This is a genomic window from Streptomyces sp. NPDC054883, from assembly GCF_053610645.1.
This window is the reverse complement of record NZ_JBSGYT010000001.1, coordinates 1-54516: the sequence shown is the minus strand read 5'-3', so window position 1 is coordinate 54516 and position 54516 is coordinate 1. Positions and strand designations below refer to the sequence as shown.

Below are 54516 nucleotides of genomic sequence, written 5' to 3'. Positions count from 1 at the left end.
GGCGACGCGAGCCTCGGACCGCAGTGGCGAAGACCTGATCGGTACCCGTCGGCGCGCCGACATCGAACGGGAGTGCGGAAGGCTCCGGCGGACGACCGCCCTCTCGCGCGGCGCGGCGAGCGGATACCGGTGGGCCCTCGGCCGGGACCGGGAAGGCCCCGTCACCGGGGTCCACGCGGAAGGGCCGCCCGGGATCGACCTGCTGATCGCGGAGGTGGACGCGGCCGTCGTACGGCTGGAGGAGCAGCCCGGCAGCTCGGTGCCGCACGACCACATCCAGGGCGTGCACGACGCCCTCGCCTGGGTGTGCGGACAATCCGAGGACCGCCCGTCCTGAAACGGCCCCGGGCCGTCAACACCACGTCGCGCCAAGTGCGTTGGAGGCCGACGCCGGGGTACAAGGGCCCGCATGACATCGAGGCGCATGTGGTGGCGTACACGTACCAGGGAACCCGACGAGCCGACCGCCGCCGACCCGCCGCGGGCCCGTGCCGGGACCGTGCCGGCCGGGCGGCCACCCGCGTCACCGGTGGTCCGGGCGGTGGCCATGGTGGCCGCGTTCGCGGCGACCGTGCTGTTCAGCGTGGTGCTGGCCCGCCTCACCCTGGAACCCTCCGCCGCCTCGGTGGACCTCGTACACAGCAACGTGCACCCCGGGCGCTCCATCAGCGCGTACCTGAACGGGGCGTCCGTCCGCGAGGCCGCACGCCAGCTCGGCGGCAACGTCCTGCTCGGCGTGCCGCTCGGGGTGCTGCTCCCCGTGCTCGTACCGCCGGCCCGCGGCCTGCTGCGGGTCGCCGTCGTGACGGCGGTCCTGATGACGCTGGTGGAGCTGATCCAGGGCGCCTTGGTGAGCGGACGCGCCTTCGACGTGGACGACGTCATCCTGAACACCTCGGGCGCGCTGCTCGGGTACTTGCTGATCGGACGCCGCCTCGGGCGCGCCGTCCACCCGCGGCGCAGGCACTGGTGGCACCGCCGCCCGCACGCGGCCCGGCCGGGCACGGCTGAGTGACGGGCCGGCCGGTGCACCCGGCTCACTGCAGCGGGCGGGCCTCCAGGGCCGGGACCGGGTCCTGGTGGCCGCCCGACGGCAGCATCCGTACCTCGCCGCGGTCGCTGATCTCCGCCCGTACGATGCCGGTCGGGTCCTCGTACACGGGGTGGCCGCCCGGTCCCGCCTGCTGGGTCCGGGACACCACCACGGTGTCGGGGCCCGCCCCCGGCTCGCCGGGAAGCACCAGTTCGTAGCGCTCGGCGCTCACCTGGAGCCTCCTTCCGTCCGGCCCGTGCGGGCCGTCCTCCTCCCATCATGGTCGAAGGGGCCGGGCGACGCGCGAGGGCGGCGCCGCCCGGCGCGTGGCGGCGCCGTCAGCCCGCCCGCCCGTACCGTACGTCGGAGGTCCAGATCCGTTCGAGGCGGACCCGGCCGCCCGGGCGCGGGGCGTGCCAGATCTTGCCGCCCCCGGCGTAGATGCCGACGTGCTCCATGGTGGCGCCGCGGGGGAAGAAGACGAGGTCGCCGGGCGCGCGCTGGACGGACGGGATGTGCCGGGTGTGTTCGTACTGCTGTTCCGCGGTGCGCGGCAGTCTGCTCCCGGCCTTGCGGAACGCGTAGAAGGTCAGTCCCGAGCAGTCGAAGCGTTTGGGCCCCGCGGCGCCGTAGGCGTACGGGGCCCCCCGTTTGGAGGCGGCCACGGCGACGGCTTTCACGCCGTGCGATACGGCCGCGCGGGCCGGTGCGGCGCCGCCGGTCACCGTCGAGGCGGCGAGGAAGAGGCCGAGGAAGGACAGGGCGAGGACGCGGGGCGAGGGGGCCGGGGGCCGGTGTTCTCCGGGGGAATGGGCGTGTTCCGTTCCGTAGGGGGCCATCGTGATACCTCCGCATTGGGTTGCAGGAACAGCCCCGGTTCCGGGGCTGGTCTTGGTTGACATGCGCTGGGCTCTCGACGGCCGACCAGTCTTCCTGCCGGTCGGGAGGTTTCTGGTGATTTGCAGGTTCATGCGGTGTATCGGTTACGTAAAGAGACCCGCCCCGGTGCCTCGGCTACGGGCGGAGGTCCGCAGGGCCGGAGGCGGGCGCGGGGTGGTCGGCGGTGATCGTGCTGGTGCCCGTCATCTCGAACAGGCGTCGCACCTGGGGCGACCGGACCCCCGCCACCCGCAGGGTCCGGCCGTGCGCGCGGGCCCGCCGCTCCGCGCGCAGCAGGACGTCCAGCCCCGAGCAGTCGCAGAAGGTGACCCCGCTGAAGTCGGCGTCGATCCGCGTCACCCCGTCGCGGAGCGCCTCGTGGAGTGCCTCGGCCAGCAGCGGGGCGGTCGCGATGTCGATCTCCCCCGTCACCGCCACGGTGATCCGGCCGTCGCGGCGGCTCGTCGTGACGGCGGCCGCGGCCTCCTCGGGCATCGGGCCGGACTCGTATCGACGTGTGGTCATCGCCGGCTCCTTCCTCTCGGACGGGGCCGCCGTGCGGCGGTCCCGGGCCGCGCGCCTCAGGTCTCGCGGCGCTGGGTGTCGCTGTCCCGGCGGAGCCGGTGCGTGTGCCGGGTCATCTCGTCGATGCGGTCGGCGAGTTCGGCGTGTTCGGGGCGCAGGTGGCGCCGGGTGTCGGTGAGGGGGCGGACCAGGTGGGCCGCGTCGGCGTGGGCGAGCGCCTGATTGAGCTCCCCGAGCTGCCGGTCGGCGCCGGCGGGCAGGTCGGTCAGGGCGGTCACCTGACCGGCCAGCCGCCGCAGGCCCGCGGCGTTGTCCCGGGCCCACGCGGTGACGGTGCGGTCGGCCGCACGCCGGTCGCGCACGGCCTGCACCCGCTGCTCGCCGGTGATGCCCGCCTCGCCGGGGTGCTGGCGCAGGTAGCGCCGCTCCGCGGCCTGACGGCTGGCCACGCCCAGGGGCCCGGCCAGGTCGGCCCAGCTGGCGCCGGCTTCCCGGGCGGTCTCGATCAGGCCGGTCTCCCAGCCGGCGAGCTGCTCGCGCACCTGGCGCAGCAGCGTCAGGCTGGCCAGCGCAGGGTGCGGTCCGTCCGGGGCGGGGGCCGCCCCGGACTCCGTGGCGTCGGCGGCCTGGGCCTCTCTGACGGCCCGGTCGATGGCTTCGAGGGCGGCCGCCGCGGCGAAGAACGAGGCCGGACCGGTGCCCGCTCGCGGGGTGGGCTGCGCGGATGCGGTCATGGGGCAATCTCCGTTGCTCTTGTCATCCTCCAGATGACGTCCTACTTGTCATCGTCTGGATGACATGTTACAACGGAAGCACGTTGAAGCGCATTGGCAGTTCCTGCCTGAACCGACTGGAGGTGTTTCGCGATGTTGATGCGCACCGACCCCTTCCGCGAGCTCGACCGGCTCACCCAGCAGCTGATGGGGACCACCGGCACCTGGTCGAAGCCGTCCGTGATGCCGATGGACGCCTACCGCGAGGGCGACGACTACGTGATCGCCTTCGACCTCCCGGGTGTCTCCGCGGACGCGATCGACATCGACGTCGAGCGGAACATGCTGACCGTCAGGGCCGAGCGCCGGCCGACGGCCAAGGGCGACGAGGTGCAGATGGAACTCTCCGAGCGTCCCCTCGGCGTGTTCTCCCGGCAGGTCATGCTCGCCGACACCCTGGACACCGAGAACATCAACGCCGACTACGACGCGGGTGTGCTGACCCTGCGCATTCCGATCGCCGAGCGCGCGAAGCCGCGCAAGATCACCATCAGCGCCACCGGCGGCGGGCCCAAGCAGATCTCCGGCTGACCCGCTCCCGGCCGCCCAGACGGCGGAGGACGGGCCGATCCCCTCCCCCCGGCAGTTCCGTCCTCCGCCCGCGTGCCCGGCCCGCGGGCCTCGTCCCGCGGGCCCGCGCGAGCACCGTCCCCGTGAGCACCGAGGAGGACAGGCCCCATGGCATTGCGTTGGGAGGCGTTCCTCGACCAGGTTCAGGAACGCGGTGAGTACAACACCCCGGAGGAAGCCGATCGCGCCGCCCGGGTCGTCCTGGCCCTGCTCGGCGCCCACGTCGTCGGCACCGAACGCGCCGAACTGGCGGCCCGCCTGCCCGAGACGTACGCGCTGATCCTGCTCAACCCGCTCCAGGCGGTGGAGCCGCTCTCGCCGGAGCGGTTCGTACGCGCCACGGCGGCATGGATCGAGGGCGCCTCACAGGCGACGGCGGCCTGGGACGTCGGTGCCGTGCTCAGCGTCGTCGCCGACGCCGCCGGGCAGGACCTGGTCCGACGGCTGCTGCTCCAGCTGCCACCCGGCTACGACCTCCTCTTCGGGCTCCCGCAGGCCACCTGAACCCCGCCTGCGCCCCCGCCCCCGACCCTCGACGAGAAAGGCGTACAGCACCCATGTTCCACCGGCCCGAACAGCTCCAGCAGGCGCCGGAGATGAGCTACGACCAGATGGTGGAGAAGGTGCGCTACGAAGGCGCGTACCCCACCCGGGAGCGAGCCGAGGACGCCGTCCGCAACGTCCTGTCCGCGCTCGGCCGCCAGCTCACGGGCGACGAACGCGTGGGCCTGGCCGCCCGCCTGCCCGTGGAAGCCGCCCTCACCTTCACCGCCCGGATCCCGGATCCGCAGCCGCTCACCGGCTGGGCCTTCGTCAAGGACCTCGCGACCCGGACCGGCGGCACGCCCGCCACCGCCCGCTGGGAAGCCGGCGCGGTCCTCACCGTCGTCGCCGCCCTGGCCGGACCCGACCTCCTCGCCCGCATCCTCTCGGGACTGCCCGACGGCTGGGCCCTCCTCTTCGGCCGCGCCCAGCTGCTCACCCCGCAGCCGGCCCGCCGCGCCGCCTGACCCCGGCGGCCGCACGCCGGGGCGGGCGTGGAGGCCGTTCCCGCCGGGCACTCCGGGATCATCGTTCACCTGCCTGATCGCCCTGGCCTCGTCCTGGTGTGTGCCGTCATCCGTCCCTTCGCCCGCTCGGAGACGGTCTTCGCCGTACCGGCCGTATGCCTGGTCGTCGCGGTCGGCGGGATCACGCCGAGCCACCTGCGCGAGGAGGCGGAGCGGCTCGGGCCGGTGATCGGCTTCCTGGCGGCGGTCCTCGTCCTCGCCGAACTCTGCGATGACGACGGACTCTTCCACGCCTGCGGCACCTGGATGGGCCGCTGGGCGGCGGCCCGCGCCGACTGCTCGGCGCGGTCTTCGTCCTCGCCTCGCTGATCACCGCGGCGCTGAGCCTGGACGCCACCGTGGTCCTGCTGACCCCGGTGGTGTTCGCGACGGCCGCCCGGACGGGCGCACGGCCCGCACCCCCCCCCGTGTACGCCGCCGCCCACCCGTCCAATTCGGCTTCGCTGCTCCTGCCGGTGTCGAACCTGACGAACCTGCTCGCGTACACCGCCGGCGGACTCGCCTTCACGCGCTTCGCGCTGATGATGACGCTGCCGTGGCCGGCTGCGATCGCCGTCGAGCACCTGGTCTTCCGCCGCTTCTTCGCCGCGGACCTGAACGCGCCCGCGGAGCGGCCGGAGGCGGCGGAGCAGCCCGAGCTGCCGCCGTTCGCGCTGGTGACCGTCGCCGCGACGCTCGCCGGGTTCGCCGTGGCGTCCGCCGTCGGGATCGACCCGGCGTGGGCCGCCGCGGCGGGCGCGCTGGTGATGACCGTACGGGAGCTCGCGCGCCGCCGCACCACGCCGGGCGCCGTCCTGCGCTTCGCCGCCCCGTCCTTCCTGGCGTTCGTGCTCGCGCCCGGCATCGTGGTCCGGGCGGTCGTCGACCACGGGCTCGGCGCCGCTCTGGGGCACGTCCTGCCCGGCGGCACGGGCCTGCCCGCGCTGCTCGGCACCGCCGCGCCCGCCGCGCTGCCGGCCAACCTGATCAACAACCTGCCGGCCGTCCTGGCCCTGCTCCCGCCGGCCGCACCCGTCGGCCCCGGCGCGGTGCCGGCCGTACTCCTCGGGGTGAACATCGGCCCCAACCTCACCTACGCCGGGTCGCTGGCCACCCTGCTGTGGCGGCGCATCGCCCACGGGCACGACCACCGGGTCAGCCTCGGGCAGTTCACCCGCCTCGTCCTCCTCACCGTCCCCGCCGCGCTGACCGCGGCCACCCTCGCGCTGTGGGCGTCCCTGCGGCTCTTGGGGACCTGACGGGGCGAGCGCGTCCAGCCGCAGGCGTGCCAACTGCCCCGTCGGCAGCCGGTGTTGCGGGGTGCACTCACCCGTTGTGTTTACCACCGTGATTTTCGGTTACAGGAAGTAGTGAAAGACAGTCAGTACCCGACGGAAGGCAGGAACATGAACCTCGTTGCCGGGCTCATCCTCGTCGCGGTCCTCGTCCTCATCGCCCTCTTGGTCGTGGCCCCTTCCGCCCCCTCGCGGCGCAATCCCTCTCCCGGCCGCCGACGTTCCGGCGCGCACCGGCTGAAGACCGTTCCCAGGCAGCGCGGCGCGGGCCGCTTCCACACCCCGCAGTGATGCGCACCGGGGCACCCTACTCCCCCAACCCCCTCGTGGGGGAGGGGGAGTTTTCATAACCGGACGGCGTCGGCAGCGTCTCGTCCAGACCCTTGACGCGGTCGAAGGGCCCTCACATACTGGCGGCCAAATCGATTTGGCTCTGTCATCGCGACCCCCGTCCCGGGTCGTGGGACAGCCATATCCGGAACGAGCCGAACGGAGCTCGAACGTGCCCAGTTTCCGCACCGCGAACCGCCGCCCCGCACCGCCGAAGTCCCCGCAGGAAGCCCAGCCGCAGCCGACGGACGAGCCCGGCCCCGGAGAACCGCCGCAGCAACAGCCCCACCCGGTGGACGAGTCCCGCCCGCTGGGCCGGATCCTGCTGTTCGGCATCCAGCACGTCCTGGTGATGGCCGCGACCCCCATCTCGGCGATCTTCCTGATGAGCGCGACCCTGGGGCTCGACTCCCGGCTGACGGTCAAACTGCTGTCCGCCGCCTTCGTCCTGTCCGGCATCGGTTCGCTGATCCAGTCCCTCGGACCCTGGAAGATCGGGCCCCGGCTGCCGTTCGTCATGCTTCCCGGGGGCGCTCCGCTCATCCTCTTCCTCGCCATCGCCCAACAGCACGGCCTGCGCACCGCCACCGGCGCCGTGATCCTCACGGCGGCCTTCTACTTCGTGGTGCTGCCGGTCTTCTCCCGGCTCCTGGCCTTCTTCCCCGCCCTCGTCATCGGCACGATGATCGTCATCGTCGGAGTGAACCTGGTCAAAGTGGGCGCGGTCCTGGTCACCGGCCGGCCCGGGGAGCCGGGCTTCGCCGACCCCGCCCGCCTCGTACTGGGCCTGGCCACCATCGGGTTCACCGTCGCCTTCTACCGGCTGTGCACCGGCGTCCTGCGCCAGCTCGCGGTGATGCTCGGCCTGATCGCCGGTACCGTCCTCGCCGTCGCCCTCGGGGACGTCGACTTCGGCCGGGCCGTCCACGGCCCGCTGCTCGGCGCTCCCGAGCTGCTGCCGTTCGGCTCCCCGCAGTTCAACCTGGTCGCCGCGCTCCCGCTGATGCTCTACAGCCTCGCCTCGATGGCGGAGGCGACCGGCCAGACCGTCATCAACGCGGAGGCGGTCGGCAAGCCCGTCGACCGGCGCACCGACGTGCCCAAGACCATCCGGGGCGATGCGGTCGTCTCCTTCCTCGGCGGGTTCTTCGGACTGCCGCTGATGGTGACGAGCGGCGAGAACATCGGCATCGTCCGCGTCACCGGAGTCCGGAGCCGCTTCGTCACCGCCGCGGCCGGAGTGGTCTTGATCTGCATCGGGTTCCTCGCTCCCGTGACCCGCGCCATCAGCGTCGTGCCCGCGGCCGTGGTCGGCGGCACCGCCATGGTCGTCTTCGCCGTGATCACGGTGCTCGGCATCCAGATGCTGGGCCGGGCCGGACTCGACCGGCACACCAACACCTTCATCTGCGCCGTCTCCCTCGCCCTCGGACTGCTGCCCATCCTGATCCCGGGCGTCTACGGGGGACTGCCGTCGGGCCCCCGGATCCTCCTCGAAAGCGGCGTCGCGGTAGGGGCGTTCACCGCCGCCCTCCTCAACGTCCTCTTCCACCACCCGCGGCCCGGCCGCGCCCGCCCGGCCGGAGCGCCCGAGGCCGCCGCGCACCCCGAGCCGGAGGCGGCACCCCACAACGAGCCCGCACCGCGCGGCTGAACCCCCTTCACCGGAAAGAGAACCATGACCGACTCGTCCCCCGACCGCCTCGCCGGCACCGGCCCCCGGCTGCTCGTGCCCGACGTGGTGATCACCCCCGCCGGCCCGCTCGACGGCCACGCCGTCGTCGTGGCCGACGGATCCTTCGGCGCCATCGGCCCCGCCGCGGAACTGGAACGCCTGCACCCCCGGCTGACACCCGTACGCCTGCCCGGGCACGCGCTGATCCCCGGCTTCGTGGACACCCACCACCACCTCACGCAGAGTTTCGGCGCGGCCCTCGCGTTCGGCGAACCCTCGGAGATCTTCCGCCGGGTATGGGCGCCCCTGGAGGGCGCGCTGGACGAGGAGTCGGCGTACGTGGCGGCGAAACTGGCCGCGCTGGAGTCGCTGCGCGGCGGGTTCACCACCGTCGCGGACGCGGGGACCCGGGCCGATGTCGAGGCCGACGTCGTCGCCGCCGCCGCGCGGGACGCCGGGATCCGCTGCGTACTGGCGCTGCTGTGCAACGACGCGCCGGGTGCGGAGTCCTCGGACGTCATGGCCCGGGCGCACAAGCACCTGGCCCGCTACGACACCGACGACCTGATCCACCCGTCCCTGGGCGTCTCCATCCCCGAGGCCGCGACCGCCGGCACCCTGCGCGCGACCGCCCGCCTGGCAGCCGAAGCGGGAGCCGTCGTACAGATCCACGTCAACGAGCACCTCGTCGCCGTGGAACGCTCCCTCGTCCGGCACGGCCTGCGCCCGCTGGAACACCTGCACCAGGTGGGCGCCCTGGGGCCGCAGTTGGTGGCCGCCCACGCCACGCTCCTCACCCCGGCGGAACTCACCCTGCTCGCCGACAGCGGCGCCGCCGTCAGCTACAACCCGGTGGCCAGCGCCTGGAAGGGGAACGCCGTCGCCCCCGCGGCCCTGATGGCGGAGCGCGGCATCCGCTTCGGGATCGGCACCGACGGCACCCGCGGCGACGCCTTCCGGCTCGCCGACGCCGCGGAGACCGCCCAGCGCCTCGCCTACGGACTCGCCTCGGGCGACTCCTCCTGCGGAGCGGGCTGGACCTGGCTGGAGCACGGCTCCCGCGGCGGCGCCGACGCGCTCGGCCTAAGCTCCCGCACCGGAGCCGTCACCGAAGGGGCCGCCGCCGACTTCCTGCTCATCGACATATCGACCCCCGAACTGCGGCTGTCCTGGGACCTGCCGTGGGAACTGGTACGGCGCGGCAACCGCGACCAGATCAGTGCCGTGTTCGTCGGCGGCCGGCTGCGGCTCTGGCACGGCTGGCCCACCGACTGGGACGGCCCTGCGCTGGTGCGGCAGGCGGCCGAACTCTCCCGCTCCGTGCTGGGGCGGGCCGCCGTCACCCGGGCCCACCCCACCTCCATGGCCGCGCGCGCCGGCCGTGACCGCGACCGCGGGCGGAGCGTGGCCCGGTGAGCACGCAGACCCTCGCCCTGCTGGCGGTGACGGTGGGGCTCGCCGCCTTCGTACAGGGGACCAGCGGGCTGGGGTTCGCCCTGATCGTCGCCCCGGTGGCGGGCCTGCTCGATCCGGCGCTGCTGCCCGTGTTCGTCCTGGCGTCGATGATCCCGCTCAACGCTTACGTGGCCTGGCGCGAGCGGGACTGCCTGGACCTGCGCGGCGCCGGCTGGATCACCGGGGCGCGGCTGGCCGCCACCCCCCTCGGCCTGGTCCTGCTGCGGGCCATCCCCGACGGCCGGCTCGGGCTGTTCGTCGGGGCGGCCACGGTCCTGGCGGCGCTGGTCAGCCTGGCCGCGCCCGCCTTCACCCCCGGCCGGGGGGCCTACCTGGGCGCGGGCCTGGTCACCGGGCTCACGGAAACCGCCACGGGGGTGGGCGGGCCGCCGCTCGCGCTGGTCTACCAGCACCGCCCGCCGGCGGAGCTGCGGGCCACGATCGCCGTGTGCTTCCTCGTGGGCGAAGTGGCCTCCCTCGCCCTGCTGTTCGCGACCGGCGACGGCCACCCGGGCCAGTTGGGCCAGGCGCTGTTGCTGCTGCCCGCCCTGGCGGCGGGAGCCTGGCTGAGCCGCCTGGTCCACCACCGCCTGGACGCGCGCCGGATGCGGCTGTTCGTCCTCGGCTTCGCCCTGGTCTCCGGGGTGGTGCTCATGCTCGGCTGAGCGCCGTCCCGTCGGTTGCCGGCGGGCCGGAGCGCAAGGACGACGCGCGGGCGATCAGGCGGGGTCCGGGCGCCGTGGCGACGGCCGGGGCGTCCTCCCCGCGCAGCCGGCCGAGCAGCAGTTCCACCGCTTCGGAGGCGGCGTGGTCCAGGTGCAGGTCGACCGCCGTCAGCGGGGGCTCGCAGGTCCGGGCCCGCAGCCCGTCGTAGCGGGTGACGACCATGACGTCGTGCGGGATCCGCCGGCCGCTGTCCCGGATCGCCCGGACCGCGCCGACGGCGAAGGTGTCCACCAGGGCACAGACGGCGTCGGTACCGGGGTGGGCGGCGAGCAGCGCCGCGCAGGCGTCGTACCCCGCTTGTTCCCCGCCCTCCTCGGGAGCGGCCGCCACCAGCGGGTCCCAGCCGTGCCGCGCCGCGGCCCGCTCGAACACGGCCCGGGCGTCGACGCCGGAGTGGCGCGCGCCGTCCCCGACGATCAGCGCGGGCCGCCGCGCGCCCTGCTCCCGCAGGTGTCCGAGCAGCAGTTCCGCGACCGCGGTGCCGCGCAGGTCGACGTAGGGGGCGGCGTCGGCGGGGGAGACCGGTCGGCCCAGAGCCACGTACGGCAGCCCGCGCTCGCGCAACTGCGCCACCGCGACGTCGTCCGTGTCGGGCTCCACGACGATGGCCCCGTCGATGTCGACCGAGTACAGCGGGGAGCCGCTGCGGACCGGCGGGACGAGGACGAGCGCGTAACCGTGCACCAGCGCGCGCTCCGCGGCCGCGGCGGCGACCTCCATGTAGAAGCCCAGGCGTGACGGCCCGCCGGCCACGGCGAACGGCATCGACGACGCCAGCGCGATGGCCTTCGCCTCGCCCCGGCGCAGCCGCTGCGCGCGCAGGTTCGGCCGGTACCCGAGCTCGGCGGCGATCGCCTTGATGCGCTCCCGGGTCCGCGGGTCGACCTTCCCGATCCCGTTCAGGGCATGCGAGACGGTCGTCCGTGACACCGAGGCGGCCCGGGCCACGTCGGCGATCGTAGGCGGCCGGGCACCGGTACCGGAAGGGGACATCTGGGTAACGCTCCTCGCGCCGAGCAGGGGTGACCTCCGCATCTTCGCCGACCGGCGGCCCGGCCGGAAGACGCGCCCCGGCGTGGTTCAGGCGCGCGCGAGGACCGCGACGGCGTTGTGGCCGCCGAATCCGAAGGAGTTGCTCACCGCGATCTCGCCGGCGTGCTCGCGGGCCGGGCCCGTGACGACGTCGATCTCCATCCCGGCGCCGGGCTCGGTCAGCCCGGCCGTGGGCGGGACGGTGCCCGCGGCCAGGGCCAGGACGGTCAGCGCCGCCTCGATCGCCCCCGAGGCGCCCAGGGTGTGTCCCAGCGCCCCCTTGGCCGAGGTGACGGGCGGCCGGTGCGGGAACACGCGCCGCAGGACACCCGCTTCGATGTCGTCGTTCTGCCGTGTCGAGGTGCCGTGGGCGTTGACGTGACCGACGTCCCCGGCCGCCACGCCGGCGTCCGCGAGAGCGGCGCGGACCGCCTGCTCGGCCCCCCGCCCCTGCGGGTGCGGGGCCACCAGGTGGTGCGCGTCGGTGGAGGCGGCGTACCCGATCAGGCGGGCCAGTGGCCGGGCCGATCGCGCCGCCGCGTCCGCGGGCCGTTCCAGCACCAGGGCGCCGGCGCCCTCCGCGATGACGAAGCCGTCCCGGGTGGCGTCGAACGGCCGTGAGCCGGTGCCCGACAGGGCGCCGATCTGGGCGAAGCCGGTCACCATCAGCCGGGTGATGGCCGCCTCCGCGCCGCACACCAGGGCGATGTCGCACTGCCCCGTCGCCAGCAGGTCACGGGCGAGGCCGAGCGCGGTGGTGCCCGAGGCGCAGGCGGTGGAGGTGGAGAGGGTGGGACCGGTCGCCCCGAACCGCAGCGCGAGGTTGGCGCAGGCCATGTTGATCAGATAGCCGGTGAGGAAGTAGGGCGAGACGAACTCCGGCCCCCGCTCGGCAAGCCGGGCGAGCGCCTCGTCCTGTGTCCGCAGGCCCCCCAAGCCGCCGCCCGTGACGACGGCGACCCGGCTGCCGTCCCACCGCGCCGGGTCGAGTCCGGCCTGGTCGAGCGCCTGGGCGGCCGCCGCCAGGGCGAACCGGTCGACCAGGTCGAGCCGGCCGGAGCCGCGCAGGCGCAGAACGGGGTGGTCCAGGTCCGGTACGCGGCAGCTGAGGGAGACCGGCAGGCCGTCCAGCGCCGGGTCGGGGGCGGCGGTGGAGCGGCCGCCGAGGACCGCCGACCAGGTACTGTCCCGGTCGCAGCCGGCCGGGGTGACCAGACCGATCCCGGTGACGACGGCCGGGGAGCGCGGGCTCAACGGTCGGTGCGTCGCGCGCCGACGGCTTCGGCGAACTCCCCGAGGGTGCTGGCGCGCAGCTCCTCCTCCTCGACCTTGACGCCCAGCGTCTCGTGTACGGCGATGGCCATCTCGACCACCATGAGCGAGTCGGTCAGCAGCTCGCGCATCGGCGCGTCCGCCCGCACCTCGTCGGCGGGAACCTCGAACTTCCCGATGAGCAGTTCGCTGATCGCGTGGAGGACGGATTCCTGCGCGGAAATGGTCACGGCATCTCTCATTTGCGGTTTCGCGGCCTCGTGCAGCATGGTGACGCAGAGGCCGGCGGTCGAAGGTGAACGGAAAAGCGATTTTCTCCGGTCGTGGGCGGGGGCGCCCTTGCGCCCACATAAGTACCACGGCTTCCCAATTACTCAAAACGCGTCCGCAACCGGCCTTTTGATGACGCTTGATGGGAGAGTGAGGATCATTCATGTCGGAAATCCTGACGGATTCGACCGTTGACCCGGCCGACCTGACCGTGGACCCCGTCGACCCGATCGTCGACCCGGTCGCCGTGGCCGACGTCCTCGACGTGGCGGGCGTGGAGCTGCGGTACCTCAGGCGCTTGTTGGGCAGGGCCGGGGAAACCGCCTGGGCCCGGTTCCTGGACTGGCTCGTCGACGAGTACTTCCGCCTGGAGGTGACCGGGTGGGAGAACATTCCCGCCGAAGGGCCGGCCGTCCTCGTCGCCAACCATTCGGGTGCCTGGGGGCTCGACGCATTCGTCCTCCAGAACGTCCTCGTCGGCGGTCTCGACCGGCCGCTGCACGTCCCCGCGGCCCCCTTGGTCTTCCGGTTCCCGGTCATCGGTTCATACGCGCGCAAGAAAGGCGCGATTCCGCTCGATCCGACGCTGGGGTGGGAACACCTGAACGCCGGGGAACTCGTGGGGGTGTTTCCCGAGGGAATGGCCGGGCTGGAAAAGCCTTTCGAAGAGCGCTACCGGCTGCGGCCGTTCAGTCCCGGCTTCGCCGTCACCGCCGTGCGGGCCGGCGCGCCCGTCGTCCCGGTGTCCGTCGTGGGAGCCGAAGAGGCGTGTCCCAAGCTGGGCGAGGTGCCGGCCCTGGCACGCCTGCTCGACCTGCCCTACTTCCCGCTCACGCCCCTGTTCCCGCTGCCGTCCAAGTGGCTGATCACCATCGGCGAGCCGATCCCCGCGCCCCCGCGGCCCGAGTCCCTCGCCGAGCGCTCCGCCGCCGCCCGCCGGCTGTGCGCCCAGGCCCAGGCAGCGGTGCAGGAGCTGGTGGACCGGGAGCGGAGCCGGCGGGAGACGCCCTTCTGGTGAGCCGGTCCCGCGGACCGGGGGCGGGGGCTCACCCGTCGTGCCGGTCCGGCGGACCGGGGGGGCTCACCCGTCGTCGGTCACCGCCCGTACGTCAGGCCAGACCAGGGTGGTCGACCCCCAGGCCAGCCCGGCGCCGAAGGCCGTCAGCGCCACCCGCATCCCGGGCCGCAGCGTTCCCGCGGCGGCCGCCTGGGCCAGCAGGACGGGCACCGAGGCCGCGGCGGTGTTCCCGTACCCCTCGATGTGCGACAGCATCCGCTCCGGCCGAAGGCCGAGTTCGGCGGCGACGCCGTCAAGGATGCGCTGGTTGGCCTGGTGGGCGGCCACCGCGTCCACGTCGCCGAGCGACCACCCGGCCTGTCGCACGGCCCGCGTCACCGAATCGCACATGCCGACGACCGCCTGCTTGCGCACGACCGGCCCGTCCATCCGGAAGTAGGGGGAGAACTCCTCCTGCGGCGCCGCCAGAACGCGCTTGCGCGCCCGTGCCCCACCTCCGGGAACCTCCAGCAGGTCGGCCTGGGTGCCGTCGCTGCCCAGGTCGAACGGCCCGAGGGCGCCCGGCTCGTCGGGGGCACCGGCCCGCAGCAGCACCGCACCCGCGCCGTCGCCGAAGATGGCCGCCATCAGCCAGTCCTCCGGGTCGATGAAGGCGGAGAACACGTCCGAGGCCACCAGCAGCACACTGCCGAAGGCCCCGGAGCCGATCATCGACGAGGCGACGCCCAGGCCGTACAGGAACCCGCTGCACCCCGACGCCAGATCGAACGCCGGAACCGCCCCGCACCCCAGCCGTGCGGCCACCTCCGGTGCCCCGGCCGGCACGAGCCGGTCCGGCGAGATGGTGGTCAGCACCACCGCGTCGGCCCCCTCGGCCCCGGCGGACTCCAGAGCGCCCCGGCCGGCCCGTACGGCGAGGTCGACCGTGGCCTCGCCGTCGGCGACGCGGCGGCTCCCCACGCCGATGCGGGCGCGGATCCACTCGTCGCCGACGGGCCGGTTCCCGCACAGCTCGGCATTGGTGAGGGCGCGCGGCGGTACGTAGGAACCGAGCCCGGCCAGCACCGCGCCCCGACGGGCCTGCGGTGAGTGCGCCGCCATCAGCCGGCCAGCCGCTTCGCTGCCCGCCGCACGTCTTCGGCGGCCTGCGCGCACCGCTCGGCGTGGCCGAGGAGGGTCATCCGGAACCGCTCGCCGGACACGTCCGTGTCCCAGCCGCCGTTGCCGGCACAGGCCGCGAGGCTCTCCGCGTGGCGCTCCAGCCGGTCCGCGCTGGCGTGGGCCAGGGCCCCGTAGGCGGCCGGCGCGTACCCGTGCGCCGAGACCGGCACCGCGGTCGGCAGGCCGACCGTCACCCGCCCGTCCCCGGGCATGCCTTCGGCCTCCCGCAACGCCACGAGCAGCGTGGCCGGATCCAGTGCGTCCGGCAGCCGGTCCGCGCTGAGCCGGGGAGAGATCACCACCGGGTGCGTCGCCGCCGTGACGCGGCGCACGACCTCCTCGGCGACGTGCTGCGCGAAGCGCGCCGCCGCGCAGCCGGACGGGGCCCCGCACAGCGCCGACGGCCCGATCCCCGAGTGGTCCTCTTCCCGCACCCAGCCCGGCGCCCACAGGATCTCGGTCCCGGCCTCGACCGCCAGGTCCTCCCACACGAACGCGCCCCGCACCGGGTACACGGCGGCGGAGAGCGGCGGGAACCGGCGCAGTGCCTCGCCCACCGCCTCGCCGGCCCCGGTCACCGCCCCCACGGCGAGCAGGGCTAGCGCCTGGAGCGTGACCCCTGCCACGGCCCCGCCGACCACGGCGAGCGCGTGCGCCACGGCCGCCGTCGCGGCCTCGGGCCCGGCCCCGTCCGCAAGCAGCCGGCCGGCCAGCGAAGCGGGGTCGGGATCCGCCAGGTACGGCGCCAGCCGCCGCTCCAGGGCCGCGCTCCGGGCCGCGTAGGAGCGGCGCCCCGACTCCGCCGACGCCCGCGTGACCACCTCGCTCAGCAACGTGTCCCCGGCCGCCGCCGCGCCCACCACGGCCCGCCTCGCGATCCGCGCCGTGCCGCGCCGCCAGTCGTCCCAGTCGAGCGTGCCGTCCCCGCGCCGGGCCGCGATCACCCCGTCCACGTCCTCGGCCAGCAGGGCGGCCCACTGCCCCCGCGCCACCGGAACCTCCCGCTCCAGCGGCACGTGCGGGGAGAGCCCGTACCGCAGTCCGCCCGGCGTCAGGCCGCTGGGCGCACCGAGCGCCCCCGCCTCCTCCGCCCGGGCCAGGAGGCCCGCGGCGTCGACGCGGGAGGGCGGTACGAGGAAGGTCCCGAACGCGGTGCGCAGCCGTACCGGGCGCCCGGACCGGGTCCGCCGCAGATGTGCCAGCAGCCCGTTCGTCACCCCCTCCCGGGTGAGTGCGTCCAGTCCGAGCGCGCGGGCGGGGGCGTCCGCCCACGGCAGCCGGTGGGCGAGCATGGCCGCGCTGAACACGGCGTTCTCCAGCGGCCAGGCCGGCGCCGGCCGTCGTACCGCGGTGGCCGGACCCTCGGCAGTGGTCATCGGTCGGTCTCCCTCGTGGTCGCTGTGGTCACTTGTCGCGGAGCATGTACGGCTGGTTGCCGACGACTTCGCCGTCGTAAGCCGTGATCAGCTTGTTCACCTGGTCCCGGTAGCCGGTCAGCTCCCCGCGCAGGGTGTCCGAGTACGCCTGCGGGGCGTGCGACAGCGGGTAGTCGTAGGACTCGTCGAGCCAGGCCAGCTCGACCCAGCTGTCGGGGATGTCATTGGGCGAGGCGGGCCCGCGCCCGTCCAGCATGGGGATCACGTCGTGCTTGTTGACCAGGCTGATCACCTGCGTCGTGTGGTCGGCGGGCCGCTTGCCGTCGATCGGGGAACCCACCGTGATCACGTGCGTGATGCGGTACGTCGACGCCAGGTCCACGTCCATCGCGAGGTTCATCGCGGTCAGCCCGCCCAGACTGTGCCCGACGATCATCAGTTCCGCCCCGGCGGGCAGTCCCGACCGCAGGAGCAGCTGCTTCACGGCCCGCGTGTACGTCGTGTCGGTGCGCAGCAGCCCGTCGAACGCGCCGACGAGGTCCTGCGGGGTGCTGTTGCTCAGCAGCCCGAAGCTGGTCCCGGGCAGCAGGAGGACGTGCCGCTGCTGCCCGTCGGCGCACGCCACCCGGCGCAGCAGGACGAGACCGTGGTTGCCCAGGGCGCCGATGTCGTTGACGTAGCTGACGATGTCGTTGCAGGACGTGCCCAGCACCTTCGCCAGGATGGAGTCCGGATCGGCCCGCTCGGCGCGCCCCGGCCCGGGGTTGAGGTAGCCCAGCAGCGAACTGGGCAGCCCCAGGAAGGGATCGGTGGTGGGCACGCCGCCGGCGAGGGTCACCCACGAGAAGTCGTCGTTGACCGGGTTCTCGTCGAGCAGGCCCGACAGGGCCAGCAGTTCCATGATGACGGGGGACACCGTGGTCAGCGCGCGCGTCACGCCGAACCGCTCGACCAGCGCGTACATCGCCCGCACTGCCTCCAGCCGGTCGCCGTCGACCATGGCGTCCGTCAGCCGCCTGGCCAACGGCGAGTCCAGGTTCGGGTGCTCGGCCGCGACGGCCCGGATGCGCATCGCGAAGGCGTCCACCGCCATGGCCACCTTCGCGGGGCGGCGGTACGTCACGCTCCCCGCCATCCGCGCCAGTTCGCCCACGAGCCCGCCGTTCGCCCCGAAGCCGAGGCCCGCCGGGCTGGTGAGCGCCTTCGCGCAGGAGAGCGCCGCGCCCAGCGCCCAGCCGGGGCGGCGCAGCGCTTCCAGTCCGAACCGCCAGCTGCAGAGCGCTCCCGTCAGCTCAGCGCCCGCCTGTTTGGCCGTGAGCGCGGCGTCCGCCAGCAGGATCGACGCCGCGATGAGCAGCTCCGCGTCCGTCCGCGCCGGGATGCTCCGCCCGGCGTCTTCCGGCCCTTGCTGGGCGGGGACATGCCGAGTCGTTTCGTCGACCGCCTGAGTCACCGGTGTGCTCCCTCTCGTCCCTGTGCGACGGCTGCGCCGCCTTGCCCGCTGTTCGCGCAGGCATGGTGGCACCGAATGTGATCGCCAGGACGCGGCCGTTGCGCCGGCCGGGGCACGCCCGCGTGCCGCGCGCGCCGTGCCGGCCCCGGCCCTACGCGGGCGCCGCGCCCGCTCCGGGCGGCGCAACTGGGCGGCCCCGCAAGGATGAGCGGGGCGTCGCGCTGTTGACACCCGGCCACCTGGACGGCGAACGGGCCCGACCGGGGCAACGGCGCCGACCGGGCCGGACGGCGGCCCGGTCGACATCCCGTGGGGCCGGAGAGAGGATGGGAAAGGCGGAGTCCGCCGGACCGCGGGCCGCCGCCGGTGAGGGGCCCGGCCGGGTCGCCCGGCCGCCCACGGTGCGCCGATGACATCGCACGCGTGACCGCCCCCTCCGCTCCCGCATCGTCTCTTTCGGAAGGGGAGCACCACCATGGCCCGACACACACGGCGCACAGTGATCACCGCGCTGCTCGCGTCTTCCTTCGCGCTGTCCGGCGCGGTCGCCCTGGCCCCGTCGGCCGGCGCCGCGGTACCCGCCGCGAGCTGTACCGTCACCCCGAACGCCGACGGCACGGCCGTCACCATCACCGGCGAGGGCTTCACGGCCCCGCGCAACCTCAACGACGGTGAGAGCACGGTGCCGCTGAGCGTCGACGCGAGCGGCCACTTCCAGGTCAAGCGCTTCCAGAAGAACGTCGACTACACCGTCCTCGCCGTCAACGAGGACCAGAACTTCACCTTCGTCAACTGCAAGGTCGTCAAGGCCGACGACACGACCGGCAACAACAACACCGGCAACAACATGAAGGACAAGGGACGGGGCTACGGCGACGGCTACCGCGCCGGACGCTCGGCGGCGCAGAAGAACTGCGACACCAAGGCGACGCCCAACAAGAGCCAGCAGCACTCCGACGCCTACTGGAAGGCGTGGCAGCAGGGCGCCGACTCGGCCTTCAACAAGGTCTGCGGCTCCGGCAGCTCCGGCTGACGGTCGTACAGCAGGACTGGCCCGCCCCTCGATCCCCTCTCCGGCGCGCCCCGAGTCGCCGCTGCCATCGTCGGCGCATCAGCGAGCAACGGAGGGCGCCCGATGAACGCACAGTCGACGCCGGGGGCCGGCCAGGCCGCCGACGGGTCCCTCGCCCTGGTCACCGGGGCGACCAGCGGTATCGGCCTGGCGGTCGCGCGCGACCTGGGCGCCCGGGGCCACCGGGTGTTCATCTGCGCGCGCACCGGGACGGACGTGAAGCAGACGGTCGAGGACCTGCGCGCCGAAGGACTGGAGGTCGAGGGGGCGGCCGCCGACGTACGCAACCGGGCCGAAGTGAAGGGCCTGATCGCGGCAGCCGTCGCCGCCTTCGACAGACCCGTCAGGATCCTGGTCAACAACGCCGGCCGCAGCGGCGGCGGCGCCACCGCCGACCTCACCGACGAACTGTGGGACGAGGTCATCGACACCAACCTGAACAGCGTCTTCCTGGTCACCCGGGAGGCGCTGACCAACGGCGGTCTCGCCGCAGCCGGCCGGGGCAGGATCGTCAACATCGCTTCCACGGCGGGCAAGCAGGGGGTGCTCCTGGGCGCCCCCTACTCGGCCTCCAAACACGCCGTGGTCGGCCTGACCAAGGCGCTCGGCAAGGAGCTGGCCCCCCTGGGCATCACCGTCAACGCGGTCTGCCCGGGCTACGTGGAGACGCCGATGGCGGCGCGCGTACGGGCGGGATACGCGCGGGTGTGGGACACGACCGAGCAGTACGTGCAGCAGCAGTTCGAGGCCCAGATACCCTTGGGCCGCTTTTCCACTCCCGAGGAAGTGGCCGGTCTCGTAGGCTACTTGACCACCGACGTGGCGGCCTCCATCACCGCGCAGGCCCTCAACGTCTGCGGCGGGCTGGGCCGTTTCTGACCCCGCCGCCGGGCGCCGGGGCGGTGCCCCCTCACTGGACCACGCGCCACCACCACGCGTAGACGCACGCATATGGAACTGAGCTTCACGGCCATGTCCCGTCTCGCGCCGAGGGACTTGACTGTACTCATGACTCGGACCACGCAGAACATCCAGACCACCCTCGTCATCGGCGGCACCGGCAAGACCGGCCGGCGCGTCGCCGAGAAGCTCTCCGCCCAGGGCCTCCCGGTCCGGATCGGCTCCCGCTCGGGAGAGCCCGCCTTCGACTGGAACGAACCCGACAGCTGGGTCCCCGCCCTGGAGGGCGTCGACCGGGTGTACGTCACCTACTACCCTGACCTCGCCTTCCCGGGCGCCGCCGAGCAGGTCGGCGCGTTCGCCAAGGTGGCCGTCGACAACGGCGCCCGCCGGCTCGTCCTGCTCTCCGGCCGCGGCGAGGAGGCCGCCGCGGTCAGCGAGGACAACCTCAAGGCCTCCGGCGCCGACTGGACGATCGTCCGCTCCAGCTGGTTCAACCAGAACTTCAACGAAAGCTTCTTCCTGGAGCCCGTCCTGGCCGGCGAGATCGCCCTGCCGACCGCCGACGCCGTGGAGGCCTTCGTCGACGCCGACGACATCGCCGACGTGGTGGTGGCCGCCCTGACCGATGACAAGCACATCGGCAAGACCTACGAACTGTCCGGCCCCCGCCTGCTGAGCTACAGCGACGTGGCCGCCGAACTGACGAAGGCCACCGGCCGGCAGATCACGTACGTCTCCGTCACCAACGAGGAGTACCGCGCGGTACTGCGCGAGAACGACCTCCCGGAAGAGTTCGCCGACCTGTTCACCATGATCCTGGACGGCCGCAACGCGCACCTCGTGCACGGCGTCGAAGAAGCCCTGGGCCGCAAGCCCAAGGACTTCGCCGACTTCGCCCGCGAGGCCGCGGCGAGCGGAGTCTGGGACGTCTGACCGCGCCGGGCCCGCGCCGGGCGGGACGCCGCGCCCCGCCCGGCGCCCCGCCCCGACGCGGAGCACGCACGCACTCCGCACCGACCGGCAGGAGGCCCCGATGCCCACGCACCAGCCGCCCCACTCCAGCGAACACGGACTGGACGCGCTCGCCCCGCACTTCCACGGATTCGCCCTGATGCACCGGGCGATGCGCCGGGACGCCGGCCGGCTGCGGGCCGCCGCACCGACATGGCGGGGCGGCGGCGCCGACTGGTGGCAGCGCCTGCGCGAGGTCATCGAGTGGCACCACACCAGTGAGGACGACGTGCTGTGGCCCGGACTGCGCAGCCGGGACCGGGACTTCGACGCCCAGGCCCGCGAACTGCACGACGACCACGAGGAACTGGACGCGGCGATGGCCGCGGTCACCACCGCCGTCTCCCACGGCGGTGCGGGGCTGGCGCCCGCCGCACGGGACTTCCAGGAGATCCTGCACGACCACCTGCGCGACGAGGAACGCGTCGTGTTCCCGGTCTTCGACCGGATGGGAGAGCGGGCCTACCTCGCCGAGGAACGCAAGGTGGTGGCCAGCGCCCCGCCGCGGGTGCTGCTGTACCTCCAGCCCTGGATGTTCGACGGTGCGAGCCCCGCGTCCGTCGCGCACGTCCGCGCCACCATCCCGCCGCCGGTCCGGCTGCTCGGCGCGACCCTGCTCCGCAAGCGGTACGAGAACACGTTGAAGGGACTTGGGAAGTGACACGAGCGACGACGGGCCCGACGGCCCAGTCCGTGACCCTGGTGGCGGCGACCGTGGGCACCGGCCTGATGGCCGGTCTCTACTTCGCCTTCGACATCTCGGTGATCCCGGGCCTGGGGCGCGGCGACGACGAGACGTACGTGACCGCCATGCGGAACATCAACGACGCCATCGACAACGGGCTGTTCGGGCTGCTCTTCCTGGGCGCGTTCCTCGCCACGGGCGTGGCCGCCGCACAGCAGCAGCGCGGCGGCCGCCCGCACACGGCGCGCTGGGCCTGGACCGCCTTCGCGCTGTACACCCTCTCACTGGTCGTGACGGCCCTGGTCAATCTGCCCCTCAACGCCCAGCTCGCCCGCGCCGGAACCGACTTCGCGGCGGCCCGGGCCGGGTACGGCACCCGCTGGCGGGCCGCCAACGTCGTCCGCACCCTGGCCTGCGCGACCGCCCTGGCCGCGCTGGGCCGGACGCTGACCCTGCACGGCCGGCCGCCGGCCGCGTAGCGCCCGGGTCCCGGCGCCGCAGGCGCCCCCGTGAACGGCGTCCGCTCTCCCCACCGTCCCCCGCGGGAGAGCGGGCGCCCCGCGCGTTCCCGCCCGGCGGGAAACGAGAGAGGATGACCGCATGGACACGCTGACCGGTCTGCTGGAGGGCCCGAAGGCGCGCGGCGCCTTCCTCCTCAAGTCCGTCTTCAACCCGCCCTGGTCGCTCCGGGTGGAGGACCGCGCGCCGCTGTCGGTCATCACCATGGTCCACGGCGACGCCTGGCTGGTGCCGGACCACGGCACCGCGGTGCGGATCCGGCCCGGCGACGTGGCCGTCGTACACGGCCCCGAGCCGTACACGGTCGCCGACTCCCCGGACACACCCGTCCAGATCACCGTCGGACCGGAGCAGCGGTGCAGTACCGCCAGCGGCGAGGACGTCACGGAGACCATGGCGCTGGGCGTGCGCACCTGGGGCGATCCGCTCCAGGACGCGGGCTCGGCGGTGATGCTCAGCGGCACCTACCAGGCGCCGAGCGAGATCGGCCGGCGGCTGCTGAGCGTGCTGCCCACGATCCTGGTCCGGCCGGCGGAGTCCGCGGACCACGCCCTGATCACCCTGCTGACGGCGGAGATCTCCCGGGACGAGCCGGGCCAGGAGATCGTCCTGGACCGGCTCCTGGACCTCCTCCTGATCGGGGTCCTGCGCGCCTGGCTCGCGGCCCCGGGCAGCGGCGCCCCGACCTGGTACCGGGCCCAGAGCGACCCGGTGGTCGGACCGGCGCTGCGCCTGCTGCACGAGAACCCGGCCCACGGCTGGACGGTCGAGGAACTCGCGCGCAAGGTCGGCGTCTCCCGGGCGGCCCTGGCCCGCCGCTTCACGGACATCGTGGGGGAGCCCCCGGTGGCCTACCTCACCGGCTGGCGCATCGCCCTGGCCGCCGACTACTTGCGCGAACCCGACGCCACGGTGGCCACGGTGGCCCGCCGGGTCGGCTACAGCGGGGCGTTCGCCCTGTCGGCGGCCTTCAAGCGGGTACGCGGTGTCAGCCCGAAGGAGTTCCGCGCGGGCGTGAGCGCGCCCGCGTCCGGGCAGAACCCGCGCCTGCCCCGCACGGTCGTGCTCGACGGGCCGCGGTCGCGCTGAACCTCACCCGCGCCGCGCGACGACCGCGAGGACCAGGTCCGGGCCCGCCGACCAGCGGCCGTGGTAGACCGGGTCGACGGGTTCGGCCAGCGCGGCCGGGACGTCGAGCGTGCAGGTGAAGGTGCCGCCGGGGGAGAGGGCCACCGTGGCGTCGCGGAAGCCGCGCCAGACGCCGGTCGCCGGGTACCAGGCCTTGTACACCGCTTCCTTGGCGCAGAACAGCAGGCGGTCCCACGGGACGCCGGGGTCGGCCGCGGCGAGCTCCCGCAGGTGCGCGCGTTCGGTGGGGGAGGTGACCAGTCCCAGTACGCCCTCGGGGAGCGGGCCCGCCGGCTCCGCGTCGATGCCCAGGGCCGACGTACGCTCGGACAGGTCCGCCACCGCCGCGCGGTAGCCGTCGCAGTGGGTGATGCTGCCGACCACGCCCGCGGGCCAGGCGGGAGCGCCCCCCGGGCCGGGCAGCAGCGGCGCGGGGGAGTGCCCGAGGGCGGCCAGGCAGCGGCGCGCGCAGGCGCGGGCCGTCGCGAACTGGCGGCGACGACGGGCGAGGCGGCCCTCCATGAGGACCGCCTCGGCGGGGAAGAGCGGCGCGGGCGCCTCGTCGTCGAATGCTTCCGACGACGTGACGCCCGGCGGCAGGAGTGCCTCGATCATCGTCCGGCGGTCACCGGGAGGCGAGTTCGGACACGGCGGACACGACCAGATCGGGCCGTTCCAGGGGGAGCATGTGGCCCGCGCCCGGCACCGCTTCGAACCGGGCATCCGGCAGGGTGTCGGCGAGCGTCCGCGCCAGCGCGGGGTCGATCACCTTGTCCGCCTCCCCGTGCAGGACCACCGCCGCAGTGGTGACGCCGGCCAGCGCCGGACGGAGGTCCCAGCCGCGCGTGCAGCGGAAGAAGTCCGCCCGGATCCGCGGGTGCGTCGCCGCGAACAACTGCCGGTTCACGTCCAGCAGGGCCGGGTCCACGGTCTTGGCCATGGTGGACGACAGCAGCTTGCGGCCGAGCGGGGGACGGCGCAGGGCCCACGAGAAGGGGCCGCTGCCCATCATCTTGACCTCGCCGTCGGGCGTGTCCTGGCCGTGCGCCGCCGTGCCCAGCAGCACCAGGCCGTGCAGCCGCCCGGCCGCCGCCGCGCCGGCCGCGTAGGACAGCGCCGCGAACCCGCCGCCCGAGTGGCCCGCCAGGACGGCCGTCCGCGCGTCCGTCGCGTCCAGCACCACCGCGAGGTCGGCGCCGAGGCGCTCGACCGAGACGGGGGTGCGGCCGAGGGTGGAGCCGCCGTGGCCCCGCTGGTCGTAGAGCACCACCCGGTGACCGGCCCGGATGAGCCGGTCGGCGCTGGTGCCCCAGGCGCGGCGCGAGTGCGCCCACCCGTGCACCAGGACCACGTCCACGGCGGCCGGCGTGCCCGCCAGCGGGGCCAGCACGGTGACGGCCAGCTCCGCGCCGTCGTCGGTCCGAACGGTCACCTCCCGGGTGACTTCCGCGGCCGTCGTCATCGCCCGGCCCCCACGGAGGGGGACGACAGCCGGCGGCCCAGCGACCCGAAGGCCGCCAAGGTGGCCTTCGAGTGCTCGGCGCCGAGGTCGACGGCCTTGGCCAGCACGCCCAGCCAGCCGTGCGGCCTGCCCGCGAAGTGCATGGACAGCCGGGTGCGGCCGTCCGGCAGCGGTTCGAGACGGAAGGCGGCCGGTCCCCGGAACGCCCCGTCGACGTACTCCACGTCGAGCCGGCGGCCGGGCTCCACGGCGACCGTACGCGCCGTGAAACGGAGCTTGAGACCGCCGTTGCCGACGCCCTTGGTGTGGACGGTGACCCCGACCTCGCCGCCGACCCGGTCCGGGGAACCGGAGACCAGCGCGAAGGTGTTGGCCGGGACCCACCACTGGGCGGCGCCGCGGAACTCCGAGAGGAGCGCGTCCCATACGGCGGTCGCCGGGGCGTCGATCACCGCCTCGTCGATCAGGTCGTACGTTGTCATGTCGAGCCTCCTCAGGTGCACGGTCGTGCGGAGTCGGGCGGTGGGGAACGGGACCGGGGGTCAGGGCCGCCAAATCAGGCGAAGAAGCCCTGGCCCGGGGTGAAGATGCCGGCCGGGTCGAACTTCTTCTTGGCGTTGACGAAGCCGGTCCAGCGGTTGCCGAAGTGGGCCCGCCAGTCGGCCTGCGTCATGTTCGGGACGGCGCCCACCAGGTAGCGCTTGGCCCCCATCGACACCGCGAGGTCGTACAGCCGCCGGTTCTGGTCGAGCATCGCCTGGATGTTCGGATCGCCCGGGTTGGGGAAGCGCAGCAGGTCGAAGAGGTACGCCACGGACTCGCCCGGCATCATCGCCAGCGGCCGCTTGACCTGCGAGGTGAGGAACGGGGAGAAGAGCAGGAACCCGCCCCCGAGGGAGTCGGCGGTCAGTTCCTGTTCGGCCCGCTTCATGAACGTCTTGGTCTTGGAGGCCGGGAGGAACATGCTCAGCCACGGCTTGGGCGTGTACCAGTGGCCGGACTCCTTGAGGTAGGCCTCGTAGGCGTCGAGCCGGAACATGTACTCCCGGTAGGTCACGTCCTCGATCACGGCGTCGGCCCGCACGTCCTGCAAGCCGCTCAGCAGCTTCGCGCGGTCCGGGGGCGTCGTGCTGTAGGTAGCCCCCACCTCCATCTTGTAGCGCCAGCCCGAGCCGTCCGGCTTCTGCAGCATCTCGCCGGCCTGGACCTGGAACCGGCCGTCGGCCAGCACCTTCTCCGCGTCCTGGAGGTACGTCTCGACGTCCGCGTAGTACAGGGTGAAGATCACCGACCGCTTCGGCGCCGGGACCAGGGCGACCTCGGCCCGGACGATGATGCCGACCTGACCGCCCCCGGACAGGGCCGCGTTGAAGAGGTCGGGGCGGCTCGTCGCCGTGGCGGTGACCAGCTTCCCGTCACCGGTGACGATGTCGATCGACCGCACGGTGTCGCACAGCAGTCCGTACTTGGCGACCGTGCCGCCGATGCCGCCGATGCTGATGGTGCCGCCGACCGAGATGTAGAGGTAGTCGGGCAGCGCGGGCGGGGTCTTGCCCACCTGGAGGCACGCGTCGGTCAGCTGGGCCCAGGTCACCCCCGCCTCGACCACCGCGCAGTTCGCACCGATGGAGACGATCTTCGACATGCTCCGGGCGTCGATGGATATCCCGCCGGGGACGCGGGCCTGGCCGTACACCGAATGCGATTCGATGTCCGTACCGGAGCCGCCCTGCCCGTTCACCGCGACCTTGATGCCGTTGGCCCGGGCGTAGTTGACGATCTTGACGATGTCGTCGACGCCGCCGGGCCGCAGCACGGCCCACGGCTTGTTGCCCGCGCCGTCCCACAGGTGCCCGAAGTCCTTGCCGAAGGCCTCGACCACGGTGGGCGCCGTCTCCAGCGTGCCGGTCAGCGCCGGCACGGGAACCACGGTTTGGCCGGAGGCCCCGGCGGCCGTCGCCCAGCTCTGGTCGACGGTGTTCCAGCCCACGACGGCCACGGCGGTCGCCGCGATGCCGCCGAGGACTCTGCGCCGCGACGGGGCGGCCGCCGTGCCCGTGGCCGCTCTGGGGGTGCTGCTCATCTGCGTACGTCTCCCGTTTCTCATGACCTGCCGGAGTCCTACTGGTGCGTCGCCGGGACGGCGGTGCGCACCTGCGAAGCGAGCTGGTACTCGCCGAGGTCGAAGCGCTTGGTCTGGCGGCGGAAGCGCCAGGTGTACGTCGGCCAGATCGACGGGTTTCGCCCGTTCTCGTCGAGGTACCAGCTCTTGCAGTTGCCCGCGTTCCACACCGAACCGTCGAGCCTGGCGTCGAGCGCCGCGTTGTACGCCTGCTGCGCCTCCTTGCGGACCTCGACGCTGGCCAGCCCGCGCTTCTCCACCTGCCGCAGGGCGTCGACGACGTACTTGATCTGCGCCTCGATCATCACGACCTGCGAGGAGTGCCCCAGCGTGGTGTTCGGCCCGAGCAGCATGAACAGGTTCGGGAAGCCGGCGATCGTGGTGCCGCGGTGGGCCGACATGCCCTCCCGCTGCCACGCCTCGCGCAGCTGCACCCCGTCCCGTCCGAAGACCCGGCGCGCGACCGGACGGTCGGTGGCCTGGAAGCCGGTGCCCAGGATGATGGTGTCGACCTCGCGCTCCACCCCGTCCCGGCCCACGATCGACTTGGCGCGGACCTCGGCGATCCCCTCGGTCACCAGGTCCACGTTGGGCTGCTGGATCGCCGGGTACCAGGTGTTCGAGAACAGCAGCCGCTTGCAGGCCATCACGTAGTCGGGGGTCAGCCTGGCGCGCAGCGCCTCGTCCGGCACCGACTTCTTCAGGTGGTCGCTGGCCATCTTCTGCATCTTCCCGGCGACCTTCGGGCGGGCCATGACGAAGGCCAGGATCTCGCGGCCCCACATGTTGAAGTTCCGCCGGAAGCTCTGGTAGCCGGGCACCGAGCGCAGGAGCCTGGCCTGCAGTGCCGTGGTCGCCTTGTCGTTCTTCGGGCCGACCCACGGGGGCGTGCGCTGGTAGAGGTCCAGCCGCTCCACGTCGGGCTGGATCTGCGGGACGAACTGGATCGCCGAGGCGCCCGTACCGATGACGGCGACGCGCCGCCCGGTCAGGTCGTGGTCGTGGTCCCAGCGCGAGGAGTGGAACACCTTGCCCTCGAAGTCCGCCAGGCCCTCGATGTCGGGGACGGCCGGCTCGCTCAGGTAGCCGGTGCCGGTGACCAGGAACCGGGCGGTGTAGTCGCCCTGCGAGGTCTCGATCCGCCAGTGCCGCTCGCCCTCGTCCCAGCGGGCACTGAGCAGTTCGTGCGCGAAGCGGATGTGCGGGCGGACCCCGAAGCGGTCGGCGGTGTCGCGCAGGTACGCGTACAGCTCGTCCCGCTTGCCGAAGGTGGACTTCCAGTTCGGGTTCCGGGCGAACGAGAAGGAGTAGAGGTGGGACATGACGTCGCACGCACACCCCGGGTAGCTGTTGTCGCGCCACGTGCCGCCGACCTCGTCGGCCCGCTCGAACACGAGGAAGTCGTCGATGCCGGACTGCAGCAGCCGGATGGCGGTGCCCAGGCCGGAGAACCCGGTACCGATGACCGCGACCCTCAGGTGCCGGGCCGGTCCGCGGCCCCGGGTGGAGGCGTGGGCCGTCGGACGGGCTCCGCCGTCCTTGGCCGGTTCGAGAATGCTCGTCACGTCGGCCTCCTAGCGGCGCGTGAGGGTCACGCGGAAGTTGTTGAAGAACTTGTCCTCGAGCGTGTACGCGAAGATGTCGAGGTAGCGCTCGAAGCGGGCGACGACCTCCTCGCCCTCCATGGCCACGGCCTCGTCCCGGCGCTCGGCGAGCAGCACCAGCCAGGCGCGGCAGGCCATCGCGAACGACTCGCGCTCGTTGACGATCTCGTCGACCTCGAAGAGGCCCTCGGCGCCGGAGGCCAGCTCGTGCAGGTGCGGGATGTGGCACCCGGCGAACTCGGAGCGCTGGAGGAACTTCAGGTCGTCGAGGAGCGCGCGGTTCATCGGCAGTGCCTCGGCGGTCATGGTGTGCAGGACGAACTTCGCGCCCGGCTGGAGGGCGTTCGCGACCTGCTGGAAGAAGTAGCGGTAGCGCTTGGTCCGCTCCTTGGGCGGCAGGTTCGAGGAGACGAAGTGCTCGAGCGCGTTGATGCAGAACGCCGCGCCGTACTTCTCGCTGTCGTCCGCGACCGCGTAGTCCGCCCAGCTCTGCACCAGCGTGGTGATGCGCGGGTTGCCCAGAGCGTCGATGAAGGCTTCCTGGGTGCGCGACAGGGTCAGGCCGACGGCCTCCTGCGCGCCGTGCACGGTCGTGAGGCGGTTGAGCATGGTGCCCCAGCCACAGCCGATGTCCAGCACGCGCTTGACGCCGCCGGCACGGACGTTCGCGAGGTCCGCGAAGGTGTCGAGCTTGCGCTCCTGGGCCTGGTCGAGGGCGGCGACGAGGTCCTCGCCCTCGTTCCAGTAACCGCCGGAGTACATCATCGTGGGGCCGAGCAGCAGCCGGTAGAAGTCGTTGCCGACCTCGTAGTGGTGCCTGATCGCATCGACCTCTGGGTCCACCGTCCTGGGGGCGACCGTTGTCATTTCGATCCTCATTCCTGCGGGCGGGAAGGGCGGCCCGGGCCGTCCGTGCCGAATTACGTCCGAGGAAAACGGATCCCCCGCAAGGCGCACGCAACACGGGTCCGGTCCGTACCAAAAGAAGGGTGAAAGGGAGGGAAAAGGCCGGGAAAAGCGAGCGGTCGTGCACCGCCCCGGGCATCTTGCGTCTTCCTTGCGGCCGCGGGGCTTTCATCGCTCTCGAAAAGAACGACGCGACTGCCGAGTCGCACCGTCGAGAGAGGACCGACCCCATGTCGCTGCCCACCATCGAAGAGCTCGCGAGCCAGCTGGAGGCCGTTTCCGGCGCCGCGGAAGTCAGCCCCGACGCACCGCTCCAGCACATCGCGGACGTCGACTCGCTGGACCTCATGGAGTGGCTGTACGGCTTCCAGACCAAGTACCCCGACATCCCGGCCGACGAGACGCTCTTCGCGGACCTCGACGACACGACGACGCTGCGCGACGTCTACGCGAAGATCGTCGATCTCGTCCCGGCCCAGGCATAGCGAGGAATCACGTGACCGGCTTCGACATCACCGGGTGGGGCATGTCCGTACCCGAGCGCATCGTCACCAGCGCGGAACTCGCCGAGCGTTTCGGCGTGGACGAGCACTGGGTCGTCAGCCGCTGCGGCATCCGTGAGCGGCGGGCCGTTGACCCGGGGCAGACCACCGTCTCCCTGGCCGTCGAGGCCGGCCGGCGCGCTCTGGACAAGGCGGGCCTGACCGGCGCCGACATCGCCCACCTGATCGTCGCCACGGCGACCCCCGAGCAGCCGTCCCCCGCGACGTCCGCGTTCGTCCACCACGAACTCGGCATCGCCGGCAGCGCCCACGACGTCAACTCCGAGTGCGCGGGTTTCGTCTACGGGCTCGTCTCCGCCATGGCGCTCATCGCCATCGACCCCCGGCCGATCCTGCTGATCGGCTCCGACACCCACACCCTCACCGCGAACCCCGCCGACCGAGACCTGTCCATCCTCGTCGGCGACGGGGCGGGCGCCGTCGTCCTCCAGCCCGGCGCCGAGAACCGGGTCAAGGCCTGGAACCTCGGCGCCGACGGCTCCTGCACCGGCTCTCTGAAGGTCCTCGCGGGCGGCAGCCGGATGCCCGCCACGGCGGAGACCGTGGCGGCGGGACTGCACTACGCGCAGATCAACGGCAACGAGATCTACCTCAACGCCGTCCGCTACACCGTCCGTACGGTGCGCGAAACGCTGGAGAGCGCGAAGGTCGAGGCGGCCGACGTGGACCACGTCGTACCGCACCAGGCCAACATCCGCATCATCAACTCGATCATGTCCCACACCGGCCTCCGGCCGGAAGCGCTGATCACCAACCTGGAGAGGTACGGCAACACGGCGTCGGGCTCGATCCCGATCGCCCTGGCGGAAGCCCTGGACGCCGGACGCATCAAGGCCGGGGACAAGGTCCTGCTGGCCGGGTTCGGCGCCGGCATGACATGGGGCTCGATCCTGATGGAATGGGGCGGTACCGCGGCATGAGCAGCAAGAGCACGGGCGTACGGCCCGAGGCACCGGTCGCGCTCGTCACCGGAGCCTCGGGCGGGCTCGGCCAGGCCCTGGCCCTGGAACTGGACGCCCTGGGCTGCCGGGTCGCGGTCCACTACAACAGTTCGCGGGACGCGGCGCGGGCGGTGCAGGAGAAGCTCGCCAACCCCTCCGTCCTGGTCACCGGCGACGTCGGCTCCTGGGAGACGGTCCAGGGCATCTACGCCGACATCACCGAGGCGCTGGGACCGGTGGACGTCCTCGTCAACAACGGGGCCATCCGCAAGGACAGCCTGATGGCGATGCAGAACCCCGCGGACTGGGCGCAGGTCATCCAGACCAACCTGATCGGTTCGTTCCACACGGCCCGGGCCGCGGCCCCGGCCATGCTGCGCCGACGGTGGGGCCGGATCGTCAACGTCGTCTCGCCGTCCGGCATCATCGCCACCGCCGGCCAGACGGCGTACTCGGCCTCCAAGGCGGGACTGATCGGCTTCACCCGCACCCTCGCGGCCGAGTGCGGCCGCCGGGGCGTGACCGTCAACGCGCTCTCCCCGGGCTTCATGATCACCGGCATGACGAAGGACCTTCCCGAGCGGGTCATCGAGGGCATGGAGGGCAAGGCGCCCATCCCCCGCTTCGTCACGGTCGAGGAGGTCGCCCGCAGCGTCGGCCTCTTCCTGGACCAGGACTGCATGACGGGCCAGGTCATCAGCATCGACAGCGGAGTCTCGATCACCTGACCGGGACCGGGCCCGCGCCCGCCCCCCCCGCGAGCCCCGGCCCCCGTCCTCGGGGGGCCGGGGCCGCTCGGGTTGCCCCGTGCCGGACGCGGGCGCGCCACGACGCCGTACCGCCGCCGGGGGGCGGCCGTACGGCGTCGCGGTCGCGGTCGGGCCGGCTACGCGGCGGGGGAAGCGGCGGAAGCAACCGCGGAGGGGGCCCCGCCGTGCGCGCGGTGGGTGACGCACATGCGCCCGAGGGCGCACGGCCGCGGGGCCGAAGCGGCCCGGCCGACCTCGAACACCCCCATCAGGAACGGGTCGAGGGCGGCGGCGGGACGCTCGGGGGCGCGGGGCTCCGGTGCCCGCAGGATCTCCAGGTAGGCGGCCTCCGTCTCCGGGGCGGGGTCCGTGCCCAGTTCCTCCGCCAGCACCCGGCGCAGCTGGTGGTAACTGCGCAGCGCCTCGGCGCGGTTGCCGGCGCGCTTGTGCGCCGTCATCCGGCAGCGGTAGGCGCTCTCGCGGAACGGGGCCCGCCGCACCGCCTCCTCCGCGTAGCGCAGGGCGTGGTGCTCGTCACCGAGCGCGGACGACGAAAGGCTCGCCATCTCCAGCGCCGTCAGGCGCAGTTCCTCCAGCTGCTCGCGCATCGAGTTGACCCACTCGCCCTCGTGCGAGGGCAGGAACGAGCCGCGCAGGTTCGACACCGCGCCGGTCGCCAGCTGCTGCGCCACCGCGAACGCGCCGTCCGCGAACGCGGAGGTGGCCTCCGTCAGGGCGAGGTCCGCGCACTCCACGTCCACCGCCGCGTCCTTGGGCACGCGCAGCACGTACCGACCGCCCTGGGCCATCAACGCAGCCTCTCCGGGCATGTCCTGAGGCATCGTCACGAACGTCCGGACCCGGCTGACGACACTGCGCAGCGCGGAGGCCCAGGTGTCGGGCAACCCCTCCGGCCATACGGTTTCCGCCAGCTGGTCCCGCTCCGTACCACCGGCCCGCTCGATGACCAGCCGAGCGAACGCCACCTGTGCCTGTGCGCCGGAGAGGTGCCGCGAGGGCGCCCCCGACGGCTCGATCGTGACAAGTCCTACGAGTCTGATCAGCACTGTGCACCCTCCGAAACTGCCGGGATACCGGCCGTGTCCCCCTGGTCTTGTGCGCTGCGAACATACACGCGCCTCTTCTCCGCATGTCAACAACAATCGGGGATTGCACCGGTCGGGATTCGCTTTCGCCCTTTTCGCGTCCCGCTGTTGCGTCGCTCTTGCGCCCCGCAGGCCTTAATCGAATTCCACTAGAGCTCGTCCGGAACGACGGCAGGGCGCCGATGGAGTTCCGTGTCCGCCGGGCGATCACGACGAGGAGATGAACGTGAACGCAACCGAAGCCTGGGCCCGTCTGGAGCCGAAACTGGCCTACTTCCGCGACCGCGTCCGGTCCTTGGAGTACGAGCCCGTCCGCAAGAACAGCTTCGTCGCCTACACCGTCGAGCGGGACTCCGCGTACGCCGACCAGGACGGCCAGCGGCTGCTGATGATGTCCGGCTACAGCTACCTCGGCCTCGCCGGGGACGAACGGGTCGTCGCCGCCGCCAAGGCGGCCCTCGACCTGTACGGCACCGGGAACCACGGCGTGCGCGCCCTGGCCGGCTCCACCCCGCTGCACGAGGACCTGGAGGCCGAGGTCGCCCGGTTCGCGGGCCGCGAACGCGCCCTGGTCTTCGGCTCCGGCTACGCGGCGAACGTGGGCACCGTGGGCGCCCTCGTGGGACCGGGCGACACCGTCTTCATCGACAAGTACGACCACGCCAGCATCGTCGACGGCTGCAAGCTCTCCGGCGCCACGGTCACCCGCTTCCGGCACAACGACCCGGGCCACCTGGAGCGCCGCCTCGCCGCCGCCCCCGACACCGGGGTGCGCCTGGTCATCGTCGACAGCGTCTACTCCATGGACGGCGACATCGCCCCCCTCGTGGACCTGCGCAAGGTCTGCGACGCCCACAACGCGCTGCTGATGGTCGACGAGGCCCACGCGCTCGGTGTCATCGGCGCCACCGGCAAGGGCATCGAGGAGCACTTCGACTACGAGGTGAAGGTCGACGTCAAACTCGGCACCCTCTCCAAGGCCATCCCCTCCATGGGCGGCTGGGTCGCGGGCTCCGCCGACCTGATCCACCACCTGAAGTACGCGGCCCGGCCCTTCCTCTTCTCCGCGGCCCTCGGCCCCGCCCAGGCCGCCGCCGCGCTGGAGGCCCTGCGCATCCTCCAGCGCGAGCCGGAGCGCGTCGAGTTCGTCCAGCGCGAAGCCGAACGCTTCCGCGGTCTGCTCCACGCTGCCGGCATGAGCACGGTCGACAGCGAGACCGCCGTCGTCCCGATCATCGCCGGCTCCGACACCGCCGCCTACGACTACGCCACCACCTGCCGCAAGAACGGCGTCATCGGGCTGCCGGTCGTCACCCCGGCCGTCCCCAACGACCTGGCCCGGCTGCGGATCGCCATCACCGCCGCCCACACCAGGGCCGACATCGACTTCGCCGCCGACGCCTTCGTCAGCTCCGCCCGCGAGTGCCGGATCATCTGACCCCGCCTCCCGCGCGCGCCGCTTCGACCACCCACCACACTCCAGGGGGAGCACAGATGCCCGGATCGTCCAAGGGCAGTTCGGTACGACCGCCGGTCGCCATCACCGGCATGGGCGTGGTCACCCCCGGCGGATGCACCCCGGACGACCTGTGGGCCACGCTGCGGGCCGGCCGCTCCACCGCCGCCGAGCTGACGCACATCGACCTCAGCCGGCACCGGGTACGGATCGGCTGCCGTGTCCGGGGCCTGGACGACCTCGCGGGCCTGGTCCCCGCGAAGGACGCCCGCCGGATGGACCCCTTCGCCCACTACGGCACCCTCGCCGCCCTCGCCGCCCACCGCGACGCGGGAGCGCCCGCCGCCGAGGACGGCCGGACCGCCATCGTCGTCGGCAACGCCGTCGGCGGGCGCGCCAGCAGCGACCTGGAGTCCGCGCACTTCGCCGAGAGCGGCCCGGCCGGGGTGAACCCGCTGATGCCGCTGATGACGATGCCCAACGCCGCCGCCGCCCAGATCGCCATGCGGCTCGGCTGGACCGGCCCCGCCCTCACCCTGGCCACCACCTGCGCCAGCGGCGCCGACGCCATCGGCCACGCCCTGCTGCTGCTCCAGACCGACCGCGCCGACGTCGTCATCGCCGGCGGCTGCGAGCACACCCTCACCCCCGTCACCCTGGCCGGCTTCGGCAACCTCAACGCCGTCTCGCTGCGCAACGACCGGCCCGAGCTGGCCTCCCGGCCCTTCGACAAGGACCGCGACGGGTTCGTGATGGGGGAGGGCGCCGGGTTCGTCGTCCTGGAGCGGCTCGCCGACGCGAGGGCCCGCGGCGCGAGGACGTACGGGCTCGTCGCCGGGTACGCGGCCACCGCCGATGCCCACCACCTCGCGATGCCGCTCCCCGACGGGGCGGGCGCCGCGGCGGCCATGTCCGCGGCGGTCGCCGACGCGGGCCTGGACCCCGGCGACATCGTCCACGTCAACGCGCACGGCACCTCCACGCCCCACAACGACCGCTCCGAGGCCGCCGCCCTCACCAAGGTGTTCGGCACCGCCCAGCCCCCGGTCACCGCCCCCAAGTCCGTCATCGGCCACCTCATCGGCGCCGCCGGAGCCGTCGAACTCATCGCCACCGTGCAGGCCATGCGCAGCTGCGAGGTGCCGCCCACCGCCAACCACGAAGAGCTGGAGCCAGGAATGCACATCGATGTGGTCCACGGCGCACCGCGCGCCGTGCGGCCGGGACCCGCGCTCACCAACTCCTTCGGGTTCGGCGGCCACAACTCCTCCGTCGTGGTGGTGCCGGCATGACCTCCGCACCCCTCTCCCCGCCCGCGCCCGTCCGCACCCTGACGGTCGGCGAGGCGGAGCTGACCGCCTACCGGAGCGCCGCCCGGCGGGGCCTGGCGACCGCCCGCCCCGGCCAGGCCTCGCCGGTCCACGCCTTCGTGCTCGCCCACACCGTCGCGGAGCGGACCGTCGCCGCCCTGACGCGTGGCGAAGCGGGCCCGGTCTCCGTGGTCCACCTCGGCCAGGACATCCGCCTGCTGCGGCCGGTCCGCCCGGGCGAGCAGGTCACCGTACGGCTCGACGTGCTCGGCGCACGCCGGGAGCCGCGCGGCGCCCGCGTCGCCCTGCGCGGCCGCCTGTACGGGCAGGACGGCCCCGGGCCGTACGCGGAACTGGTCATCTCCGCGCTGCTCGTGGGCGCCACCGGGCCGGAGCCCTTCGGTGACGTCACGGGCGCGGCCGCCGCGCCGGCCCCGCTCGGCGCCGGCGAGCCGCAGACCGCGACCCACGAGCTGACCGCCGAGTGGATCCGCGCGTACGCCCACGCCTCCGGTGACCTCAACCCCATCCACCTGGACCCGGCGGCGGCCCGCGAGGCCGGCTTCGGGACCGTCATCGCCCACGGCATGAGCGTCGTCGCGCTCGCCGTCGAGGAGGCCGTCGACCGGTTCGCCGACGGCGACCCGGCCCGGGTCCGCGGACTGGGCTGCCGCTTCTCGGCCCCCGTGGCCCCCGGCGTCCCGCTGGACATCGTCCTCCAGCCCGACGCGCGGGCCCAGGTCGTCCGCTTCACCTGCAAGACGCCCGCGGGCACCGCCGTCAAGGGCGGCTGGATCGAGTTCGCCGGGGGGAGCAGCGATGCCTGAGACCAGACCCGCCGAAACCGGCAGCGACGCCGGCACCGTCCCCGCACTGACCGACGGTTTCCTCGCCCAGGTGCGCGAGCGGCCCGACGCCACCGCCCTGCTCTTCAACGGCGAGGCGACCAGCTACCGCGAGCTGTACGAGCGCGCCGGACGGGAACAGGAGCGGCTCGCCGCACTGCCGCTGACCCCGGGGGAGCCGGTCGGTGTCCTCGCCGACAAGTCCCCGGCGGCGGTGGCCCTCGTACTGGCCTGCCTGCTCGGCCGCCGGCCGGTGCTGCTGCCCTCCCCGGCCCTCGCCGACGGCCTGCTCGCGGACCTCTTCGCCCAGGCCGGCTGCGCCCACGTACTGGCCCCGGACGGCGCGCCCGCGCGCGTCGCACCCGATCCGCTGACCGAGGCCAGACCGCTGCCGCCCGAGGAGGCGGCGGAGGTGGCGCTGATGCTCACCACCTCCGGATCCACCAGCCTGCCCAAGATCGTGCCGCTCGGCCGGCCGGCACTGGACCGGTTCGGCGCCTGGGCCGGCCCCGCCTTCGGCATCGGCCCCGGCCGGACCGTCCTCAACTACGCGCCCCTCAACTTCGACCTCTGCCTGCTGGACGTGTGGACCACCCTCGCCCGCGGCGGCCGGGTCGTCCTCGTGGACCCGGCCCGCGCCACCCACGGCCACCACCTGCTGGACCTCATCGTCCGGCACGACGTCCACGTGGTCCAGGCCGTCCCGATGGCACTCGGCCTGCTCCAGGACGCGGCCGCCAAGGAGGGCGCCGCCTTTCCCGGTGTCGACCACGTGATGTTCACCGGCGACGCCCTGCCCGAGCGCACCTACGCCGCGCTGCCCGCACTCTTCCCCCGGGCGCGCCTGTACAACATCTACGGCTGTACGGAGACCAACGACAGCTTCGTGCACGAGGTCGACCCGGCTGCGCCGCCCCCGGTGCCGGTCGGCCGCCCGCTGCCCGGCGTACACGCCCTCCTCGTCGACCCGGACACGAACGCCGTCGTCGAAGGCCCCGGCACCGGCGAGCTGTTCGTCCACACCCCCTTCCAGACGCGCGGCTACCTCGACCGGACCCGGCACGCCGACAAGTTCACCGGCCACCCGCTCGGCCTGGACGGGCGCCGCTGGTTCCGCAGCGGCGACCTCGTACGGCGGGACGCCGACGGCACCCTGCACCTGACCGGGCGCACCGACTTCCAGGTCAAGGTGCGCGGCGTCGCCGTCAACACCGCCGAGGTCGAACGGGTCCTCCAGGAGCACCCCGGTGTGCTGGAGGCGGGCGTCGCGGCACGGCCCGACCCGATCGCCGGCAAGAAGCTCGTCGCAGCCGCGCGCCGGGCCCCCGGCTCCACGCTGACCGTCCTCGAACTGCGCGGGCACTGCGCCCGCAACCTGCCCCGGGGCGCCGTACCCACCCAGCTCACGCTCACCGACGAGCCGCTGCCCAAGACACCCACCGGGAAGGTCGACCGCAAGGCGCTCGACCGGGTCAAGCCGCTCACCGCCCTCACCACCACGTCTCTTGCCGAAGGAATCCGATCATGAGCAACGTCGACACCATCAAGAACTTCGTCATCAGCGAATTCCTCCCCGGCACCGCCCCCGCCGAACTCGCCGTCGACCACGACCTGCTCAACGACGGGGTCATCGACAGCCTGGGCGTCCTCAAGCTCATCGCCTGGGTCGAGGACCGGTTCGAACTCGCCGTCGGGGACGCCGACCTGGACCCCGAGAACTTCCGCAGCGTCGAGGCCATCGACCACTTCATCACCCACGCCCGCGCCGCGGCCTGACCCGGACACCGGAACCCCGACGACGAAGGAAGGAGGAACCGTGCACGAGGCACTCGCCGGCCTGCTGGCGGACAAGGCCCCGATCGGCCGCGAGACCTGGCGGTCCTGGTGGGAGCAGCTCGGCGCCGGCGCTCTCGACCGCGCGCAGGCCGTCGGCCTGCTGTCCTCGCTGACCAGCCGGCTCCCCGGCCCCGAGACCCTGCGGCACCTGCTCGACTCCCTCGCGGAGCTCCGGCCGCCCAACGGGGCGGGCGCGTCCTGGCAGGACACCGTGAACGTCGTAGGCACCGGCGGCGGCCCCCCGACCTTCAACGTCTCCACCGCCGCCGCGTTCGTCGCGGCGGCGTCCGGGGTGAAAGTGGTCAAGACCGGCTCCCGCGCCTACACCAGCCCGCTCGGCTCCGTCGACCTGCTGGAGCGGCTCGGGGTCCGGCCGACCTCCTCCTACGCCCAGACCGAGGATGTCCTCGACGCGTACGGGATCGCCTTCGCGGGCCCCTTCGTCTACCCGGCGCAACTGACCCGGCTGGCCCGCACCGTGGCCCCGCTCGCCATGAAGCCCTTCGGGCGCTTCCTGAACGCGCTCGGACCGTTCCTCGCCGACCTGCCCGTGACGGCGCAGGTGACCGGCGTCGGCGCGGCCGCCCCCCTCGGCACCCTGCGCGAACTCGCCGCCACGACCGCCACCCGGCGGATCTGGCTCACCGCCAACGAGACCGGCGCCGACGAGCTGCTCCCCTTCGCCGTCAACACCGTCTACGGGGACCAGCGCGCCACCCGCGTCATCCGGCCCGGCGAACTCACCCCGCCCGGCGGCTCCTTCGAGGACCTGCGCCCCGTCGCCGACCCGGCCGGGGCCGTCCCGCACTTCCTGTCCGTGCTCGGCGGCGCCGCCGGCCCGGTGGCCCGACGTACGGTCGCCCTCGGCGCGGCCGCCCTGATCGTCGCGGCGGCCCCCGGCCGGGACTGGTCCTCGTCGGTGGCCCTCGCCGACGAGGCGATCGGCTCCGGCGCGGCGGCCGACCTGGCGCGGCGCCTCGCGGCCGCCCGGCCCCGGCCGGCGGTGGCCCGTGCCTAGCCCACCGGCGCCCACCGCGGCGCCCTTCTTCCCCGGCCGGTGTGCCCCCGGCGGCCCTCCCGGACTCGCCCTGTTCCTCAACGCGGGCGACCCCCCGCTCCCGGTCCTGCGCGACCTCGTCCTGATGCTGGACGAGGAAGGCGTGGACTGCCTGGAACTGGCCGTGCCCTTCCCGGACTCGGTCACCGACGGCCCCGTCATCCGGCGCTCCGCGCGCCGGGCCCTGGAGCGGGGCGGGGCCGCGCTGGACGACGTCCTCGCCTTCGTCGCGGACGTACGCCCCCACCTGACGCACACGCGGATCGCCCTGCTCGCCGACTGGAGGCACTCCCTGGGGCACCGTGACCTGACCGCCGCCACCCGTGACATCGCCGCGTCGGGCGCGGACGCCCTGCTCGTCCACGCGCTGCCGCCCAGGCTCCGCGCGACGCACCTGGAATCGGCCGCGGCGGCCGCCCTTCCCATCGTCACCACCTGCTACGCCTCCAGCCCGGACGCGACCCGCGCCCGGGCCGCCGCGGACGCCACCGCGTACCTCTACCTCGTCGCCCACTACGGGCGCAGCGGCACCGCGCCCGCCGCGGGCCACGGCGCGCTCGCGCGGACGGTGGCCGGCCTGCGGGAGCACACCGCGGCCCCGGTCGCCGTCGGCTTCGGGGTCAGCACCCGCCAGGACGTCGAAGCCGTCGGGGCCAGTGGCGCGGACGCCGCCATCATCGGCTCCGCCGCCGTGGCCGCCGTGGAGCGGGCCCGGCAGGCGGGGCGCGATCTGCCCGAGGCGTTCCGCGAGTTCGTCCGCTCGGTCCGGCCCGGGTAGCAGGGCCGCACCGGCCGGCGCCACACGGTCCCACCCCTCATCCGGTTCCTCCGCACACCATTCCACAGATCAGGAGACAGCCATGATCGTCCGCGACATCGAGTCCGTGAAGACCGTCGAGTGGGGCAACGGCCTGAGCCGCCGCTTCCTCCTCGCCGACGACGGCCTCGGCTACACGCTCACCGACACCGTCGTGCTGGCCGGTACCAAGTCCCGCCTGGAGTACGTCAACCACCTGGAGGCGTGCTACTGCATCGCCGGCTCCGGCGAGGTCATCGAGCTGGACGGCACCGCGCACGAGATAGTCCCGGGCCGGATGTACGCCCTCGACCAGCACGACGCCCACTACCTCGTCGCCAGCCCGCACGAGGACCTGCGCCTGGTCTGCGTCTTCTCGCCGGCCCTGCGCGGCAACGAGGTCCACCAGCTCGACGCCCACAACTCCTCCGCCTACTGAGGCACCCGCCGGCACGACGTCCGAGCCGTCCACCGACTCAGGGAAGGGGTCCGCCGTGATCCGCTGGAACACCGATCAGACCGATCTGCGCGAGGGCCTGGAACGGTGGGGAGAGGCGCTCAGCGCCGACCACATCGAACTCGACGAGCAGGGCCGCTTCCCGCACGACAAGTGGAAACTCCTGCGGGAGACCGGCATCCTGTCGCTGCCCTTCGAGGAGGAGTACGGCGGCCTCGGACAGTCGCTGCTCACCACCATGTACGCGCTGGAAGGGCTCGGCGAGTACAACCGGGATTCCGGCCTGAGCTTCTCGGCCACCACATCGATCTGCTCGACCGGAATCCCGGTACAGCACTTCGGCACCGACGACCAGAAACGGCGCTACCTGCCCCTGATCGCATCGGGCGAGGCGATCGGCGCCCACGCCATCACCGAGGCCGAGGGCGGCTCCGACGCGATGGCGATGACCACCCGGGCGGTCCGCGACGGCGACGCGTTCGTCCTGAACGGCAGCAAGGTGTTCGTCAGCAACGGCCCGATCGCGGACGTGATCGTGGTCTACGCCCGCACGCACCCGCACGGCGGTCCGCTCGGCACCACCGCGTTCCTGGTGGACCGGGACGCCCCCGGTCTCACCACCGGCAGCCCGAGCAAGAAGATGGGACTGCGCACCTCGCCCCTGTGCGAGCTGTACCTCGACGACGTACGCGTGCCCAGGAGCGCGGTACTGGGCCGGGTCGGGGGCGGCCTCATGGTCCTCGACCACGTCATGAAGCGGGAGATCCTCCTCTCCTTCGTCGTGAACGCCGGCGAGATGAGCCACCGGCTGGACCGGTGCGTCGCCTATGCGAAGACGCGCCACTCCTTCGGCCGGGCGATCGGCTCCTACCAGTCGATCGCCAACAAGATCGTCGACATGAAGATCCAGCTGGAGAGCGCCCGCAAGTGGCTCTACGACACGGGCGGGAAACTGGAGGCCGGCGAGGACGTCACCGTGGACCTCGCCATCGCCAAGCTCGTCACCAGCCAGAGCAACCTCGCCACCAGCCTCGCCGCCGTACAGATCTTCGGCGGCCACGGCTACATGTCGGAGCACGGGCTGGAGCAGGATGTGCGCAACGCCGTGGGCGGCACGGTCTACTCCGGCACCAACGAGATCCAGTACAACCGCATCGCCTCGATGCTGGGCCTCGGGCCGGGCCGGTGAGCGGCCCCCCGCCCCGCACCCTGCTCAAGGTCTGCGGGGCCACGGACCAGGACGACATCGAAGCCGCCGCCACTGCCGGTGCGGACTGCGTCGGGCTCTGGCACGGGATTCCCGGCGGCCCCCGGGAACTGGCTGCGGACACGCTCACCGCCCTGGCGTCCGCAGCCCGATCGGCCGGCCTGCTGCCGGTCCTGGTCACCTTCCTCGCCGACGCACGCGCCACTACGGAGCTCGCCCGCCGCACGGGGGCCGGCTGGATCCAGCTCCACGCGTACCAGTCACCGGCGGCCGTACGGGCGCTGCGCGAAGCCCTCCCGCCGGACGTCGTGATCGTCAAGGTGCTGCACCTGGCGCCGGGCGGCAAGGGCTGCGTCGAGCGCCCGCTGATCGGCGCCTACGAGCGGGCCGGCACCGACCTCTTCCTCATCGACGCGGCCACCGGGGACGGCCGGATCGGCAGCACCGGACACGCCCTCGACCCGGCCGACGTACTGGCCCTGCTGCCCCGCATGAGACGGCCGTTCCTGCTGGCCGGCGGCCTGGAGCCGGCCAACCGGCCCCGGTACGAGGACGTGGTGCGCGCCCCGGGCTTCCGCGGGATCGACGTCGACACCGCCGCCCGCACCCCGCTGACCGGCGGCTTCGGCATCCCCGAGATCACCGCCCTGGCCCGCGCCTGGTGCACGGCCGCCACCGGCCCCGCCCGCCGCCAGCCGCCCGCCGACCTGGAGCCGTCGCGATGACCACGTACGACCGGACCGAATTCCCCTTCCTGCGCGCCCTCCTGGCTTCCCCCACCCCCGTCGTGATGGAGGTGAAACAGCGTGACGCCCACGGCCACGACCTGCTCGGCGGCCGCACCCCGGCCGAGGTCGTGAGCGCGTACGAGAGCGCGGGCGCGCCCTGCGTCTCCGTGGTGACGGGCCGTTGGTTCGGCGGCTCGGACGCACTGCTGCGCCAGGTCGCCGCGCTGACCCGGCTGCCGCTCCTCCAGAAGGACTTCATCACCCGCACGGAACAGCTCGGCGCGGCCCGCGAGATGGGGGCGTCGGCGGTCCTCCTGACGGCGGCGCTGCTTCCGGTGTCGAGCCTGGCCAAGCTGGTGGCCCAGTGCCTGCTGACCGGCCTCACCCCCTTCGTCGAGATCACCACGGAAGCCGAACTGGCAGCCGTCCCGCACGCCCAGGAGTGCGTGATCGCGGTCAACAACAAGGACATCAAGACGCGCGAGCGCGATCCGGGCGACCTCGGCCGCAGCCTCGGACTCCTGCCGGCCGTGCGCGCCACCGGCACCCCCTGCCCGGTGAGCGCGAGCGGCATCGACGGCCCGGCGACGGCCGCCCGCCTGCTGGACGCGGGCTTCGGCGGCCTCCTGGTCGGCACCTCGCTGCTGCGCACCGACTCTCCGGCGCAGTGGCTGGACGCGGTGAGCGGCGCCCGGAGAGGACTGGCGGTCCGTTGACCACATCGGCGTACCCGGCCGGCCCCGCCCGCCACTGCACGATCGACGCCGCGGGCACCGCCGTCTCCGGGCTGCTCGCACTGCCCGAAGGCGGCGTCCCCCGTTCCACCATCCTGGCGATCCACGGCCGGGGCATGCGGGCCCGGTACTGGGACTCCTTCGTCCCCCTGGCCACCGCCCTCGGCCACGCCGTACTCGCAGTGGACCGCCCCGGCTACGGAACCTCGGCGGCGGCGCTGCCCGAGGGCCAGTCCCTGCCCGAGCAGGCGAAGACGCTGCGCCGGGCCCTGGCGGAGCACGCCCGGACCCACTCCCTCGGGGCCGGCGTCTTCCTCCTCGGCCACTCCGACGGCGGCAAAGTGGCCCTGCACACCGCGGCGACCGCCCCGGCCGTCCCGCTGCTGGGCCTGGACGCCTCCGGCGTGGGCTACGAGTACCACCCGGAGGCCCTGCACTTCCCCTCGACGCTCGGCGCCGGTGCGACCCGGCTCAACTGGGGCCCCCTGAACCTCTATCCGCCGGGGACCTTCCAGGCGAGCCGCGCCCTGCTCGCGTCCGTCCCGCCCCGGGAGTCGGCGGACACGCCCTGGTGGCCCCGGCAGTACGAGGCGCTGGCCCCCCGCGTCCGGATCCCGGTCCGCCTGACCTTCGCGGAACACGAGGGGTGGTGGAGGCTCGACGCCCACACCCTGACCGCGATGACCGCCCGCCTGACGGCGTGCCCCTCGGTGACCGTGGAGCACGCGCCCGCCTCGGGGCACAACCTCAGCCTGGGCCACACCGCGCCGGCCTACCACCTGCGCGTTCTGGCCTTCCTGGAGGAATGCCTCATCGGGGCCCGCGGGTCCGCGGGCCCGGCCGGACAGCGGCCGACCGAACAGCATGCGACACCGGCCCTCGAAGAACGCTCGAGAGCCGGTCGGCGCCCCGTGGCCGTGGGGCTCGGGGAATGCCACGATGCGATGTCCGCGCCGATGCGAGCAGCACACCAAGCACCCAGAAGAGGACGCAGCCAATGACGACACATCCGGCCGGGAACCCCCAGGCCCACCCGCCCCAGTCCGGCGTCCACAACCCGTACGCCCAGCAGCCCCCGTACCAGCCGCAGCACCAGCCCCAGCAGCCGGCGCCGGGTGCCGCGCCGGCCGAACGCGGCAAGGGCGCGACGGTCCTGCTCCTCGTCTCGACCGTGCTGCTCGGCCTGATGGCCGGTCTCTTCTTTGCCTTCGACGTCTCCGTGATGCCCGGCCTCGCGAAGGCCGACGAGCGGACCTACGTCACCGCCATGCAGAACTTCAACTCGGCCATCGACGGCAACCCCCTGTTCGGCATGGCCTTCATGGTCGCGCTGCTGCTGCCGGTCATCTCGGTGGTCCTGGAATACCGCAAGGGGCGCCGCAACGTCGCCGTCTGGGTCGGGGTGGCGGCCGTCCTCTACTTCATCGTCCTCGTGATCACTTTCAGCGTCAACATCCCGCTGAACAACGAACTGGCGGACGCGGGCGACGCGACGAAGCTGACCGACTTCGCGATCGTCGAGAAGTTCAAGACCACCTGGGTCACCACGAACATCCTCCGCACGCTGCTGTGCACGGTCGCCCTCACCGCCCTGTCCCGCGCCCTGGTGCTGTACGGCCGCGCCACCCGCTGATCCACCGGCCGGGGAGCGGGGAACGCGACAGCGTGCCACGCTGGAAGGCAGGGGCAGAGCCCGGCGTTCCGGACGGACCATGGAGAACCGCCATGAAATGTGCAGGACGAAGGAGCACGACCGCCGCCTGCTGCTCGCTGCTGCTGGGAGCCGTGCTGTCCGCCGGGGCGCTGGCCGGCGCCCAGTCGGCGGCTGCGGCCCCGGCGCCCGTCTGCAAGGGCACTCAGCTGTCGGCGAGCGCGGCGGGTTCCACCCAGGTCACGGTGACCGTGACCAACAAGGGACCGAAGCCCTGCGTGCTCAAGGGCTTTCCCACCGTCGCCCTCGCCGGCCAGGGCTCCCCGGACCGGAACAAGCCGCTGACCGTCCTGCGGCAGGGCAGTGAGCGGTCCGTGCAACTCGCCGCCGGGGGCCGGGCCGTGACCCACCTGACGTTCACCCCGGTGCTGGGAGAGGCGGACGGGTACTGCGCCTCCGGCGCGGACCCGACGGTCGCCCCCTCGCTCGTGGTCGGCTTCGCGGGGATCAAGGAGCAGCTCGCCCCGGCCGACGCAGACGGGTTCGCCCTCTGCGGCAACACGGTCCGGGCCACCGCCTTCCAGCCCGCCGGGTCCTGAGCCCGGCGGGCACCGCCCGTCGCCGTCACCCGGCTCAGTCGCCGCGGACCGCCCCCCGCCACACGGTGACGTCGATGGTGATGTACGTGCTGGGATCCGAGGGCCTGGACGCACCGCCGTACACCACGAGGGCGATGTTGCCGGCCTTGGTGCGCACGCACAGCTCCGTGCCCTTGGACAGCGACCCGACCGCGATACGGCTGGTGAAGCGGGTGGCGGCCCGGCAGGTGGCCAGCGATCCCTTTTCGCCGCCGTCGAGGACGACCAGCTTGGACCCGTAGGCGCCGAGGGTGCAGTCGTTGACCGACCCGCACGAGAAGTAGAGGTCGTCGTAGTTCGAATCGCGGGGCTGCAACGGGTCGTCCCCGAACTCCAGGTGGTATCCGGAGGGGAACTGGAACCCTTGGTACAGCGCCGGTTTGGGGTCCGTCCGGGGCTGCTGAGCGCCGCCCGAGGGCTGGGTCCCGCCGGATTGCGCGGCGCCCGGCGCAGCGGAGCTCCCGCGGGCCGTGCTGTTCGCGCCCTTGTCCCCGAGCATGTTGACGACGGCGCCACAGCCGGCCAGCAGGAGCAGCCCCCCGAAGATGCACGCGATGACGATGCCGGCGCGACGACCGGCGGAGGCGGAGGCCCCGGCGGCCGGTTGCGGCGGCTGCATGTGCAGTTGCGGATGAGGCTGCGGATGGGGCTGCGGGTATCCGTACGGCCCCCCGTACGGGCCGGAGGGCGCCACCGGCGGCGGCCCGGTGACCGGCCCCGGCGTCGACGCGGGTCGGTACGCCGGGGGCCCGGAAGGCGGGGTCGGGTGGGCGGTGGCGCCGGCCGTCGGCTGCGCCGTGACCGTCGGCTGGTAGGCGGGAGGCGCGACCGGGTAGTCGGGCGCGGTCACCGGGTGCGGGCCGGTGGCGGGGCGCTCGGCGACCGGCGCGGGGACCGCGGGCCGCTGCGCCAGTTCCGCCGCGACGCTCCGCGGCAGCCAGTCCTCCGGGCGGCGCAGTTGGGTCTGGTCGGCGGCGCTGCGGCACAACTCCAGGATCTGGGCCAACGAGGCCCGCTCCGCCGGGTCCTTGGCCAGACAGCGCGTGACGAGCGGACGCAACTCTTCGGACAGGCCTTCGAGTTCGGGTTCCTCGTGGACGATACGGTAGAGCACCGCGTGCGAGGGCCCGTCGCCGTAGACGGACGTGCCGAGGGCCGCGAAGGCGGCGATCAGTCCGAGCGCGAACACGTCGGTGGCCCTGCCGACGTCCCGACCGGACGCCTGCTCGGGGGACATGAACGACGGAGTGCCGACGGAAACCCCGCTCGCGGTGAGGGAGGTGGTGTCGGCGGCCCGCGCGATGCCGAAGTCGATGACCCGGGGGCCGTCGGAAGCCAGCAGTACGTTGGAGGGTTTCAGGTCCCGGTGTACGATGCCCGCGCCGTGGATGACCTGGAGGGCCTCGGCGATGCCGGCGACCAGCATGAGCACCGTGCGCGGGGGCAGCGGCCCGCTCTCGGCGACGGCGGCGGCGAGGGTGGGCCCCGGCACGTAGGCGGTGGCCAGCCAGGGCGTCGGACCGTCGGTGTCGCTGTCGATGACGGGGGCCGTGTAGAGGCCCTGCACACGCTGGGCGGACTGCACTTCCTGTCGGAACCGGCTCCGGAACTGGGGGTCTTCGGCGAACTCGGGACGGATCACCTTGATCGCCACGGGACGCCCGCCGGGCGTGTGCGACAGGTACACCTTGCCCATGCCGCCGGCGCCGAGCCGGGCCGCGAGGCGGTAACCGGCGACCATGGTGGGGTCATCGGGCCCAAGTGGCTGGAACACCGGGGCGGTTGCGGGCTCGCTCATTGTCTTGTAATCCCCCGTCGGTACGCGATTCGCGTGGTCACCTTACCGGGGCCGGCGGGCGGGGCGGCCGGTGGTGGCTCGCCCGGGCGGTCAGCCGTCGCTCGGCGCGGGAGCGGCCGTCGTGTCGGCCGGGACGTCCTGCGGGGCCGGAGTCGCCGAAGCCGACGGGGCTGCCGGGGCCGGGGTGGGCTCCGGGAGGCAGGTGACCTCGTCGCGCGGGGTGTAGTGGGTGCGGAACGTCTCGCGCCTGAGCTCCTGGCCGCCCTTGACGAAGACGCGGTCGACGGAGACGTCGAAGCCCTCCAGCGGGCTCTGCTCCTCACAGGAGGCGCCGGTGGCCGTGCGCTTGGCCGGCGGGGTGAGGTGCGTCCGGGGGCTCTTGGTGGCGCGTATCGCGTCGTACTTCTTCGTACCGAGCAGGGCGATCGTCACCGAGGTGTCGCTGGACGCGGCCCGGATCCGGACGGGGTGGCCCGAGTCGTTCTTCCAGCGCAGGTCGAGGGTGCCCCAGGCGACCGTGGCCTCGCGGCCTTCGGGATAGCGCTCGATGTAGAAGGAGTGGGCGCCGTGCTCGACGGGCTTGAGGCCCGCGAAGAACATGGCGTTGAACATCGTCGTCGCGACCGCCGAGATGCCGCCGCCGGGGGCCTTCACGTACCGGCCGTCGTTGATCATGATGCCGTCGACGAAGCCGTTCTCCGGCGTGCGCTCGCCGACCGTCTCGTTGAAGCTCCAGGTCGCGCCCGGCGCGACCACGGAGCCGTTGATCAGCTGCACCGCCCGGGCGATGTTGTGGGTGCGGTAGGGAGCGGAGGGGAACTTGACCGTGAACGAGGACATCTGCTGCCCGGCCGGGGCGGCGGCCGCGCTACCGGGCCCCGGCACACCGCCGGGTCCGTTCCCCGCGGCGGCCGCCGAGCCCGCCGCGAGCCCGCCGAGGCCCAGGGCCGCGGCCGCCACGGCCGAGGTCAGGGCCAGTCGCTTGGTGTCGGTCCGACGGTGTGTGCGTCGCATGTCACTCCCGGTAGCGGATGTCGCGGTGGGGTCCGGCGCCCACTCGGATCGAGGCGCAGGCCACCGACAATCCTGGAGCTAATCGCACCAAAAGGGATAAAAATGTGCCCGGTCTCACGTACCGGAGGACCGATGTGGCCGGCCGGGGCGGTGGTCCGTCGCACGGAGTCCGGTGGGGCATGATCGGGGGATGTCTGAACGCATCATTGCCGCCTGCGACGGGGCGGCGAAGGGGAATCCGGGGCCTGCCGCGTGGGCCTGGGTCATCGGCGACGCGCAGGGTCGGCCCGAGCGCTGGGAAGCCGGCGCACTGGGCCGGGCCACGAACAACGTGGGCGAGCTCACGGCGCTGGAGAAGCTGCTGGAGGCCGTTGCCCCGGGGACGGCGATCGAGGTGCGGATGGACTCCCAGTACGCCATGAAGGCGGTGACGCAGTGGTTGCCCGCGTGGAAGCGCAACGGGTGGAAGACGGCCGCCGGGAAGCCGGTCGCCAACCGTGAACTCGTCGAGCGCATCGACGCGCTGCTGGCCGAGCGCGACGTCGAGTTCCGCTACGTCCCCGCCCACCGCGAGGACGGCGACCACCTGAACGCGATCGCCGACCAGGCCGCCAGCGACGCCGCCACCAGCCAGCGGCCCGCCGGCACCGCGCTGGGGGACCACGCCATGCCGGTGCCCGCCCCGGCCCGTACCTCCCCGGCCCGCACGGCCTCAGCCCCCGCGTCGTCCGCCCGCAGCTCCTTCGCCCGTCCGGCCTCCGCGGGCCGCGGAGCCCGGACCATCAAGGCGAAGTTCAAGGGCACCTGTCCCTGCGGAACGGCCTACGCGGCCGGGGACGAGATCGCCAAGCACGGTTCGGGCTGGGGCCACCCCGGCTGCGCCGCCCCGGCGTAGGGGCCGGGGTGCGGCCGTGGCGGGCGTGCGGCTGCGCGAGCGCTTCACCCGATCGGCGCGCAGCGGGCGCGCGGCGCGGTGCGGGCCGTCACAGTGTGGGGTGCGTGCCGCTGCACCGCGCGGCGGACGCCACATACGAGATGCGCGGAGGGTCCGGTGGGCCACGTCGTCGCCCGCCACGGCCAGAGGAAGGAGCTGGACATGGTGCGCAACACGATCCGGAACGACTCCACCAGGGCAGCCGATCAGCCCGAGGAGCGCGCCGGACCCCGCCGCCAGGCGGCGGAGCGGGTCCGCGGGAGTTCCGAGCCGGTCCGGGAGACGGGCACCACGGAGGACCACATCATCCTCGGCGAGGACTGAACCGCAGCTGCGGACCGACGTCCCCGGGAGCGCGAGCCGCTCCCGGGGACCTCGTCGTGTCCGCGCCCGCGCGCGGTCAGCAGCCGCCGCAGTTGTAGTAGGTGACGTCCCAGTGGCTGCCCTCGTCGGCGTAGACGTTCCCGGAGCCGGACTTCCACTGGAGGGCTCCGTCACCGCGCGGACCGATGTAGGCGAACGTGTTCTTGATGTAGTTGCCGAGGCACGTGGACTTGGCGAAGTCGAGCTTGTAGCCGTTCCAGTGCGAGTACGTCCCGTCGGCGTGCCCGGTCTCCGTGCCTCCGGTGATGTTGAGCGCGCAGCCGGTGGCGCTCTTGAGCGTCTGGGCGCCCTGGGCGCTGGAGAGGTTGAGCTGCTCGAACGACGTACACGTGGGGTTGTTGCGGTCGGAGCAGCCGCCCGACGAGGACCAGGTGATCCCGGAGCTGCGGAACATCGAGGTGGCGGTGGCGTGGCTGATCTTGGTGGCCGCGTAGGCCTCGGTGGCCCCGGCCAGTACCCCTACGCCGGGTGCGGCCACGGTGGCGAGGGTGAGGGTGAGGGCGGTGAGGATCGGGCGGAGCTTCATCGGCGTGTGTCTCCTGCGGGTGGCCGTGCACGGTGGGTTGGCGGTGCAGGTGCAACCAGGGAGCGGCAAGGAGATGGTGCCCGACGTCCGCGCCGGTCCGCCAGACGGCCTCGGCTGAACCGTGCGGAGGAAGGGGCGGGGGAGGGTGGCGGGGTCGAAGGCGGGGACACTTTTACTCGCGCCTGATGGCATGCTCCGGACAAATCTGCCAGGCTTCCGCCAGTCGTCGCCCCGACCCGGGGGAGGCGGCCAGGAATCTCACCCCAGCGATCGCGCAAGCGATCCGCGCAGCCCGCGGCTGCCCTCCGGCCCACCCAGCCGGTCGAGCGGTCACCGAGCAGGCCGGAATCCCGGCCCCCGCAAAGGAGTTCCGTGTGAGATCGACCCCCCACAAGGCCCTCGCCACGACCGTGCTCACGGTCGCCGCGCTGGCCGCAGCCTCGCTCGGCACCACCCCGGCGGCGGCGGAGCCGTCCGCGGCCCCCCGCGCCGCCGCCTGTACCCCCGCCCAGGTCGTCGGCAACGGAGGCTTCGAGACCGGTACTTCGCCCTGGAGCCAGTCGTCCACGAGCGTGATCACCAGCCGCGCGGGCCAGAGCGCCCACACGGGCACGGCCTTCGCCTGGCTGAACGGCGTGGGCAGCACGCACACCGACACGCTCTCGCAGAGCGTCACCATCCCGTCCGGTTGCAGCTCAGCCAGCCTGACCTTCTGGCTGCACATCGACACCGCCGAGACGACCACGTCCACCAAGTACGACAAGCTGACGGCGAAGATCGGCAGTACCACGCTCGCGACCTACTCGAACCTGGACAAGAACACCGGGTACGTCCAGAAGTCGTTCGACGTCTCGGCGTTCGCCGGGCAGACCGTGAGCCTCGCCTTCACCGGCACGGAGGACTCCAGCCTCCAGACCAGCTTCGTCGTGGACGACGTCGCCCTCGACACCGCCGGCGGCACGACGCCGCCCGGCGACTCCACCCGTACCCCTGCCGCCCCCTCGTACACCGTCAGCCTCAGCAGCGACACCAGCGGCAGTGTCTGGAGCGGCCACGAGAGTGCGACCTTCACCAACGCCTCGGCCACCGCGCTGACCGAGGTGTACCTGCGGCTCTGGGACAACTATCACGGCACCTGCTCCGCCATGCCCATCAGGGTCACCAACGTCACCGGCGGCACCGCGGGCGCGCTCTCGGTCGGCTGCACGGCCCTCCAGATCGCCCTGCCCGCGCCGCTGACCCAGGGTCAGAGCGCCACCATCGGCTTCGACCTGGGCATCACCGTCCCCAGCGGCGCCGACCGCTTCGGCCATGACGGTGCGTTCAACAACATCGGCAATGCCCTTCCCGTGCTCGCGGTCAAGGACGCGGCCGGCTGGCACCTGGACCCCTACACCAACAACGGCGAGTCGTTCTACTCCCTCGCCGCCGACTTCCGGGTGACCCTCGACCACCCGAACACCCTCCTGGTCCCGGCCACCGGCACCTCGGTGGACACCCCCGGCACCAGCGGCCGTACGGTCACCACCGCCACCGCCGCCAAGGTCCGCGACTTCGCCTGGGCGGCCGGCCCCTTCACCAAGATCTCCGGCACCTCGACCGCCGGCACCCCGGTCAACATCTACTCCGTTTCGGGCATCAGCTCCGCCGACTCGCAGTCGATGCTCAGCACCGCCAAGTCCGCCGTGGACGCCCACGCGGCCAGGTTCGGCGCCTACCCTTACGGCGAACTGGACGCGGTGATCGACAACAACTACTGGTTCGGCGGCATGGAATACCCCGGGTTCGTCCTCGACCTGGTCAGCACCACGGCGCTCACCCACGAGATCGGCCATCAGTGGTGGTACGGCATCGTCGGCGACGACGAGTACACCAGCCCGTGGCTCGACGAGGCGTTCACCGACTACGCCACCGACCTGGCGCAGAACAAGACGGGCACGAACTGCTGGAGCAGCGTCTCGTGGGCGTCGGCCGCGGAGAAGATCACCAACCCGATGGCCTACTGGGACGCCCACTCCTCCCGGTACTCCACCGTGATCTACGGCTACGGCAAGTGCGCGCTGCACGACCTGCGCCGCGTCCTCGGTGACAGCGTCATGGCCAAGCTGCTCAAGGACTACGCCACCTCGCACTGGTACGGCGTCTCGACCACCGCGGAGTTCAAGGCGGCCGCCCAGGCAGCCACGACCACGGACCTGACCTCCTTCTGGACCCAGCACCGCATCGACGGCTGACGCCGGGACGCACCTTCCGCCGCGCCCGGTCGCGCGCTGAACGGCGCGGGCCCGGGCGCGATGGCACAGTGGGCGCCGGACGGCGCCCACTGTGCCATGAGGGCGTTCGACCGGCCGGGCCCCCAGGAAGGAAGTCCCATGCAGACCGTCACCCTGAACAACGGCGTCGAGATGCCGGTCCTCGGCTTCGGCGTGTACCAGATCCCGCCGGAGCAGACCGAACGGGCCGTCACCGAGGCGCTGGCCGCCGGATACCGGCTGCTCGACACCGCGGCCGCCTACCAGAACGAGGAGGCCGTCGGCCGGGCGATCAGGAACAGCGGCATCCCGCGCGAAGAACTGTTCGTCACGACCAAACTGTGGATCCAGGACGCCGGCGAGGAGAACGCCCGCCGCGCCTTCGGCACCTCACTGCGCAAGCTCGGCCTCGAACAGCTCGACCTGTACCTGATCCACCAGCCCTTCGGCGACGTCTACGGCTCCTGGCGCGCCATGCAGCGGCTCTACCACGAGGGCCGGGTCCGGGCGATCGGAGTCTCCAACTTCTACTCCGACCGGCTCGTCGACCTCATCGACCACAACGAGGTCACCCCCGCGGTGAACCAGGTGGAGACCCATCCCTTCTTCCAGCGCACGGCCGATCAGGAACTCATGCGCGAGCGCGGGGTGCGGATCGAGTCGTGGGGCCCCTTCGCCGAGGGCCGAGGCGACCTCTTCTCCCACCCCGTCCTGCGCGACATCGCCGGGAAGCACGGGAAGTCCGTGCCACAGGTCGTGCTCCGCTGGCTCGTCCAGCGCGAGGTCATCGTGATCCCCAAGTCCGTCCGCGCCGACCGGATGGCCGAGAACTTCGACGTATTCGACTTCTCGCTGACCGACGGGGAGATGGCTCGCATCGCCGCCATGGACACCGGACGGACGCTCTTCTTCGACCACCGCGACCCCGCCATGGTCAGTCGGCTCGGCACCGCCCGCGTGCACGACTGACCCGCCGCGCGCTGCGGTCGCCGGCCGCGGCGTCAGCCGAGGAACGACAGCCGGACGGTCCGCCGCGGGTTGTCGCGGTTGGTGTCCACCAGGACCACCGACTGCCAGGTGCCGAGCGCCAGTTCGCCGCCCACCACGGGCAGCGTGGCGTGCGGCGGTACCAGGGCGGGCAGTACGTGGTCGCGGCCGTGCCCGGGCGAGCCGTGCCGGTGCCGCCAGCGGTCGTCGGCGGGCAGCAGCGTACGCAGCGCCTCCAGGAGGTCGTCATCGCTGCCGGCGCCCGTCTCGATCACGGCCAGCCCGGCCGTCGCGTGCGGGGTGAACACGTTGAGCAGCCCGTCCCGGCCCCGGGCGGCCTCCCGCAGGAACTGCGCGCAGGCGGCGGTGAGGTCGTGGACCGTCTCGGCGGAACCCGTCGTGAGTTCCAGGGTGCGTGTGGTGAAGGTGTCTGCCATGCAGCCCATCTTCTCCCGCGGCCGCCGGACCGCCCGGCCACCGGCCCGTGGCCGCCCCCGGCAGCGCCGGAGAGTGATTGGCTCATACAGGTGAACGCCAAAATCTATGCTTGCTGGAGTAGACATCAGCCTCTGGCCCGTATAGTGTTTCTTTTGTCGACAAGGTCAAGCAGTACCCGTCCGGGCGGGCAGCAGTCGCCCGGACGCCGCAAGACCCCGATGGGAAGGTGGTTCCCGGTCACGCATACACGATCCCCGCAGCCCGGACCACCCGGGAGTCTGCGGACATGAAGAGCCGGCAGCGGTAAAGCCCGGCTGATGGTGTTGAATTTCCTTCGGGGCCCTGGTGCCGTACGGCACCAGGGCCCCTCGACGTATTTCCGCATGCAGAGGTGAAAGTGACAGCAGAGAATTCACTCGGGCGTCTCGACGACGACGACTACCCCGCCTACACCATGGGCAGGGCCGCCGAGATGCTCGGTACCACCCCCGGCTTCCTCCGGGCGATCGGCGAAGCCCGCCTGATCACCCCGCTGCGATCGCAGGGCGGCCACCGCCGCTACTCCCGCTACCAGCTGCGGATCGCCGCCCGGGCCCGCGAGCTCGTGGACTCCGGTACTCCGATCGAGGCCGCCTGCCGGATCGTCATCCTCGAAGACCAGCTCGCCGAAGCCCAGCGCATCAACGCCGCATTCCGCCGTGCGGACGCCGCCCGCGGGACGACCGCCGGACAGGACGCACCGGCCGACCCGCCCGCGGAAACCCCGCCGGGGGGGCGGGCCCCCCGGCCGGGGCGCCAGAGGTGC

General features: G+C 73.1%; 58 protein-coding genes and 2 pseudogenes (1 of these 60 only partly in view). 39 read left to right on the top strand and 21 right to left on the bottom strand.

Annotated elements, in window-relative coordinates:
- On the top strand, positions 1-337 hold the 3' portion of the coding sequence (locus tag ACWGH1_RS00300) for a hypothetical protein (RefSeq protein WP_453352808.1). Its footprint begins 2 nt before the window's first position; the window shows 337 of its 339 coding nt (coding positions 3-339); its start codon straddles the left edge of the window (only 1 of its three bases is visible, at position 1); its stop codon occupies positions 335-337.
- 72 nt (positions 338-409) lie between these two features.
- Positions 410-1015: a VanZ family protein gene (locus ACWGH1_RS00295; protein WP_453352807.1), complete on the top strand. Its 606-nt coding sequence runs from the start codon at positions 410-412 to the stop codon at positions 1013-1015.
- Between the two features lie 22 nt (positions 1016-1037).
- On the opposite strand, the gene ACWGH1_RS00290 is transcribed toward ACWGH1_RS00295, so the two are convergent.
- From ACWGH1_RS00290 to ACWGH1_RS00275, 4 genes are all read right to left on the bottom strand, one after another.
- The gene (locus tag ACWGH1_RS00290; RefSeq protein WP_453352806.1) at positions 1038-1265 is read right to left on the bottom strand and encodes a DUF6296 family protein; all 228 of its coding nucleotides are present in this window, start codon (positions 1263-1265) and stop codon (positions 1038-1040) included.
- 106 nt (positions 1266-1371) lie between these two features.
- Positions 1372-1872 carry a C40 family peptidase gene (locus tag ACWGH1_RS00285; RefSeq protein ID WP_453352805.1) on the bottom strand — a complete coding sequence of 167 codons (501 nt, stop codon included), beginning with the start codon at positions 1870-1872 and terminating at the stop codon, positions 1372-1374.
- 175 nt (positions 1873-2047) lie between these two features.
- A complete protein-coding gene (locus ACWGH1_RS00280) occupies positions 2048-2437 on the bottom strand; it encodes an STAS domain-containing protein (protein ID WP_453408267.1) in 390 nt (129 codons plus the stop codon).
- A 56-nt stretch (positions 2438-2493) separates the two neighbouring features.
- A complete protein-coding gene (locus ACWGH1_RS00275) occupies positions 2494-3171 on the bottom strand; it encodes an HSP18 transcriptional regulator (RefSeq protein WP_453352803.1) in 678 nt (225 codons plus the stop codon).
- Between the two features lie 132 nt (positions 3172-3303).
- Here ACWGH1_RS00275 and ACWGH1_RS00270 point away from each other — a divergent pair, with 132 nt between their 5' ends.
- The 8 genes and pseudogenes from ACWGH1_RS00270 (at position 3304) to ACWGH1_RS00235 (ending at position 10249) form a co-directional block, all read left to right on the top strand.
- A complete protein-coding gene (locus tag ACWGH1_RS00270; RefSeq protein WP_453352802.1) occupies positions 3304-3741 on the top strand; it encodes an Hsp20/alpha crystallin family protein in 438 nt (145 codons plus the stop codon).
- Positions 3742-3888: 147 nt separating this feature from the next.
- Positions 3889-4284, top strand: coding sequence for a DUF2267 domain-containing protein (locus tag ACWGH1_RS00265; RefSeq protein WP_453352801.1), 396 nt, complete (start codon positions 3889-3891; stop codon positions 4282-4284).
- Between the two features lie 53 nt (positions 4285-4337).
- Positions 4338-4790: a DUF2267 domain-containing protein gene (locus ACWGH1_RS00260; RefSeq protein WP_453352800.1), complete on the top strand. Its 453-nt coding sequence runs from the start codon at positions 4338-4340 to the stop codon at positions 4788-4790.
- 57 nt (positions 4791-4847) lie between these two features.
- Positions 4848-6088 (top strand): annotated as a pseudogene (locus ACWGH1_RS00255) (SLC13 family permease).
- 147 nt (positions 6089-6235) lie between these two features.
- Positions 6236-6415 (top strand): hypothetical protein, encoded by a 180-nt coding sequence (locus tag ACWGH1_RS00250; RefSeq protein WP_453352799.1) that lies wholly within the window; start codon positions 6236-6238, stop codon positions 6413-6415.
- Between the two features lie 331 nt (positions 6416-6746).
- A complete protein-coding gene (locus ACWGH1_RS00245) occupies positions 6747-8108 on the top strand; it encodes a uracil-xanthine permease family protein (protein WP_453352810.1) in 1362 nt (453 codons plus the stop codon).
- A 24-nt stretch (positions 8109-8132) separates the two neighbouring features.
- Positions 8133-9545, top strand: coding sequence for an amidohydrolase family protein (locus tag ACWGH1_RS00240; RefSeq protein WP_453352798.1), 1413 nt, complete (start codon positions 8133-8135; stop codon positions 9543-9545).
- The gene (locus tag ACWGH1_RS00235; RefSeq protein ID WP_453408266.1) at positions 9542-10249 is read left to right on the top strand and encodes a sulfite exporter TauE/SafE family protein; all 708 of its coding nucleotides are present in this window, start codon (positions 9542-9544) and stop codon (positions 10247-10249) included. The genes ACWGH1_RS00240 and ACWGH1_RS00235 overlap by 4 nt, the downstream gene beginning before the upstream one ends.
- Here the strand turns inward: ACWGH1_RS00235 and ACWGH1_RS00230 are convergent.
- The 3 genes from ACWGH1_RS00230 to ACWGH1_RS00220 form a co-directional block, all read right to left on the bottom strand.
- The gene (locus tag ACWGH1_RS00230) at positions 10236-11303 is read right to left on the bottom strand and encodes a LacI family DNA-binding transcriptional regulator (protein WP_453352796.1); all 1068 of its coding nucleotides are present in this window, start codon (positions 11301-11303) and stop codon (positions 10236-10238) included. The two genes, ACWGH1_RS00235 and ACWGH1_RS00230, sit on opposite strands and share 14 nt — an antisense overlap.
- An 87-nt stretch (positions 11304-11390) precedes the next feature.
- Entirely contained in the window at positions 11391-12596 is a 1206-nt protein-coding gene (locus ACWGH1_RS00225; RefSeq protein ID WP_453352795.1) for a beta-ketoacyl-[acyl-carrier-protein] synthase family protein, read from the bottom strand.
- On the bottom strand, positions 12593-12844 hold the full coding sequence (locus tag ACWGH1_RS00220) for an acyl carrier protein (RefSeq protein WP_453352794.1): 252 nt from the start codon (positions 12842-12844) through the stop codon (positions 12593-12595). Before ACWGH1_RS00220 ends, ACWGH1_RS00225 begins: the two co-directional genes overlap by 4 nt.
- 203 nt (positions 12845-13047) lie before the next feature.
- Between ACWGH1_RS00220 and ACWGH1_RS00215 the strand changes: the two genes are divergently transcribed.
- Positions 13048-13902, top strand: coding sequence for a lysophospholipid acyltransferase family protein (locus ACWGH1_RS00215; RefSeq protein WP_453352793.1), 855 nt, complete (start codon positions 13048-13050; stop codon positions 13900-13902).
- 63 nt (positions 13903-13965) lie between these two features.
- Here ACWGH1_RS00215 and ACWGH1_RS00210 read toward each other — a convergent pair whose 3' ends face one another.
- The 3 genes from ACWGH1_RS00210 to ACWGH1_RS00200 are packed head-to-tail and all read right to left on the bottom strand — an operon-like array spanning position 13966 to position 17892.
- Positions 13966-15003 carry a beta-ketoacyl-ACP synthase 3 gene (locus ACWGH1_RS00210; protein WP_453408265.1) on the bottom strand — a complete coding sequence of 346 codons (1038 nt, stop codon included), beginning with the start codon at positions 15001-15003 and terminating at the stop codon, positions 13966-13968.
- Positions 15003-16439 carry a hypothetical protein gene (locus ACWGH1_RS00205; RefSeq protein WP_453355437.1) on the bottom strand — a complete coding sequence of 479 codons (1437 nt, stop codon included), beginning with the start codon at positions 16437-16439 and terminating at the stop codon, positions 15003-15005. The genes ACWGH1_RS00210 and ACWGH1_RS00205 overlap by 1 nt, the downstream gene beginning before the upstream one ends.
- Positions 16440-16467: 28 nt before the next feature.
- Positions 16468-17892, bottom strand: a complete 1425-nt coding sequence (locus tag ACWGH1_RS00200; protein WP_453355438.1) for a lipase family protein — start codon at positions 17890-17892, stop codon at positions 16468-16470.
- A gap of 475 nt (positions 17893-18367) precedes the next feature.
- Here ACWGH1_RS00200 and ACWGH1_RS00195 point away from each other — a divergent pair, with 475 nt between their 5' ends.
- The 6 genes from ACWGH1_RS00195 to ACWGH1_RS00170 all read left to right on the top strand — a co-directional run bounded on the left by ACWGH1_RS00195 (position 18368) and on the right by ACWGH1_RS00170 (position 23171).
- On the top strand, positions 18368-18925 hold the full coding sequence (locus ACWGH1_RS00195) for a hypothetical protein (RefSeq protein WP_453355439.1): 558 nt from the start codon (positions 18368-18370) through the stop codon (positions 18923-18925).
- A 102-nt stretch (positions 18926-19027) separates the two neighbouring features.
- Complete coding sequence (locus ACWGH1_RS00190) at positions 19028-19843, top strand: SDR family NAD(P)-dependent oxidoreductase (RefSeq protein WP_453355440.1); 816 nt, start codon at positions 19028-19030, stop codon at positions 19841-19843.
- A 129-nt stretch (positions 19844-19972) separates the two neighbouring features.
- Positions 19973-20800, top strand: a complete 828-nt coding sequence (locus tag ACWGH1_RS00185; RefSeq protein WP_453355441.1) for an NAD(P)H-binding protein — start codon at positions 19973-19975, stop codon at positions 20798-20800.
- Between the two features lie 100 nt (positions 20801-20900).
- Positions 20901-21539: a hemerythrin domain-containing protein gene (locus tag ACWGH1_RS00180; RefSeq protein ID WP_453408264.1), complete on the top strand. Its 639-nt coding sequence runs from the start codon at positions 20901-20903 to the stop codon at positions 21537-21539.
- Complete coding sequence (locus ACWGH1_RS00175; protein ID WP_453357566.1) at positions 21536-22042, top strand: anthrone oxygenase family protein; 507 nt, start codon at positions 21536-21538, stop codon at positions 22040-22042. The genes ACWGH1_RS00180 and ACWGH1_RS00175 overlap by 4 nt, the downstream gene beginning before the upstream one ends.
- 121 nt (positions 22043-22163) lie before the next feature.
- Positions 22164-23171 (top strand): AraC family transcriptional regulator, encoded by a 1008-nt coding sequence (locus ACWGH1_RS00170; protein WP_453408263.1) that lies wholly within the window; start codon positions 22164-22166, stop codon positions 23169-23171.
- A 3-nt stretch (positions 23172-23174) separates the two neighbouring features.
- Here ACWGH1_RS00170 and ACWGH1_RS00165 read toward each other — a convergent pair whose 3' ends face one another.
- The 6 genes from ACWGH1_RS00165 to ACWGH1_RS00140 all read right to left on the bottom strand — a co-directional run bounded on the left by ACWGH1_RS00165 (position 23175) and on the right by ACWGH1_RS00140 (position 29265).
- Entirely contained in the window at positions 23175-23825 is a 651-nt protein-coding gene (locus ACWGH1_RS00165) for a 4'-phosphopantetheinyl transferase family protein (RefSeq protein WP_453408262.1), read from the bottom strand.
- Positions 23826-23835: 10 nt separating this feature from the next.
- Positions 23836-24672, bottom strand: coding sequence for an alpha/beta fold hydrolase (locus tag ACWGH1_RS00160; protein WP_453357222.1), 837 nt, complete (start codon positions 24670-24672; stop codon positions 23836-23838).
- On the bottom strand, positions 24669-25154 hold the full coding sequence (locus tag ACWGH1_RS00155; RefSeq protein WP_453357223.1) for an SRPBCC family protein: 486 nt from the start codon (positions 25152-25154) through the stop codon (positions 24669-24671). The genes ACWGH1_RS00160 and ACWGH1_RS00155 overlap by 4 nt, the downstream gene beginning before the upstream one ends.
- A 74-nt stretch (positions 25155-25228) precedes the next feature.
- A complete protein-coding gene (locus tag ACWGH1_RS00150; protein ID WP_453408261.1) occupies positions 25229-26755 on the bottom strand; it encodes an FAD-binding protein in 1527 nt (508 codons plus the stop codon).
- A 38-nt stretch (positions 26756-26793) separates the two neighbouring features.
- Positions 26794-28359, bottom strand: coding sequence for a flavin-containing monooxygenase (locus ACWGH1_RS00145; RefSeq protein ID WP_453355877.1), 1566 nt, complete (start codon positions 28357-28359; stop codon positions 26794-26796).
- Between the two features lie 9 nt (positions 28360-28368).
- Positions 28369-29265 carry a class I SAM-dependent methyltransferase gene (locus tag ACWGH1_RS00140; RefSeq protein WP_453355876.1) on the bottom strand — a complete coding sequence of 299 codons (897 nt, stop codon included), beginning with the start codon at positions 29263-29265 and terminating at the stop codon, positions 28369-28371.
- A gap of 269 nt (positions 29266-29534) precedes the next feature.
- Between ACWGH1_RS00140 and ACWGH1_RS00135 the strand changes: the two genes are divergently transcribed.
- Genes ACWGH1_RS00135 through ACWGH1_RS00125 form a run of 3 tightly spaced genes read left to right on the top strand, consistent with a single transcriptional unit; the run spans position 29535 to position 31536 of the window.
- Positions 29535-29789: a hypothetical protein gene (locus tag ACWGH1_RS00135; RefSeq protein WP_453355875.1), complete on the top strand. Its 255-nt coding sequence runs from the start codon at positions 29535-29537 to the stop codon at positions 29787-29789.
- A gap of 11 nt (positions 29790-29800) precedes the next feature.
- A complete protein-coding gene (locus ACWGH1_RS00130; RefSeq protein WP_453355874.1) occupies positions 29801-30787 on the top strand; it encodes a 3-oxoacyl-ACP synthase III family protein in 987 nt (328 codons plus the stop codon).
- Positions 30784-31536, top strand: coding sequence for an SDR family NAD(P)-dependent oxidoreductase (locus tag ACWGH1_RS00125; protein ID WP_453355873.1), 753 nt, complete (start codon positions 30784-30786; stop codon positions 31534-31536). The genes ACWGH1_RS00130 and ACWGH1_RS00125 overlap by 4 nt, the downstream gene beginning before the upstream one ends.
- Positions 31537-31694: 158 nt before the next feature.
- Here the strand turns inward: ACWGH1_RS00125 and ACWGH1_RS00120 are convergent, their stop codons facing one another.
- The gene (locus ACWGH1_RS00120) at positions 31695-32624 is read right to left on the bottom strand and encodes an AfsR/SARP family transcriptional regulator (protein ID WP_453408260.1); all 930 of its coding nucleotides are present in this window, start codon (positions 32622-32624) and stop codon (positions 31695-31697) included.
- Positions 32625-32883: 259 nt separating this feature from the next.
- Between ACWGH1_RS00120 and ACWGH1_RS00115 the strand changes: the two genes are divergently transcribed.
- The 14 genes from ACWGH1_RS00115 to ACWGH1_RS00050 all read left to right on the top strand — a co-directional run bounded on the left by ACWGH1_RS00115 (position 32884) and on the right by ACWGH1_RS00050 (position 45339).
- Positions 32884-34101 carry an aminotransferase class I/II-fold pyridoxal phosphate-dependent enzyme gene (locus ACWGH1_RS00115; RefSeq protein WP_453356480.1) on the top strand — a complete coding sequence of 406 codons (1218 nt, stop codon included), beginning with the start codon at positions 32884-32886 and terminating at the stop codon, positions 34099-34101.
- A 56-nt stretch (positions 34102-34157) separates the two neighbouring features.
- On the top strand, positions 34158-35411 hold the full coding sequence (locus ACWGH1_RS00110; protein ID WP_453408259.1) for a beta-ketoacyl-[acyl-carrier-protein] synthase family protein: 1254 nt from the start codon (positions 34158-34160) through the stop codon (positions 35409-35411).
- Positions 35408-36256: a MaoC/PaaZ C-terminal domain-containing protein gene (locus ACWGH1_RS00105; protein ID WP_453408258.1), complete on the top strand. Its 849-nt coding sequence runs from the start codon at positions 35408-35410 to the stop codon at positions 36254-36256. Before ACWGH1_RS00110 ends, ACWGH1_RS00105 begins: the two co-directional genes overlap by 4 nt.
- Entirely contained in the window at positions 36249-37802 is a 1554-nt protein-coding gene (locus ACWGH1_RS00100; RefSeq protein ID WP_453353414.1) for an AMP-binding protein, read from the top strand. Before ACWGH1_RS00105 ends, ACWGH1_RS00100 begins: the two co-directional genes overlap by 8 nt.
- A complete protein-coding gene (locus ACWGH1_RS00095; RefSeq protein ID WP_453353413.1) occupies positions 37799-38050 on the top strand; it encodes a phosphopantetheine-binding protein in 252 nt (83 codons plus the stop codon). Before ACWGH1_RS00100 ends, ACWGH1_RS00095 begins: the two co-directional genes overlap by 4 nt.
- A 40-nt stretch (positions 38051-38090) precedes the next feature.
- Complete coding sequence (locus ACWGH1_RS00090) at positions 38091-39128, top strand: hypothetical protein (protein ID WP_453353412.1); 1038 nt, start codon at positions 38091-38093, stop codon at positions 39126-39128.
- A complete protein-coding gene (gene trpA, locus ACWGH1_RS00085; protein ID WP_453353411.1) occupies positions 39121-39945 on the top strand; it encodes a tryptophan synthase subunit alpha in 825 nt (274 codons plus the stop codon). Before ACWGH1_RS00090 ends, trpA begins: the two co-directional genes overlap by 8 nt.
- 82 nt (positions 39946-40027) lie before the next feature.
- Complete coding sequence (locus tag ACWGH1_RS00080; protein WP_453353410.1) at positions 40028-40402, top strand: ectoine synthase; 375 nt, start codon at positions 40028-40030, stop codon at positions 40400-40402.
- Positions 40403-40457: 55 nt separating this feature from the next.
- Complete coding sequence (locus tag ACWGH1_RS00075; RefSeq protein WP_453353409.1) at positions 40458-41609, top strand: acyl-CoA dehydrogenase family protein; 1152 nt, start codon at positions 40458-40460, stop codon at positions 41607-41609.
- Positions 41606-42352 carry a phosphoribosylanthranilate isomerase gene (locus ACWGH1_RS00070; protein ID WP_453353408.1) on the top strand — a complete coding sequence of 249 codons (747 nt, stop codon included), beginning with the start codon at positions 41606-41608 and terminating at the stop codon, positions 42350-42352. The genes ACWGH1_RS00075 and ACWGH1_RS00070 overlap by 4 nt, the downstream gene beginning before the upstream one ends.
- Positions 42349-43071 (top strand): indole-3-glycerol-phosphate synthase, encoded by a 723-nt coding sequence (locus ACWGH1_RS00065; RefSeq protein WP_453353407.1) that lies wholly within the window; start codon positions 42349-42351, stop codon positions 43069-43071. The genes ACWGH1_RS00070 and ACWGH1_RS00065 overlap by 4 nt, the downstream gene beginning before the upstream one ends.
- Positions 43068-44090: an alpha/beta hydrolase gene (locus ACWGH1_RS00060; RefSeq protein WP_453353406.1), complete on the top strand. Its 1023-nt coding sequence runs from the start codon at positions 43068-43070 to the stop codon at positions 44088-44090. The genes ACWGH1_RS00065 and ACWGH1_RS00060 overlap by 4 nt, the downstream gene beginning before the upstream one ends.
- The gene (locus ACWGH1_RS00055; protein WP_453353405.1) at positions 44087-44722 is read left to right on the top strand and encodes an anthrone oxygenase family protein; all 636 of its coding nucleotides are present in this window, start codon (positions 44087-44089) and stop codon (positions 44720-44722) included. Before ACWGH1_RS00060 ends, ACWGH1_RS00055 begins: the two co-directional genes overlap by 4 nt.
- A gap of 92 nt (positions 44723-44814) precedes the next feature.
- Entirely contained in the window at positions 44815-45339 is a 525-nt protein-coding gene (locus tag ACWGH1_RS00050; RefSeq protein WP_453353404.1) for a DUF4232 domain-containing protein, read from the top strand.
- A gap of 34 nt (positions 45340-45373) precedes the next feature.
- On the opposite strand, the gene ACWGH1_RS00045 is transcribed toward ACWGH1_RS00050, so the two are convergent.
- Both ACWGH1_RS00045 and ACWGH1_RS00040 read right to left on the bottom strand, forming a co-directional pair.
- Complete coding sequence (locus ACWGH1_RS00045; protein WP_453353403.1) at positions 45374-47176, bottom strand: protein kinase domain-containing protein; 1803 nt, start codon at positions 47174-47176, stop codon at positions 45374-45376.
- A 90-nt stretch (positions 47177-47266) separates the two neighbouring features.
- A pseudogene (locus tag ACWGH1_RS00040) lies at positions 47267-48022 on the bottom strand (VanW family protein); the annotation flags it as partial.
- A gap of 358 nt (positions 48023-48380) precedes the next feature.
- Here ACWGH1_RS00040 and ACWGH1_RS00035 point away from each other — a divergent pair.
- Both ACWGH1_RS00035 and ACWGH1_RS00030 read left to right on the top strand, forming a co-directional pair.
- Complete coding sequence (locus ACWGH1_RS00035) at positions 48381-49085, top strand: ribonuclease H family protein (protein WP_453357722.1); 705 nt, start codon at positions 48381-48383, stop codon at positions 49083-49085.
- Between the two features lie 201 nt (positions 49086-49286).
- On the top strand, positions 49287-49448 hold the full coding sequence (locus ACWGH1_RS00030; protein WP_453357721.1) for a hypothetical protein: 162 nt from the start codon (positions 49287-49289) through the stop codon (positions 49446-49448).
- A gap of 76 nt (positions 49449-49524) precedes the next feature.
- Here ACWGH1_RS00030 and ACWGH1_RS00025 read toward each other — a convergent pair whose 3' ends face one another.
- Complete coding sequence (locus tag ACWGH1_RS00025; protein ID WP_453357155.1) at positions 49525-50034, bottom strand: hypothetical protein; 510 nt, start codon at positions 50032-50034, stop codon at positions 49525-49527.
- Positions 50035-50408: 374 nt separating this feature from the next.
- On the opposite strand from ACWGH1_RS00025, the gene ACWGH1_RS00020 reads away from it, so the two are divergent.
- Both ACWGH1_RS00020 and ACWGH1_RS00015 read left to right on the top strand, forming a co-directional pair.
- Positions 50409-52268 carry a M1 family aminopeptidase gene (locus tag ACWGH1_RS00020; RefSeq protein WP_453357156.1) on the top strand — a complete coding sequence of 620 codons (1860 nt, stop codon included), beginning with the start codon at positions 50409-50411 and terminating at the stop codon, positions 52266-52268.
- 138 nt (positions 52269-52406) lie between these two features.
- Positions 52407-53255, top strand: coding sequence for an aldo/keto reductase (locus ACWGH1_RS00015; protein ID WP_453357686.1), 849 nt, complete (start codon positions 52407-52409; stop codon positions 53253-53255).
- Between the two features lie 32 nt (positions 53256-53287).
- Here the strand turns inward: ACWGH1_RS00015 and ACWGH1_RS00010 are convergent, their stop codons facing one another.
- Positions 53288-53710, bottom strand: coding sequence for a secondary thiamine-phosphate synthase enzyme YjbQ (locus ACWGH1_RS00010; RefSeq protein WP_453357685.1), 423 nt, complete (start codon positions 53708-53710; stop codon positions 53288-53290).
- A 398-nt stretch (positions 53711-54108) separates the two neighbouring features.
- Between ACWGH1_RS00010 and ACWGH1_RS00005 the strand changes: the two genes are divergently transcribed.
- The coding region (locus ACWGH1_RS00005; protein WP_453408257.1) for a helix-turn-helix domain-containing protein at positions 54109-54516 on the top strand (408 nt) is incomplete at its 3' end.

Excerpts from the sequence above, each read along its gene's own strand:
- ACWGH1_RS00240 (WP_453352798.1), top strand. The coding sequence starts at position 8,133 with ATGACCGACTCGTCCCCCGACCGCCTCGCCGGCACCGGCCCCCGGCTG.
- ACWGH1_RS00250 (WP_453352799.1), top strand. The coding sequence starts at position 6,236 with ATGAACCTCGTTGCCGGGCTCATCCTCGTCGCGGTCCTCGTCCTCATC.
- ACWGH1_RS00270 (WP_453352802.1), top strand. The coding sequence starts at position 3,304 with ATGTTGATGCGCACCGACCCCTTCCGCGAGCTCGACCGGCTCACCCAG.
- ACWGH1_RS00170 (WP_453408263.1), top strand. The coding sequence starts at position 22,164 with ATGGACACGCTGACCGGTCTGCTGGAGGGCCCGAAGGCGCGCGGCGCC.
- ACWGH1_RS00205 (WP_453355437.1), bottom strand. The coding sequence starts at position 16,439 with ATGACCACTGCCGAGGGTCCGGCCACCGCGGTACGACGGCCGGCGCCG.
- ACWGH1_RS00275 (WP_453352803.1), bottom strand. The coding sequence starts at position 3,171 with ATGACCGCATCCGCGCAGCCCACCCCGCGAGCGGGCACCGGTCCGGCC.
- ACWGH1_RS00125 (WP_453355873.1), top strand. The coding sequence starts at position 30,784 with ATGAGCAGCAAGAGCACGGGCGTACGGCCCGAGGCACCGGTCGCGCTC.
- ACWGH1_RS00055 (WP_453353405.1), top strand. The coding sequence starts at position 44,087 with ATGACGACACATCCGGCCGGGAACCCCCAGGCCCACCCGCCCCAGTCC.
- ACWGH1_RS00050 (WP_453353404.1), top strand. The coding sequence starts at position 44,815 with ATGAAATGTGCAGGACGAAGGAGCACGACCGCCGCCTGCTGCTCGCTG.
- ACWGH1_RS00105 (WP_453408258.1), top strand. The coding sequence starts at position 35,408 with ATGACCTCCGCACCCCTCTCCCCGCCCGCGCCCGTCCGCACCCTGACG.
- ACWGH1_RS00215 (WP_453352793.1), top strand. The coding sequence starts at position 13,048 with ATGTCGGAAATCCTGACGGATTCGACCGTTGACCCGGCCGACCTGACC.
- ACWGH1_RS00295 (WP_453352807.1), top strand. The coding sequence starts at position 410 with ATGACATCGAGGCGCATGTGGTGGCGTACACGTACCAGGGAACCCGAC.
- ACWGH1_RS00045 (WP_453353403.1), bottom strand. The coding sequence starts at position 47,176 with ATGAGCGAGCCCGCAACCGCCCCGGTGTTCCAGCCACTTGGGCCCGAT.
- ACWGH1_RS00260 (WP_453352800.1), top strand. The coding sequence starts at position 4,338 with ATGTTCCACCGGCCCGAACAGCTCCAGCAGGCGCCGGAGATGAGCTAC.
- ACWGH1_RS00010 (WP_453357685.1), bottom strand. The coding sequence starts at position 53,710 with ATGGCAGACACCTTCACCACACGCACCCTGGAACTCACGACGGGTTCC.
- ACWGH1_RS00265 (WP_453352801.1), top strand. The coding sequence starts at position 3,889 with ATGGCATTGCGTTGGGAGGCGTTCCTCGACCAGGTTCAGGAACGCGGT.
- ACWGH1_RS00180 (WP_453408264.1), top strand. The coding sequence starts at position 20,901 with ATGCCCACGCACCAGCCGCCCCACTCCAGCGAACACGGACTGGACGCG.
- ACWGH1_RS00065 (WP_453353407.1), top strand. The coding sequence starts at position 42,349 with ATGACCACGTACGACCGGACCGAATTCCCCTTCCTGCGCGCCCTCCTG.
- ACWGH1_RS00160 (WP_453357222.1), bottom strand. The coding sequence starts at position 24,672 with ATGACGACGGCCGCGGAAGTCACCCGGGAGGTGACCGTTCGGACCGAC.
- ACWGH1_RS00210 (WP_453408265.1), bottom strand. The coding sequence starts at position 15,003 with ATGGCGGCGCACTCACCGCAGGCCCGTCGGGGCGCGGTGCTGGCCGGG.
- ACWGH1_RS00140 (WP_453355876.1), bottom strand. The coding sequence starts at position 29,265 with ATGACAACGGTCGCCCCCAGGACGGTGGACCCAGAGGTCGATGCGATC.
- ACWGH1_RS00285 (WP_453352805.1), bottom strand. The coding sequence starts at position 1,872 with ATGGCCCCCTACGGAACGGAACACGCCCATTCCCCCGGAGAACACCGG.
- ACWGH1_RS00080 (WP_453353410.1), top strand. The coding sequence starts at position 40,028 with ATGATCGTCCGCGACATCGAGTCCGTGAAGACCGTCGAGTGGGGCAAC.
- ACWGH1_RS00150 (WP_453408261.1), bottom strand. The coding sequence starts at position 26,755 with ATGAGCAGCACCCCCAGAGCGGCCACGGGCACGGCGGCCGCCCCGTCG.
- ACWGH1_RS00280 (WP_453408267.1), bottom strand. The coding sequence starts at position 2,437 with ATGACCACACGTCGATACGAGTCCGGCCCGATGCCCGAGGAGGCCGCG.
- ACWGH1_RS00230 (WP_453352796.1), bottom strand. The coding sequence starts at position 11,303 with ATGTCCCCTTCCGGTACCGGTGCCCGGCCGCCTACGATCGCCGACGTG.
- ACWGH1_RS00095 (WP_453353413.1), top strand. The coding sequence starts at position 37,799 with ATGAGCAACGTCGACACCATCAAGAACTTCGTCATCAGCGAATTCCTC.
- ACWGH1_RS00190 (WP_453355440.1), top strand. The coding sequence starts at position 19,028 with ATGAACGCACAGTCGACGCCGGGGGCCGGCCAGGCCGCCGACGGGTCC.
- ACWGH1_RS00100 (WP_453353414.1), top strand. The coding sequence starts at position 36,249 with ATGCCTGAGACCAGACCCGCCGAAACCGGCAGCGACGCCGGCACCGTC.
- ACWGH1_RS00115 (WP_453356480.1), top strand. The coding sequence starts at position 32,884 with ATGAACGTGAACGCAACCGAAGCCTGGGCCCGTCTGGAGCCGAAACTG.
- ACWGH1_RS00110 (WP_453408259.1), top strand. The coding sequence starts at position 34,158 with ATGCCCGGATCGTCCAAGGGCAGTTCGGTACGACCGCCGGTCGCCATC.
- ACWGH1_RS00185 (WP_453355441.1), top strand. The coding sequence starts at position 19,973 with ATGACTCGGACCACGCAGAACATCCAGACCACCCTCGTCATCGGCGGC.
- ACWGH1_RS00135 (WP_453355875.1), top strand. The coding sequence starts at position 29,535 with ATGTCGCTGCCCACCATCGAAGAGCTCGCGAGCCAGCTGGAGGCCGTT.
- ACWGH1_RS00030 (WP_453357721.1), top strand. The coding sequence starts at position 49,287 with ATGGTGCGCAACACGATCCGGAACGACTCCACCAGGGCAGCCGATCAG.
- ACWGH1_RS00015 (WP_453357686.1), top strand. The coding sequence starts at position 52,407 with ATGCAGACCGTCACCCTGAACAACGGCGTCGAGATGCCGGTCCTCGGC.
- ACWGH1_RS00155 (WP_453357223.1), bottom strand. The coding sequence starts at position 25,154 with ATGACAACGTACGACCTGATCGACGAGGCGGTGATCGACGCCCCGGCG.
- ACWGH1_RS00195 (WP_453355439.1), top strand. The coding sequence starts at position 18,368 with ATGGCCCGACACACACGGCGCACAGTGATCACCGCGCTGCTCGCGTCT.
- ACWGH1_RS00035 (WP_453357722.1), top strand. The coding sequence starts at position 48,381 with ATGTCTGAACGCATCATTGCCGCCTGCGACGGGGCGGCGAAGGGGAAT.
- ACWGH1_RS00165 (WP_453408262.1), bottom strand. The coding sequence starts at position 23,825 with ATGATCGAGGCACTCCTGCCGCCGGGCGTCACGTCGTCGGAAGCATTC.
- ACWGH1_RS00025 (WP_453357155.1), bottom strand. The coding sequence starts at position 50,034 with ATGAAGCTCCGCCCGATCCTCACCGCCCTCACCCTCACCCTCGCCACC.